Below are 57671 nucleotides of genomic sequence, written 5' to 3'. Positions count from 1 at the left end.
AGCTGTTGCTTCCGCCGTATTGGGAGCTTTAGGCGCCAATGCAATGAATATATAAATGTAGATTTATATAGAATAGTAGGGGAAAGGCGGTGAAGAAAAAGCACTTCATCGCCTTTTTGTTATTTTCTTCATTTATAATTCCCTGCCAACCAAAAAATCTTATTACCTTTGCGGGTCACTTTTGGAAACAATAAAAATATAATGATATGAATATCTCTTATAATTGGTTGAAAGAGTATGTCGATTTCGATTTGACACCGGATGAAGTCGCTGCTGCCTTGACGTCCATCGGACTGGAAACGGGAAGTGTGGAAGAGGTGCAAACCATTAAAGGCGGACTGGAAGGACTGGTCATCGGCGAAGTGCTGACATGCGAAGCTCATCCTAACTCAGACCATATGCACGTCACTACGGTGAACCTGGGACAAGGTGAACCCGTGCAGATTGTATGCGGCGCTCCGAATGTAGCTGCCGGACAGAAGGTGGTAGTGGCCACGTTGGGTACAAAACTGTATGACGGTGACGAATGCTTTACCATCAAGAAATCAAAACTTCGTGGCGTGGAATCTGTCGGCATGATTTGTGCTGAGGATGAAATCGGTATCGGTACGGACCATGCAGGCATCATCGTACTGCCGGAAACAGCTGTTCCGGGTACGCTTGCCAAGGATTATTATAACATCAAGAGCGATTACGTGCTGGAAGTGGACATTACTCCCAACCGCGCCGATGCTTGCTCGCATTATGGGGTGGCACGTGACTTGTATGCCTACTTGATACAGAACGGTAAGCCGGCTACTTTGAAGAAACCTACGGTAGACGCTTTTGCGGTAGAAAATCACGACTTGGATATTAAAGTAACTGTAGAGAACAGCGAAGCATGTCCCCGATATGCCGGCGTTACGGTGAAAGGGGTTACAGTAAAAGAAAGCCCCGAATGGTTGCAGAACAAGTTGCGTATTATCGGCCTGCGTCCTATCAATAATGTGGTGGATATTACCAACTATATCGTCCATGCTTTCGGCCAGCCGCTGCACTGCTTCGATGCGGATAAGATTAAAGGCAGCGAGGTGATTGTAAAGACAATGCCGGAAGGTACACCGTTTGTAACTCTTGACGGTGTGGAACGCAAATTGAACGAACGCGACTTGATGATTTGCAACAAGGAAGAGGCGATGTGCATTGCCGGTGTGTTCGGCGGTCTGGATTCCGGTTCTACGGAAACCACCAAGGATGTGTTCCTTGAAAGCGCCTACTTCCATCCCACATGGGTGCGCAAGACAGCCCGTCGCCATGCGTTGAACACAGATGCTTCTTTCCGTTTTGAAAGAGGTATTGACCCGAATGCCACTATTTACTGCCTGAAGCTGGCTGCTTTGATGGTAAAGGAACTTGCCGGAGGTACCATTTCTTCTGACATAAAAGATGTGTGCGCCGCTCCTGCCAAGGATTTCCGTGTGGAACTTGCTTATGAGAAAGTAAACTCATTGATTGGTAAAGTTATTCCGGTGGATACTGTCAAGAGCATCGTGACAAGTCTGGAAATGAAAATTGTAGACGAGACAGCCGAAGGACTTACACTGGATGTTCCTCCTTACCGTGTGGACGTGCAGCGCGATTGCGATGTAATAGAGGATATCCTGCGTATCTACGGATATAATAATGTAGAGATTCCGACTGCCTTGAAGTCTTGTCTGACTACCAAGGGGGAATATGATAAATCCAACAAATTGCAGAACCTGGTTGCCGAGCAGCTGGTGGGCTGTGGCTTCAATGAGATTCTGAATAACTCATTGACCCGTGCCGCTTACTATGACAACTTGGAGTCTTATCCGTCAAAGAATCTGGTAATGTTGCTGAATCCGTTGAGTGCAGACTTGAATGCCATGCGTCAGACACTGCTTTTCGGTGGATTGGAAAGCATCTCGCACAACGCCAACCGTAAGAATGCAGACCTGAAATTCTTTGAATTCGGTAATTGTTATCACTTCAACGAGGAGAAGAAGAATCCGGAAAAGGTGCTTGCCGCTTATTCCGAAGACTATCATCTTGGTTTGTGGGTGACTGGCAAGAGGGTGACCAACTCATGGGCTCATCCGGATGAGAACAGCTCGGTATATGAGCTGAAGGCATACGTTGAGAATGTCTTTGCCAGATTGGGGCTGCACATGCATGATTTGGTTGTCGGGAATCTGACTGATGACATCTATGCTGCCGGTTTATCCGTACAGACAAGGGGGGGGAAGCGGTTGGCTACTTTCGGTATTGTAACAAAGAAGTTACTGAAGGCATTCGATATTGACAACGAGGTTTACTACGCTGATTTCAACTGGAAAGAATTGTTGAAGGCCATCCGCAATGTGAAGGTGAGCTATACGGAAATCTCCAAGTTCCCTGCCGTGAAACGCGACTTGGCGTTACTGCTCGACAAGAAAGTGCAGTTTGCGGAAATTGAGAAGATTGCCTACGAGACGGAGAAAAAGCTGCTGAAGGAGGTTTCTCTCTTCGATGTTTATGAGGGTAAGAATCTGGAAGCCGGTAAGAAGAGTTATGCTGTGAGCTTCCTGCTGCAAGATGAGAATGCAACATTGAACGACAAGCAGATTGACAAGATTATGTCCAAACTGGTGAAGAACCTGGAGGACAGGTTGAATGCCAAGCTGCGTTGATTCATTATTCAGAATTTATAATTCATAATTTAAAATACAGTTCCAATGGGAAGAGCATTTGAATATAGAAAAGCTGCCAAATTGAAAAGATGGGGTCACATGGCAAAGACCTTTACAAGACTGGGTAAACAAATTGCTATTGCGGTGAAGGCCGGTGGTCCGGAGCCGGAAAACAACCCGACACTGCGTTCGGTAATCGCTACTTGTAAGCGTGAAAACATGCCGAAGGATAATATTGAACGTGCTATCAAGAATGCGATGGGTAAGGACCAGAGCGACTATAAGGGTATGACCTATGAAGGATACGGTCCTCACGGTGTGGCTGTTTTTGTGGATACGCTGACCGATAACACTACCCGTACGGTAGCCGATGTGCGTTCCGTATTCAACAAGTTCGGCGGTAACTTGGGAACAATGGGTTCACTGGCTTTCTTGTTTGACCATAAGTGTGTATTCACTTTCAAGAAGAAAGACGGCATCGATATGGAAGAACTTATCCTTGACTTGATTGACTATGATGTAGAGGAAGACTTCGAGGAAGATGAAGAAGAAGGCACTATCACTATCTATGGTGACCCGAAGAGCTATGCGGCTATTCAGAAGCATTTGGAAGAATGCGGCTTCGAAGATGTCGGTGGTGAGTTCACTTACATTCCCAATGATATGAAGGATGTAACTTCCGAGCAACGCGAAACTATCGATAAAATGGTGGAACGTCTTGAAGAGTTTGATGATGTGCAGACGGTTTATACCAATATGAAACCGGAAGAAAACGAAGAGTAATGACATATACATACAAGACTCAAGGTACATGTAGCAGTAACATCGAGCTGGATGTGGAAGATGGTATTGTGAAAGAGGTTACTTTTTGGGGTGGATGTAATGGAAACCTGCAAGGACTTTCACGTTTGGTGAAAGATATGCCGGTAGATGCGGTGATTGCCCGTTTGGAAGGAATTCGCTGCGGGAAACGTTCCACTTCCTGCCCCGACCAATTGTGCAAGGCATTGCACGAGATGGGGTATTGAGCCTCCTGCTTGAAAGAATGGACGAGAGCCTCTGACATTGAAAAATGCCAGGGGCTTTTTTTGAACCTAACATGGGTGTATTTGTTATTATTTGAGTATTTTTACGTTCTTAATTAGGCAGACATGATGAGGAATATTTTTAAAGACTTGAAACGGAGAGACCATAAACGCTATCTGGGTGGTCTGGACGTTTTTAAATATATAGGTCCCGGACTGCTGGTGACTGTAGGTTTTATTGACCCGGGAAACTGGGCGTCTAATTTTGCGGCAGGGTCTGAATTTGGTTATTCATTGCTGTGGGTCGTGACTTTATCTACCATTATGCTGATTGTATTGCAACATAATGTGGCGCATTTGGGAATTGTAACCGGCTTGTGCTTGTCTGAAGCCGCTACCAAATATACTCCTTCTTGGGTGTCGCGTCCCATATTGGGTACGGCGGTGCTGGCTTCGATCTCGACTTCGCTGGCAGAGATATTGGGAGGTGCCATCGCTTTGCAGATGTTGTTTGGCATTCCAATTGTATGGGGCTCTATTTTGACTACCGTATTTGTAGTCGTCATGCTTTTCACTAATTCCTACAAGAAGATAGAACGTTCTATCATTGCTTTTGTTTCGGTCATCGGGCTTTCCTTTATCTATGAGCTGTTTCTGGTGAAGATAGATTGGCCGTTGGCTATACAAGGGTGGGTGACACCCTCGTTCCCGAATGGAAGCATGTTGATTATCATGAGTGTGCTCGGTGCGGTGGTGATGCCGCATAATCTGTTTTTGCATTCGGAGGTGATACAGAGCCACGAATATAACAAGAAAGATGATGCGTCCATCCGCAAAGTGCTGAAATATGAATTGTTCGACACTTTGTTTTCCATGATTGTGGGGTGGGCCATTAATAGTGCCATGATACTGCTGGCTGCGGCAACTTTCTTTAAAAGCGGTATTCAGGTGGAAGAGTTGCAGCAGGCAAAATCTTTGCTGGAACCGTTGTTGGGGAGCGGTGCTGCCCTGGTTTTTGCATTGGCATTACTGATGGCAGGTGTATCTTCCACGATAACCAGCGGTATGGCGGCAGGTTCTATCTTTGCCGGTATTTTTGGAGAATCCTATCATATTAAAGACAGTCACTCGCAGGTGGGTGTGATTTTGTCACTGGGTATTGCACTGCTGCTGATTTTCTTTATCGGAAACCCGTTCAAGGGGTTGCTGATTTCGCAGATGATATTGAGCATCCAGTTACCGTTCACGGTCTTTCTGCAAGTAGGGCTGACTTCTTCACGTAAAGTGATGGGGCAGTATGTAAACAGTAAATGGAGCACGTTTGTACTTTACGCCATTGCTGCGGTGGTTACTGTGTTGAATATCATGCTGCTGGTATCCTAGTTGACATCTTGAATAATTCATTTTTAAGAAATCAAATAAGTATGAAGATTATTACATATAATGTAAATGGGTTACGGGCTGCCGTGACAAAAGGTTTTTCCGAGTGGCTGGCACAAGAGCGGCCCGATGTACTTTGTTTGCAGGAAACGAAACTGCAACCGGAACAGTATCCGGCAGAAGCGCTGGATACTTTGGGGTATAAACATTATCTGTATTCTGCACAGAAGAAGGGGTATAGTGGAGTCGCTATTCTGAGCAAGCAGGAACCGGACTATGTGGAATATGGTATGGGTATCGAAGAATACGATAGCGAAGGGCGTTTTATTCGTGCCGACTTCGCTGATGTGTCCGTCGTGAGTGTTTATCATCCTTCCGGTACCAGCGGTGATGAACGTCAGGCTTTTAAGATGGTCTGGTTGGAGAAATTCCAGGAATATGTATTGGAGCTGAAGCGTACGCGTCCTAAACTCATTCTTTGTGGTGATTATAATATCTGCCATGAGGCAATAGACATTCATGACCCTATCAGGAATGCCACCAGCAGTGGCTTTTTGCCTGAAGAGCGAGAGTGGATGACGCGCTTTCTCAATGCAGGATTCATTGATTCCTTCCGTTGGCTTCATCCCGACAAGCAGGAATATACGTGGTGGAGCTATCGTTTTAATTCACGTGCCAAGAACAAAGGGTGGCGTATTGATTATTGCATGGTGAGCGAACCGGTGCGTCCGATGTTGAAGGAGGCGAGAATATTGGGTGACGTTGTTCATTCAGACCATTGCCCGATGTTACTGGAAATTACAGAATGATTATGGAAACAAAAGACAGAATAGAAAAAGCTGTGGAGCTTTTCAAGAGCGGCTATAACTGTTCGCAGTCGGTGGTGGGAGCTTTTGCAGATATGTACGGTTTTACCGAAGAGCAGGCTTTCCGGATGTCTGCCTCTTTTGGTGGTGGCATAGGTCGTATGAGGCAGACATGCGGTGCTGCGTGCGGCATGTTCCTATTGGCCGGATTGGAAAAAGGAGCTGTGGAAGGCAAGGATCGTGAAGGTAAGGCGGCAAACTATGCATTGGTGCAGGAGCTGGCTGCTGAGTTCAAGAAGCGGAACGGCTCTTTGATATGTGCTGAACTGTTAGGATTGAGAAAACCGGAAGGTTCGTCCGTTCCGGAAGCCCGTACCGAGCAGTATTATGCTAAACGCCCGTGTGCTAGGATGGTTGAGGTGGCTGCCCAAATTTGGACTGAATACTTGGAAAAAACGTCCTCAAAGTAAGAAAATGGAACTTTTTCAATCTTTTGAACTAAAAAAGTGCCTAATAATGTGTTGTATAACATAATTATGGCTATCTTTGCAGCCATATAAAAACACCGACATCTCTATGCTTGGAGATGAAGGTGACGTTTAACTAAAAGCAAATAGAAATGTTGAAAGAAAAAGCTGGTATTGTTGCAGGACAGATTTGGACTGTACTGAATGGCACAGATGGTTTGACTCACAAGCAAATCAAGAAAGCAACCAAGCTGATTGACAAAGATTTATTCTTGGGATTGGGCTGGTTGTTAAGAGAAGACAAGGTCTCTACTTCTGAAGTGGAAGGCGAATTGTTCGTAAAGTTGAACTAAGCGGGGAATTAACTGGAATCTTATAAAAAGATGCGTTGGTACATGAATATGTTATCAACGCGTTTTTTTTATTTGCTCTGTTTTCACTATCTTTGTGCACCCGATTAATAGATAGTTATTGACAATGAAGAATATACGGAATTTTTGCATTATTGCTCATATTGACCACGGTAAATCAACCTTGGCAGACCGTCTGCTGGAATTTACCAATACTATACAAGTAACTAACGGACAGATGCTGGATGACATGGACCTTGAGAAGGAAAGGGGTATCACCATCAAGAGTCATGCCATACAAATGGAGTATACATATAAAGGCGAAAAGTATATTCTGAACTTGATAGACACTCCGGGACATGTGGACTTCTCGTACGAGGTATCACGTTCTATCGCCGCTTGTGAAGGGGCACTGCTTATTGTAGATGCTTCGCAGGGAGTGCAGGCACAGACTATTTCGAATCTATATATGGCCATTGAGCATGATTTGGAGATTATTCCGGTCATCAACAAATGTGACATGGCAAGCGCTATGCCTGAGGAAGTGGAGGACGAAATCGTTGAACTGCTGGGTTGCAAGCGTGATGAGATTATCCGTGCTTCCGGCAAAACGGGCATGGGAGTGGAAGAAATCCTGGCTGCAGTCATTGAGCGTATCCCTCATCCGGAGGGTGACGAGGAAGCTCCGTTGCAGGCGTTGATTTTCGATTCTGTCTTTAATTCTTTCCGTGGTATCATTGCATATTTCAAGATAGTGAATGGCGTAATCCGTAAAGGGGATAAAGTGAAATTCTTCAATACGGGTAAGGAATATGATGCAGATGAGATTGGAGTACTCAAGATGGAAATGATGCCACGTCCGGAGTTGCGTACGGGAGATGTGGGCTACATCATCTCGGGTATCAAAACCTCTAAGGAAGTGAAAGTAGGTGATACGATTACGCATATTGCCCGTCCTTGCGAAGAGGCCATTGCTGGTTTTGAGGAAGTGAAGCCGATGGTTTTTGCCGGTGTGTACCCTATCGAGGCTGAAGATTTCGAGGATTTGCGCTCTTCTTTGGAGAAGTTGCAGCTGAATGATGCTTCGCTGACTTTCCAGCCTGAGTCTTCATTAGCTTTGGGCTTTGGTTTCCGGTGTGGTTTTCTCGGATTGCTCCACATGGAGATTGTGCAGGAACGCCTTGACCGTGAATTTGACATGAATGTTATCACCACCGTGCCCAACGTTTCCTACAATGTCTATGACAAGCAGGGAAATATGACTGAGGTGCATAATCCCGGCAGCATGCCGGATCCTACTATGATAGACCGTATTGAGGAGCCCTATATCCGCGCCTCGGTGATTACCACTACTGATTATATCGGTCCTATCATGACTCTTTGTTTGGGCAAGCGTGGCGAGCTGGTGAAGCAGGAATATATTTCCGGTAACCGTGTGGAAATATATTATGATATGCCTCTTGGCGAAATAGTCATCGATTTCTATGATAAATTGAAGAGTATCTCCAAGGGATATGCCTCTTTTGACTATCATCCCCACGGCTTCCGCCCTTCCAAACTGGTGAAGCTGGATATTTTGCTGAACGGTGAGCCGGTGGATGCTCTTTCTACCTTGACACACTTTGACAATGCCTACGAATTGGGACGACGGATGTGCGAGAAGTTAAAGGATTTGATTCCGAGACAGCAGTTCGATATCGCCATTCAGGCTGCTATCGGTGCCAAGATTATTTCCCGGGAAACGATTAAAGCTGTTCGTAAGGATGTAACAGCCAAATGTTATGGCGGTGATGTGAGCCGTAAACGAAAATTGCTTGAAAAACAGAAAAGAGGTAAGAAACGAATGAAACAGATTGGTAATGTAGAGGTACCTCAGAAAGCGTTCTTGGCAGTGCTGAAGCTGGATTGATGTCGGAAGGATGAAATCTTAAATCAAATATAAACTTCTTTATGATTATTTTACGTACTGTGAAAGACTTCTCGTCACTGAATATAGTGGCGAGCATCTTGCTGTTTTTGATGGCTATTTTGGCGGCCGTTATTGCTAATTCACCGATGGCTCCATTATATCAGGGCTTTCTTTTACAGGAACTGCATTTGCGTATCGGAGACTTTAATTTGTTCTCCCATGGCGGTCATCCGTTGAGAATGGTTGAGTTTATAAATGACTGCTTGATGACTGTTTTCTTTCTGGCCGTGGGATTAGAGATAAAGCGGGAACTGCTGGTTGGTGAACTTTCTTCCTTTCGTAAGGCCTCTTTACCCTTTGTAGCGGCGTGTGGGGGTATGTTGCTGCCGGTCATTGTCTATTCACTTCTGGTCGTTCAGGGCACTCCGGGAACGCGCGGTATGGCTATACCGATGGCTACGGATATTGCTTTTTCATTGGGGGTACTCAGTCTGCTGGGTAAGCGAGTGCCTTTGAGTCTGAAAATCTTTTTGACGGCATTTGCAGTAGTCGATGATATTGGAGGCATTCTGGTTATTGCTATTTTTTATAGTTCCGAGGTGGCTTATGGATACCTTATTGTAGCTGCAGTCCTTTATTTCTTCCTTTACTGTATGGGGAGATTCGGTATGACACAGAAAATATTGTTCCTGTTTATCGGGGTGATTATTTGGTATTTGTTCCTTCAGTCGGGCATTCACAGCACTATTTCCGGAGTGATACTGGCCTTTGTAATACCGGCCCGTCCCCGTTTGGATGCCGGGAAATATATTAAACGCATCCGCGATATAATCGGTGATTTTCCAGTTTCAAAATCAGATAATATTATATTGACTAATGAGCAGATTGCCATTCTAAAACAAGTGGAACGCGCTTCTGATTATGTGATTAGTCCCTTACAATCTTTGGAAGACAATTTGCATGGTACGGTGAACTTTGTGATACTACCGCTCTTTGCCTTTGCCAATGCCGGTGTGGTGCTCAACGGGGGCAGTGGTGTTGTTGGAGCTGTTAGTATAGCCGTGGCTGCAGGATTGCTTCTTGGCAAGTTTGTCGGTATTTTTCTGTTTACTTGGCTGGCGGTCAAGAGCGGTTTGTCCTCGATGCCTCCGGGAATGAATTGGAGAAGTGTGGCCGGAGTGTCCTTGTTGGGTGGTATTGGTTTTACAGTATCCTTATTTATTGCCAATCTTTCTTTTGCAGGAGGATATCCGGATTTGCTCAACCAAGCGAAGTTCGGTGTATTGCTGGGAACGACTGTTGCCGGTATATCGGGATATATGGTATTGAATGCGATATTGCCGAAAGTTAAGGACAAATAAAGTTCTCTTTCGGGTACTGAACGAGGAATCGGTTCTCTAGGGATATTCAGTAAATCCCTTGAAGAATAGCTGGCATATGTAAATGATTCAAGAAACCGTATTCTCTGTTACAGAAACAGAAGAAATAGTCTATTATTCTTGAAAAACATTCGTATCTTTGTCTTCTAAAAAATAATTAACTGATGGAAGAATTGCAAGATAGGTACATCCGCTTCGACTGGGCCATTAAACGTTTATTGCGGCAGAAGGCCAATTTTGGTGTTCTTGAAGGTTTCCTTACTGTATTTCTGGGTGAAAAAATCACGATTATCGAAATACTGGAAAGTGAAGGAAATCAGCAGACTGCCGATGACAAGTTCAACCGTGTTGACATCAAGGCACGCAACAGTAAGGACGAGATTATCATCATCGAAATACAGAATACCCGTGAACTCTATTATTTGGAACGTATCCTTTATGGAGTGGCAAAGGCTATCACCGAACATATCTCGTTGGGTGATACTTACTATAAGGTGAAGAAAATCTACTCCATCAGTATCCTCTACTTTGACATAGGACAAGGAAGCGATTTCTTGTATCATGGGCAGAATAACTTTGTAGGTGTACATACCGGTGACCAGTTGCAGGTAAATGTTAAGGAGCGTAATGCCATTGTTCCCCGTATGCCCGCCGAAATTTTCCCGGAATACATTCTTATCCGCGTAAACGAGTTTGATCAAGTGGCTACTACTCCGTTGAATGAATGGATGAAGTACCTGAAAGACGGAACTATTCGTCCTGATACTACTGCTCCCGGACTTGGAGAGGCTCGCGAGAAGCTGAAATATTACTCTATGAACGTTCAAGAACGAAGGGCGTATGATGAACATTTGAATGCAGTCATGATTCAAAACGATGTGCTCGATTCTGCCAAACTGGAAGGAAGAATAGAAGGTCTTGCAGAAGGTCGTGCAGAGGGTCTTGCAGAGGGTCTTGCAGAAGGTCTTGCAGAAGGTCGTGCAGAGGGTCGTGCAGAAGGTCGTGCAGAAGGTCGTGCAGAAGGTATAAAGATAATGGCTCGCAATCTGAAAGCGGCAGGTCTTTCTGTAGAGGCTATCAGCAAGGCATCCGGTCTAACTCTAGAAGAAATAGACCGTTTATAGCCTTTTTGAAAGTTCCACCTCCATAATCCACCGGATTGTGGTCACTGCATAAATCTAGGTTTGGAGAATAATATTTGATGCTTTTCAGACTGGGAGAGTAGAAAAGATGCAGTCAATATACAGCATGCGCTTGGCATAGCGGTAAGTGCACTTGTGTATATTGTAGGCGGAATTGAAAAGCCACCGCTATGGTGATGGCAATCAGGATGAATATCACTGCTATCAGACGGATATAGAACAGACCTTTGATGGCAGATGTTCCCATAGCGTTGGCTGTTTGTTTTGTTAGGGGAAAAAGGTATGAAAGTATAGGGGTGCTTCCATTATAATCCACGCCTACTTATTCACTACATTCACAGGCTTACCGTCTTGATAGGCCTTTATATTTTCGAGCATAACTTGCATGAGGCGTTCGCGTGCGGCGGTGCTTGCCCAAGCTATGTGCGGGGTGATGTAGCAGTTACGGGCAGAGAGTAAAGGATTGTTGGCACAAGGAGGCTCTTGTGAGAGTACGTCCACTCCGGCGGCGTAGATGGTTCCGTTGTTCAAGGCATCGGCAAGGTCTTGTTCGTTGATGAGCAGACCGCGTCCGGTGTTGATTAGGATAGCCGTAGGCTTCATCAGGCGGAGGCGTTCTGCATTCACCATTTCGCGGGTGGCATCGGTGAGGGGACAGTGCAGGCTAACGATGTCGCATTCATGGAACAGTTCGTTCAGTTCCATCTTGCGGATTTCGGGAGGAAGCTGGAAATTGGTCTTGGAAGTGTAGGCGCACACCTTCATGCCGAAGCCAATGGCGATGCGGGCAGTGGAGAAACCGGTGTGTCCCAAGCCTACAATGCCGAGTTTTTTTTCACGCAGTTCGATGAGTGGAGTGTCCCAGAAGCAGAAGTCTTTGCTTGCCGTCCAGCGTCCTTGATGCACTTCTTCGGAGTGGTGCTGCACTTGCTGGGCGATGTTCAGAATGTGGGCAAAGACCATTTGGGCAACCGAGTCGGTGCTATAGGCAGGGATGTTGGTGACGATGATGCCATGTTCTTTGGCAGCGGCGGTGTCTACAATGTTATATCCGGTGGCAAGCACACCGATGTACTTCAATTCGGGCAGTGCAGCCATGTGTTCGGAAGTGAGCACGGTTTTATTGGTCAGCAGGATTTCTGCACTGGCAGCGCGTTCCAATACTTCTCCGGGAGCGGTACGGTCGTAGATGCTACATTCACCCAAAGCTTGCAATTCGTCCCAGCAAAGGTCGCCGGGGTTGGCGGCATACCCGTCTAATACGACTATTTTTTTGTTTTCCATTCTTCTTGAATATTAATTGTTCGCGCAAATTTAGGGAAAAGAATTAGTATAGTATACATAAATCCATTACATTTGTGTGAATGTAATATTGAAAATGTATGAGAAGCACAATCTTTTCTTTTTTCGGAATACTTTCTTTTTGCCTTTTGCTCTTACTGACTGCCATGAAGTGTGAAGAAGATGAAGAGGTGCTTCCTCCTGTTTTGGCGGATGTGGTTGGCGTGCGATTGGTGTTGCTGGATAATAGCGGGCATGCTCCTGAACCGATAACCGCTGCCCCAAGGAGGCCTACATGATGAAGGTGGTACCGGAGGTGAAGGCCATTTCGGAAGAAGCTGCCGACGATATCTGGCATTGTCAGTTGAACCGTCCGATTACAGCTATCCGTATAGTGACCTTGACGGATTTCAATGAAGAATATCCTGCCGGAAGCGATATATATCCTTTATTCTACCGTTCTTATTCTCCCGCTCCGATTGATTCTCCCGTTGACTATCTACATGATTTCTAGTTTGTTCTGCTGACTTATCCCAAGGCCGGTACTTACCGTTTTCGCGTTGAGCTTGAGGTAGGAAAAGATGGGAATGAGGAGAACGGAGTGCTGGATGGCTGGCAAGTGTTTACTGCCGGAACTCCTTCTCTTGATTTCTACTGATTCACTCTATTTATATTGTAAAAATAGGATTATGGGTATTGTCAAACGTATCTCTCTCTTTCTGCTGGGTTGCATGGCTACTGCAAACGTCTGTGCACAATATATCTTGAATCACGGTCGTATACAGCTGGAAGCATCTTTGTAGTGAATAAGTAGGCGTGGATTATGGTGGGAATGGCCTATATGACTTCTGCCCGCAGGATATCCTCGTGGTTGTGTCTGAACGATTATCATCAGCTGAATTACGCTTTGACATTGGGAGGCAGATATTTCTGGCATAAATCATGGGGAGTGCAAGCACAGTTGTTACTGAATCCGGGAAGTGGACAAGAGTATCTGTACGACGGTAAGGTGCTTGGTTTCAATCAGGTGGAAGTGTCGCTCGGAAGTATTGACGGTAATTTCAGTGCCGGAATCGTCTATCGTTGCAGCATTGGCAACTGGGATATACAGCCTTCCTTCGGCATCGGAATAACCGGTTTTTCTGAGACCGGTTATTCATCTTACCTCAAGCATGAAGGAACGAACGACGTCGATTTCTTTGTGCTGGAGATGGAGAAAGACAAACGTAATGCTTTCTCCATCACTCCCGGAATACAGTTGCTCTACCATTTGCCCAAGCGGGTCTGTCTTTATGCCGGGGTTTCTTATATAGTGACTGCCGGTTCTTCATACGGGGAGTATACCCTGCATAATCTCTATACACTCGAATTGAGGGAGCGGCAACGCGTAGAGGATAAATACGTCGATGCGTTTCATTTCAGTTTGGGGCTGGGTTTCCGTCTGTTCTAAAACCTCTCTTTTCCCCAAAGTTGCTGCATCCGTTCCTTGTGCTTTTGCTCGGCAGGATTGAGTTGCGGTTCCCAGATACGGCGGTCTTTCAGTTCGTCGGGCAGGAATTGCTGTTTGACGAAGTTGCCGGGGTAGTCGTGGGCGTACTTGTACTTCTCGCCGTAGCCCAACTGCTTCATCAGCTTGGTGGGCGCGTTGCGCAGATGCAGTGGGACGGGGAGGTTACCCGTTTCGCGTACTACTTCCAGTGCGTTGTTGATGGCCATGTAGGCCGAATTGCTCTTGGGGCTGGTGGCGAGGTATATGGTAGCTTCTGCCAGCGGGATGCGTCCTTCAGGCCATCCCACTTTCATCAGGGTGTCGAAGCAGGCGTTGGCAAGCAGCAGCGCGTTGGGGTTGGCCAGTCCGATGTCTTCAGAGGCGGAGATGACGAGGCGGCGAGCTATGAAGGCAGGGTCTTCACCGCCTTCGACCATGCGTGCCAGCCAGTAGATGGCGCCGTCCGGGTCGCTGCCACGGATGGATTTGATGAAAGCGGAGATGATGTCGTAGTGCATCTCCCCGTCCTTGTCGTAGGCAAGAGGATTCTGTTGCAGGCGTTCGGTCACCATATCGTCGGTAATGACGACGGGGTCTGCGGCTTCGGAGTCTACCACCAGCTCGAGGATGTTGAGCAGCTTGCGTGCATCCCCTCCGCTGAAGCGGAGCATGGCGGTAGTTTCTTTCAGTTCTATTTTCCGTTCCTTTAGCACGATGTCCGTGATGATGGCGCGTTGCAACAGTTCCAGCAGGTCGTCCTTTTCCAGTGACTTCAGGGTATAGAGCTGGCAGCGCGACAGCAACGGACGGATGACTTCGAACGACGGGTTCTCCGTAGTGGCGCCTATCAGCGTCACGGTGCCTTGCTCCACGGCTCCCAGCAGCGAGTCTTGCTGCGACTTGCTGAAGCGGTGTATCTCGTCAATGAAAAGGATGGGGCTGGCTTGTGAGAAGAAACGGTTACTCTTGGCACGCACTATCACGTCGCGCACGTCCTTCACGCCACTGGTCACGGCACTGAGCGTATAGAAAGGGGTTTCCAGCTTGTTGGCGATAATCTGTGCCAAAGTGGTCTTTCCCACTCCCGGAGGTCCCCACAGGATAAACGAAGAGATACGTCCCGCGTCAATCATCTTGCGCAACACCGCATCTTGACCGACCAGATGTTTCTGGCCAATATATTCATCCAATGTTCTTGGCCGAAGCCGTTCCGCTAATGGTTGCATGTTGAGTTATAGATTTTAGAATATCATTAATATCATAAACCGTATGCCCCCCTTCTTCACTCCCGGTATGTCAGTATAGGTCAGTCGGCGTACATATTCTATATGGAGCAGCTTGAAGATATTGTAGATACCTACACTGGCTTCCACATAGGGAGTCTTGCTCATGACATGGCTGGTGGGTACACCGTCGCGCATGGGGAAGAGGAACAAGTCGGGGTTGTTGCTCTTGTACGGATTGTTCTTGTCCGTCAGCGTGCCCCACAAACCACGGATGCGGAACATCTCGCGCCACTTCAGCTTCTTGATGAGCGGGAGGCGGTTGAAGAGCTTTCCGTTCATGTCGTAGCTTAGGTTGAGGGAGGCATAGCGGTCGTTCAGGAACTCCATGTTGTTGATGAGGTTGAAGGACTCGTTGTTCTGCGTGATGTATGAAAGGTTCGCCATCGGCAGGTTCAGCAGGGGAAAGGGAACGGTGTTCCATTGCGCACCGGCACGTGCCGTTACGTCCAGCTTGCCCCACGAGCCGAGCCAGAAGCGCTTGCGGATGCTGGCTTCCGTCAGGTTGAAGTCGTACTCTCCGCCCAGCACGCCCTTGAAGCCGGCGGTGTGGGAGAGGGTGAAGGTCGGCGCATCCAGCGACACGGGTACGCGCCGCTGCTTGGTGTTGACGAAGGTTTCGCCAGGAGCATAACGCAGGGTCACACCCAGCTCGGTGGTGGTGATGTCGTGCACCAGCGTGTTCTTTTCATCCCATTGCCCCAGTATCTCTCCGTTGTTCTTCCAGTATTGCAGCTGTCCCGCTGGCTGGTCGTTGCGGTGGCGCGCCATGGCTTGGACGGAGAAGCCGGTATTGGTCTCCAGCTCGTAAGTCAGCGTGGCGTCGCGCATGTAGGACATCTGGTCTACAGTGGTCCATTTCCAGCCGACAAACAAGTTGTCCTTGTCCGTGGCGAGGTACTTGTCCATGGGAGACATTACGTCGTAGGTGTACTTGAAGGCGACGTAGTGCTTCGGGAACTCCCACAATACGTATTCGCGCTTGTTGAAGGAGTAGGCCACTTGCCCGGAGTAGAACCATTTCTTGTCTTTGGTTCCGTAGGCGCCGTAACCGCTCAGGCTCCAGTGCGGGTCGAGGTTACCGGTCGTCATGCCGCTCAGACGGAAACGCGTGCCGTTGACGTAGTTGCTGGTTATCATTGTATTGATGGGGCCGAAGTCGAACTTGCTGGGATGGTTCTTGCTGCCCGTCTCCACAAAGTTCTCAATCAAGGCTTTCGCCCCGAAGATGACGTACTTGAAGCCGGGAATCTGCTCGATACGGTTCATGAATACATCCATCGTGCTCTCCTTCTTGGTAAGGGGCACTTGACGTACTTTCGCCCAATATTCGTCGCTCTTGGCAAGCATGTTCGCTTCCTTGATGACGTTCCCTTTCAGACGGAAGAGGCGGGGTTCTATCTCTGCGAATTGATAGTCGCTGTACTTGGTGGTCCGCTGCACTTCCAGCCCTTGGATGCCTTTCACGAAGTGCAGTTCCACGGTCATGTCGTCGTCAGTCAGCACCCAGTTGCTGTCGGGCAGCTGTTCGAACTGCTGCACGATGTCGAGGTTCTCCACGAAGTTGACACCCGTCTTCTTGGGCAGGTTCATGGTGCATTTCTTCACGGCATAGGTGGAGTCCTTCACAACGTAGAGGTGCCCCGTGAAGCCAAAGTCCTGCGGGTTCTGCGGAACGAAAGTGAGATGCACGCATTCCTGCTTGTCTACCATGAGCGTGTCCATCAGATAGTATTTGTAGAAGCTGATGGCTCCGCGGCCGATGGGGCTGACGAAGCGGCGTTGCAGCAGTCGGATGTCGTCGTCGTAGATGTTGATGTCGGAGAATACGTCCGTGAGGATGGTCCCCAGCATGTCTCCGGTGTTGAAGAACTCCTCGATGCCGGTAGAATTCATACCTTCGATAATAGTCTTTTCGCTCTTGGGGTTTTTGCGGAAAATAGTCTTGCTGGCCGTCTCTTTGATAGAGATGGGCAGAATCATCTTGCTGGTCTTGGGCGATACTTCCACTTGGTCTTTGAAGAAAGAGAACTTTTTGTAGATGCCTTTCTCCATTTTGTCGGGGGTGACATCGTTGAGCGACATTTTCATTTTCTCGTATTTCTGATACTGGTAGTAGTCGTTCTCTTCCAGTTTCAGCGCCTTTTTGTTTTCGATGACCTTCTTCATGAACTCCACGGCGGGGTTGTTCTTGCGTGAATATTTTTCCTTCTTGGGTTTCACCACGACTTCGGAGAGTAAGATGTCGTCCGGTTGCAACTTGACGTTCAGCGTCCGGGTGCCAGGCTTCAGTTTCACTTTCTTGGTGATGTAGCCTATGGCGGAGAATGTCAGTTCATCCCAGCCTTTACGGTTTTCGACTTGGTATTCACCGTTTGCATTGGAGATGCCGCCTACACCTTTCCCTTCATATTGTACGGTGATGTACATCAACGGCTCGTTCGTGAGAGAGTCTGTGATAACCCCCTTAATCTGGGCAGATGTGCTGATGGAGACGAACAGTGACAGCAGGAAAAGGACGTAAATTGTATATCTTTGCTTCATAAGTTACAGATAATTCGGGCGCAAAGTTAACAAATTAAGGTTAACCGAGAAGCAAATATAGACTAAAGATACAAGAGATAAGGTTAAATGAACGTGAAAGCCTTGTGCTTGTTTGTTGTATACAGGTAAAAAAAGTAAAGGATTCTTGCAGAAAAACTACTGGGCATAAAGGATAAAGTTGTACAACGCATAGAGAAAGTTCTATCCCAAGCTTTGGGATAGAAAAACCAAAGCTTGGGATAAGCATCCGTAGGCTTGGGACATATGTTCTCAAGCTTGGGATGGAGTTCACGAAGGATTATGAATTGTTTCCGTTCAGTAGTGTCTGTACGATGCGTTCCGCTGTCCGTCCGTCCCAGCGGTCGGGGAGGGTGGCGTGCTTCCATTCGCCCTGCAGTAACTTGTCAAGTGAGGCGGAGAGGGCAAAGGAATTCTCGCCGACCAGCTCATTGGTACCGATACGCCAGGTTTCGGGATGCTCGGCATAGGTATTGAGGGTGATGCAAGGGACATCGAGAAAGGTGGCTTCTTCAGCGATGTTGCCTGAGTCGGTGATTATGCCTCGCGCTTGGTTGATGAGGAACCCGAAGTGCAGGTAGCGCTGTGGAGGCAGGATGTGTAGGTTGGGGGCATCCAGTTCCAGCGACTTCACCGCCTTTTGCACGTAGGGGTGCAGCGGGGCAACGATAGGCATGCCGTCGGCCTTTTCAATGACGGTCTGGAGCAGGGAGTGCAATACGGTCTTCTTTTCCAGCAGGTCGCGGCGGTTGAGGGTGAGCAGCAGGTAGTTTCCTTTCCGCAGGCCGAGGCTGGAGAACCATAAGGGCTGCACCAGACGGTGTCGGTTGAAGCGGATGGTATCAATCAGTATGTTGCCCACGTAGTGGATATAGTCGGGTATCATGCCTTCCTGGTTGAGGTTGCGGTTGGCAATCATTCCGGCGGTGAAGAGATAGTCGGAGATGGCATCCACGATGGTGCGGTTCACCTCGCGGGGCATGTTCATGTCGAAGGAGCGTGTGCCGGCTATGACGTGTGCCACCTTCAGCCCACGTTTCTTGGCAACGATGGAACAGCTCATGGTGGCGGTCATGTCGTCTACTACCAGTACTATTTGGGCGGGATGTTGGTCCAACTCTTTCTCGAAAGCAAGCATGATGGAAGCTGCCACCTGTGAGTGGTCGTGTCCGGTGACGCCGAGGCAGGCATCCGGTTTCCTCATGGAGAGGTCGGAGAAGAGCGAGGCATCCAGGCTGGTGTCATCCTGCGGACCGGTGTAGACGATGCGGTAGGAGATGTTCTTTCCGGCCTCTCTGGCAGTGTCGATGGCACGGCAGATGGGGGCTATTTTCATGAAGTTGGGGCGTGCGCCCGATACGATTGTTATTTTCATTGTCGTAGTTGGTGAAAAATGATACGACAAAAATACGTTTTCTTAGGGAAATTATTTGTTACTTTGCCTATTATTTTCAGGATGTCTGTTGAAAATGCCTGCTTTCTTTTTCAATTTTGGATACTTGGATTTAATTTCGGATATGCGAAGTAGTTGTTTAATTTATAATTTTTATTTTCAAAATGATAATGCCAACATTTGTTCAGATACTCGATTTTATCGGTACGTTTGCTTTTGCCATCAGTGGCATACGTCTGGCTTCGGCCAAACGGTTCGACTGGTTCGGTGCGTATGTAGTGGGTTTTGTGACGGCCATCGGAGGAGGTACGATACGCGACCTGCTACTGGACGTCACCCCGGGCTGGATGACGGATCCCATTTACTTGATTTGTACCGGACTGGCCTTGTTGTGGGTCATTCTCTTCGGCAAGCACCTCATCCATCTGAACAATACATTCTTCATATTCGACAGTATCGGCCTGGCGCTGTTCACGGTGGTCGGTGTGGGCAAGAGCATCGCTCTGGGCTATCCTTTCTGGGTAGCCATTATCATGGGCAGCATTACCGGGGCTGCGGGTGGTGTGATACGTGATGTATTCATTAATGAAATTCCACTGATATTCCGAAAGGAGATTTATGCGATGGCATGTGTGGTGGGAGGGACTTTCTACTGGATATGCTACCTTTTGGGGATGGAGGCTTTCGTGTGCCAGATTGTGGGTGGTGTGACGGTGTTCGTCACCCGCATACTGGCGGTGAAGTATAGGATTTGTCTGCCTATCCTTTCGGGCAATGAAGAGGAGCAGGAAATGTAGTCTGTTGTCTGCCGTCCGAGAACCTTAGGGATTTTCCGGTGAAACTCCGGGCATTGTGCAAAGGAACTTCAGATATTAAAAATAAGATTCCCCGGCATTTGCAACCGAAATGTCGGGGAATCTTTTATACTCCACGTTCCCCTGATGAGGGGGAACGAGGATAGGATTGTTAAAGGGATAAGACAGGGTTAGAACAATGCATCCTTCGTGTTGAAGAGTTTTCGTTCATTCAGTTTCACTACCTTGCCGAATTTTTCCAGCCGCTTCAGGTCAATGTTCTTTGGATTGCCCATGATGGAAATGCAGTATGGTTTGCCTTTGATGTTCTCTTCGTAGAACTTCACGATGTCTTCAAAGGTCAGTACATCTATTTTCGGCAGATTTTCCTTGGCCGGGTCGTCCGTGTAGCCTCTGTGGCCCAAGCCTACCAGTTCCATGGCTTTGTTGCGGAAGCTGGGGTGACTGGTCAGCATGGCTTGGCGGAGATAGCTTTTGATGTTGTCGATACGTTCCGGATTTTTCGGCATGTCGTTGACGAGCCCCATCAGTACGTCCAGTGCATCATTTGCCTTGTCGTTCTGGGTACCGATGTAGCCGCGCAGATAGCTTGCCTTTCCGGCTATGCCTTGCGTGCCGACGAATGCGTAGGCTGTATAGGCCATGGAGCGTTTTTCGCGGATTTCGTTCAGAACGATACCGGTGAAATCAAGGCCGAAGTACTGGTTGAATGCGCTACGCAGCACGTCGTCCTTCTTGTCAGTCTTCTGCATCGGGATGTAGAGGTGGATTTGGGCTTGTTCTGCATCGTTGTTAGGCAGGAAGTAGACGGTGTTTTCGGTCACCGGCATCATCTCCTTTGCCTGCGGGGAGTTGGAGGGGCGTTCGTTGGCCACCAACGGGAGGTTCTTGCTCAGGATGTCGTATACTTGCTCGAAGGGGAGTGTTCCGGTGAAGAATACCTTTGCCTCGTAGTTGGAGGCACGGTTGATGTCTCCCGTCAGTTCTGAAATCTGTAATTCGTAAATCTCCTTGTCGGTCAGTTCCTTGATGTAGTCTGATTTCTCTCCGTAGAGCATGTATTGGCGTAGCGCTTCGTTCAGGATGCTGACGTTGTCTTTGCGCTGCTGGCGCATACCCATTGCCGAACCTTTCAGACGTGCCAGTTGCTTTTCGTCCAGTTTTGGCATCAGAATCTGGCGTGAAAGTAGCTGGCAGACTTGCGGCAAGGTGGCCTCGTAACCCTCCATGATGATGTAGAGATTGTCGTCATCGGCTGTCACGTGGCAGGTTGCGTTCAGTTTGCTGAGTTCTTCTTTCAGCTCTTGCGGTTCGTAGGCTCCCATGATGCCTGCGTTGTTCATCAGCTGGGCGGCATAGCCGAGTTTCGGGAATTCGCGTTCACCGACTCCGTATTGTACAATCAGCTGGAATACGTTGTTCTCCTTGTTGGGTGTGTAGTACATCTTGGAACGCTCATTCAGCTGTTTGATTTGCACTTCACCATAGTTTGCGAATTTCTCCTCCATCTGTCCGATGGGCAGGTTCTTGAATTGTGTTGCATAGAGCGATTCTTTTCCTACCGGAGGTTCTACGGGTTTGTATCCCGGCTTCTCAATCTTGGCGTTCTTGTCAGGTTTTCCTTTTTCGATATATAGGGCCAAGTAATTGTCCGACAGATATTTCTTGGCTACCCGCTTGATGTCGTCAGTGGTGATGGCCATAATCTTGTCCTTGTAATTGAGTATGTCGCCTAAATCCTGCTCGTTGTAGAAAGCATTCATCAGTATCATAGCCTTGTCCTCGTTCGATTCCATCTCCAGGTCGAACTGGCGGCACTTCTCGGCTTTGATGGCATCAATTTTCCAGTCCTCGAATTCTCCGGTAGCGATTTGCTGGATGGCTTTCAAGGCTTTCTTTTCGGCGCTCTTGGTAGACTCGAAACGACGCTGATTTTCGTCGTAGAGCGGAATGGCTGCTACGATGGCGCGTCCTTGTTCACGGAAAGTGCGGGCGTAGGCTCCGGCGCTGGTCAGCTCACCGTCCAGTACCAGCTTGTCCATAGTTCCGGTCTGGCTGTTGTTGTTCAGCAGTGCCAGGGCGATGTTCAGAGCATCTTCGTCGGGATGTCCGGCAGGCACCCCGTTGAATACCATTGTCACTTGCGGATAGAATCCTATCTTGGCCGAGTACTGTTTGCGGCCCTTTATTTCGAGGTTCTGGTAGGCCTTGCGTTCGGGTGCGGGTTTAGCGGCCAGACGTCCGAAGGTGGCATTGATGCGTCCGCTGATTTGTTGGGCTTTGATATTTCCTACGAGCACCAGTACCATGTTTTCGGGTACATACCATTGTTCGTAGAAGTCAATCAGCCTGCTCAGGCGGGGATTTTTCAGATGTTCGGGCAGGCCGATGATGGAACGGGAGTAGGGATGTCCTTCAAAGGCTTTCTCCATCACGAACTGGTTCTGCGCACGTCCTTGGTCGTCTTGTGAACGGTTGTATTCTTCGTACACATTTTCCAGCTCTGACTGGAAGGAACGGAATACGGGATGCAGGAAACGTTGTGAGGAGATTTCCAGCCATTTGTTTATCTGATAGGCAGGGAAGGAGCTGTGATAGAAAGTCCAGTCATAGTAGGTTCCTGCATTCACTTCTTTGGCACCCATGCTTTCCATCAGGTTGGAGTATTCGTTGGGAAGCCCCAATTTTCCGGCTTTGACGGTCAGCTCGTTGATTTCCTTGCTGATGGTTTCCTTTTTTGCCGGATCGGATTCTTCGGCCATCTGGTCGTACTTGGCGATGATTTCCTTGTAGATCGGTTCTTCTTCCGTCCAGTTCAGCGCGCCTATCTTGTCCGTTCCTTTAAACATGACGTGTTCCAGGTAGTGTGCAAGTCCCGTGTACTCTTCAGGGTCATTGATGGAACCGGCACGTACGCCTACCAGTCCGAATACGTCCGATTTGGATTCGTCTTCCCATATATATATGGAAAGACCGTTCTTCAGTTTGAACGCCTTCAGTCCTTGTCCGAAGGAGGGCAGGGAAATGACGAGGGCAGCCAGCAGAAGAAGTGACTTGAATTGAAATGATTTCATAAAATAAAGTGTTTTTATGTAATAAAAGTGTTTTCCTATATGTAGGCAAAGCTATAAAAAAATCACGTAACATTTACGAAATCTTCGGAAAAATGATGGTTTTCAGTATATAATATCACCTGTAAACTATCAGAAAGGGGGTGAAAACTGTCAAATGATAGTTTTTATCCCCAAGAAAAACCGTATTCCGTCCTCTGGAGCTTCAAATCTTCCTTATACTTGCAAACGTATTAACTAAACTATTATTAACTATTTAAAAATTGAGCAAAGTATGAATACTTACAGTTTTAGAAAAGATTTGCTTGCATTGCAAGAAGAACTGCTTCGCTTTGCATACAAGTTGACAGCTGACCGGGAAGAAGCCAATGATTTGTTGCAAGAGACGTCTCTCAAGGCTTTGGATAACGAAGGCAAATTTGAAACCGGTACCAATTTCAGAGGTTGGATGTATACCATTATGCGTAACATCTTTATCAATAATTATCGTAAAATAGTTCGGGAACAGATTTTTGTAGATCAAACGGACAACCAGTATCACCTCAGCATGCCCCAGGATTCCGGTTTTGCCAGTACCGAAGGTGCCTGCGACCTGAAAGAAATGTACCGTATCGTCAACGCCCTTCCACGCGACTATAAAGTTCCTTTCTCCATGCACGTGTCCGGTTTCAAGTACCGCGAGATTGCCGAACGTCTCGGCCTTCCGCTTGGAACGGTGAAAAGCCGCATCTTCTTTACGCGCCAGAAGTTGCAGCATGAACTGAAAGATTTCATCTGATAATAATTGGGTAGTAGCAATATGATATATAACATATTATTGTCGCTGATTTTTTAAGGGTTTTCTACGACTATATGTCAGAATAATCCTTTATATTTGTATATGTTAAGTTAACCAAAGAAAAAAAATCTCTTATTATTGACTATGATGAAAAAGGAAATTAAATTCAGTCTTGTTTACCGGGACATGTGGCAGTCATCCGGTAAGTATCAACCTCGGGTAGACCAGTTGGTACGCATTGCTCCGTTGATTGTTGAAATGGGCTGTTTTGCACGTGTTGAAACAAACGGAGGAGCTTTTGAGCAGGTAAACCTTCTGTATGGTGAAAATCCCAATAAGGCTGTACGGGCTTTTACCGCGCCTTTCAGGGAGGCAGGCATACAGACGCATATGCTCGACCGCGGGCTGAATGCATTGCGTATGTATCCTGTTCCGGCAGATGTGCGCCGACTGATGTACAAGGTGAAGCATGCCCAAGGTGTGGACATTACTCGCATCTTCTGCGGACTGAACGAGACACGGAACATAATTCCTTCCATCAAGTATGCCCTGGAAGCGGGCATGATACCGCAGGCCACGCTCTGTATCACGTATTCTCCCGTCCATACGGTAGAATACTATGTCGGCATTGCCGACCAGCTGATTGAAGCCGGAGCACCCGAGATTTGCTTGAAGGACATGGCAGGCATCGGACGTCCGGGTATGCTGGGGCAGCTTGTCAGAACCATAAAGGAGAAGTACCCCGATGTGTTGATACAATATCACGGGCATAGCGGTCCCGGACTTTCCATGGCTTCCATTCTCGAAGTCTGCGAGAACGGTGCCGATATCATTGATGTGGCGATGGAGCCCATGTCGTGGGGTAAGGTTCATCCGGACATCATCTCCGTGCAGGCCATGCTGAAAGACTTGGGCTTCCAGGTGCCCGACATAAACATGAAGGCCTACATGAAAGCCCGTGCCATGACGCAGGAGTTCATCGACGATTTCTTGGGTTACTTCATGGACCCCACCAACAAACACATGTCCTCGCTATTGCTGAAGTGCGGTCTGCCGGGCGGCATGATGGGCTCCATGATGGCCGACTTGAAGGGAGTGCATTCCGGCATCAACATGATACTGCGTGGCAAGAACGAGCCGGAGCTCAGTCTGGACGACCTGCTCGTCATGCTGTTCGATGAAGTGGAATATGTATGGCCCAAGCTGGGGTATCCTCCTTTGGTGACTCCTTTCAGCCAGTATGTGAAGAATGTGGCTCTGATGAACCTCATGCAGCAGGTGAAGGGAGAGGAACGCTGGACGATGATAGACAACCATACGTGGGACATGATTCTGGGCAAGAGCGGACGTCTGCCCGGTACTCTGGCGCCCGAGATAGTGGAACTGGCCAAGTCCAAGGGCTTTGAGTTCGTGGATACAGACCCGCAGCTGAACTATCCGGATGCCTTGGATGCATACCGGAAGGAGATGGACGAAAGCGGTTGGGAATATGGTGACGATGACGAGGAACTCTTTGAACTCGCCATGCACGACCGTCAGTATCGAGATTATAAGTCCGGTGTAGCCAAAAAGCGTTTTGAAGATGATTTGCAGCGTGCTAAGGATGCAGCTATGGTCAAGAGCGGATATTCGGAGGAGGAAATCAAAAAGTTGAAGCGTGCCAAGGCAGACCCGATAATCGCACCTTCCAAAGGGCAAGTGCTTTGGGAGGTTTCCGTCGAAGGTCCTTCTTCTGCTCCTTTCATCGGACGCAAGTACCAGCATGATGAGGTATTCTGCTACATCTCTACGCCGTGGGGCGAATACGAGAAGATATGGACCGGATTTACTGGACGTGTGGTAGACGTCTGTGCCAAGCAAGGGGATGTGGTCAATAAGGGCGATGTGATAGCTTATATCCAGCGGAGTGATATTTTTGCATAAATGAGAACCTGACAAAGTGGAATTCTCTGTACATAGTATATCGGTGTGTCTGGCATATTTTCTTCGAGTTCCAGCTTACGATGGCTGCGTCTGTTGCTGTCGTCGGTCACCCGGAGGATACCGTAGCTTGTCGGCAGGATAGTCCAGCCTCAGGCAAGATTTTGCTCATGCCTTTTTCTTGTTTGCTGTTTTTTTGAGGAAAAAGGAACGTGATTGCCAAAAGCATGGATAATCTTTTGCCGATGCGCAAGAAAAAGAAAGGAAAAACAGAATATTCGTGTCTCAGGATGTAATGTTTGTGCTTCAAGGCATGCCGATGTAATAAGGAAGCAGGATTCCAATAGAGGTGAGGTTGAATAATCTTGTGAGTGAGATGTAATTAAAAGCCTTTTAATCATCATTTCCCATAGGAGGGAGACGGGTGGATACGGCGGGGCAAGGCGTTACTCAAAACGCTTCTGTCATATTGAAGTAAAACAGCATTTGGTTGTTTACTGTGTTTTTGCCCAAATCCAGGCGTACGTTCATGCGTGGCTGTACTTCGATGCGAAGTCCTACACCATAGTTGGGCAGTACGCCCTCTATCTTGCCGGGAGTGGGGCCCATGAAGCCGCAGCCAGTCCAAGCTACAAACCCGATATGATTGAGCATCCGCTTTAGCCGGGTGCTTCGGTCAGTATTGAGCATCTGCCGGTACTCTGCCATGACCACGTGCGAGGACTTGTCGCGATATTGCCCCATGTAGTAGCCGCGCAGGTCGAAAGGCGTTCCGGTGAGGGCATATTGCGTCAGTGGGACGTTGCCGAACACGTTCTTTGTCTGTGCCGTCCACGCAAGCACTCTGCGCTTGCCCAGTGACTTGTATTGGCGGTAGTCTATCTCCAGGCGGTAGAAGGTCTGGTCGCTGCCGATGAATTTGGCGTACATCATGCCTCGGAAATCCAGATACATGCCGTGGTAGGCGTTGGCGGGGACGTCGCGGCTGTCGTATGTCAGCAGGAAGCCGAGACCGGAGTTGAAGTTGTTGTAGCCGTTGGCCGTACCGCCTGCCTCTTTGTACGAAGGTTCGTCTGCCAGAAACTTGCCGGGCTCTGTCAAGTGGTCGTAATTGATGTCTATTTGAGGTCCGGCAAAGATGTTGCTGTTGCCCAGTCGGAAGAGGAACCAAGGATTTATTTGCACACCGCTGTACCGGTATTTGCTGGTACTGTCGCTTCGCACGTAATCTTTATTGGTATTATAGCCGATGCCGTAAAAGTTTTCTTCCGTATTCTTGTAGCTGAATTTTCCGAAGATGCGGAAACGGTCGCCCTTGAAGAAGAGTTGAGGTTTGGAGAAAAGGTTGATACCGCCGTTGAACATGAAGGCGATGGCCATGGGCACTACGGAGCGTAGCTGCGTGGTGTCGCTGGGATTCATGCGGAAGGTCATCAAGGCACTTCCTCCCAGCACGGCACCGAAGTCGGGAGTGTAGCTGGGCCCGCCCAGAATATTGTAATGCAGGTTCCGGCGTGCTACCTTTTGCTTGCGTAGCTCTTTGGGGCTTAGTGCAGGAACGCTGTCGTTCGTGGTGGCCGCAGTCAGTTCCAGGGTATAAAAGGTGGTGGCAAACAGCACCAGTGCGATAATGCTTGGTATATATTTTTTCATGTCGTACGAAATGTGGGTGCAAAGGAAACTATTTTATCTCGAATAGTTTTCACGGTAATAGATAATAAATCTAAAGATGTCGCTAAATTTATCAAAAAAGGCATTACTTTTGTCTGCTGCTCCACGAAGCAAGACATCAATAACTAAAAACACATAATCTGAATGAAGAAACGATTTTTATCTGTAATTGTTCTGGGTGCCGCACTGCTCTCTGTGCAGGCACAGGAAGGAAAAGGCGGCATCAGCCCCGAAATGCTTGGACAAATCAAGCAAAGTTATCAAGGCACGGCTGCCGACAAGGCTCTCCGCAATGCCATAGGCAGTAACGACATCCGCAGACTGGCACTCAACCAGGAGAACATGCAGGGTATGAATACCCACTTCTCCGTCAAGGTAGAGTCCAGAGGCATCACCGACCAGAAGTCGTCCGGCCGTTGCTGGCTGTTCACCGGGCTCAACGTGATGCGTGCCAAGACCCTTGCCAAATACGGTTTCCAGTCTTTCGAGTTTTCCGAAATCTATCCCTTCTTTTGGGACCAGCTGGAGAAGTCCAATCTTTTCCTGCAGGGCGTTATCGACACAGCCAAGAGTCCCTTGGCCGACAAGACTGTAGAATGGCTCTTCCAGCATCCGTTAAGCGACGGAGGCACCTTCACCGGTGTGGCTGATATTGTCTCTAAATACGGCCTTGTGCCTAAAGATGCCATGCCCGAAACAAACAGCAGTGAAAACACCTCCCGCATGGCTAATCTAATCTCTCTGAAATTGAAAGAGTATGGCCTGCAGCTGCGTGATATGGCTGCTGCCGGTGCCAAGCCAGCAACTTTGGAGAAGGAGAAAACCACGATGCTCGGAACCATCTACCGCATGCTGGTGCTGAATCTCGGTGTACCTCCCACGGAGTTCGACTATGTCCGTCACGATGCCAAGGGGAATCCCGTGGAGACAGAGCATCACACTCCTATGTCCTTCCTTGAGAAATATGGAGACAAGCAACTGCTGACCAACTACGTAATGTTGATGAACGACCCCAGCCGCGAATATTACAAGTGTTATGAAATAGACTACGACCGTCATCGTTACGATGGTAAGAACTGGACTTATGTCAACCTGCCCGTAGAGGACATCAAAGAGATGGCCATCGCTTCCTTGAAGGACAGCACCATGATGTACTTTTCTTGCGATGTGGGCAAGTTCCTGAATTCCGAGCGCGGCCTGCTTGATGTGAAAAACTATGACTACGAGTCACTGATGGGCACCACCTTCGGGATGGACAAGAAGCAACGTATCCAGACCTTCTCCAGCGGCTCTTCCCACGCCATGACCCTGATGGCCGTTGACCTGGACAAGGACGGGAAACCCTTGAAATGGATGGTAGAGAACAGTTGGGGAGCCGCCTCCGGTTATCAGGGACATCTCATCATGACCGATGAGTGGTTCAACGAATACATGTTCCGCTTGGTGGTGGAGACAAAGTATGTTCCTGCCAAAGTGATGGAATTGTTCAAACAAAAACCTATCCGCCTGCCGGCATGGGACCCGATGTTTGCAGAAGAAAAGTGATGATAAGGATTAGGGACTAATGGGCTGCGTTAAAACTCCGCAGGGGGCTAATATTTAATTCCCTAACCCCCTAATTCTTAATTCTCGTGTTCGTTAACGAAAGGAATTACGGAAATTTCTCCGTAATTCCTTTCTTTTTTACTCTTTATTCACGTTCTTTTTTGCTACTTTTGCGGCAAATTAATGAAACCATTATTTTAAATAAACGCATGGCAAATGTAATTAAATTACGTAAAGGCCTTGACATTAACCTGAAAGGCACTGCTGCACAGGAACTTGTGTCTGTTAAGGAACCGGGATTCTATTCGCTGGTTCCCGATGACTATACAGGCATCACTCCGAAAGTGGTGGTCAAAGAGCAGGAATATGTGATGGCCGGGGGACCCTTGTTTATCGACAAGAATCATCCTGAATTGAAATTTGTTTCGCCCGTCAGTGGCGTAGTGACAAGCGTGGAGCGTGGTGCGCGCCGCAAGGTGCTGAACATCGTCGTAGAGGCTGCCACTGAGCAAGACTATGAGGAATTCGGCAAGATGGACCCGTCCAAGATGAACGGCCGGCAAGTGAAGGAAGCTCTTTTGCAGGCAGGTATGTTCGCTTTCATCCGCCAACGTCCGTACGACGTTATCGCTGACCCGACGGTGACTCCGAAAGCTATTTTCATTTCGGCTTTCGACAGTAATCCGCTGGCTCCCGATTTCGAATTCGCTCTGAAAGGAGAAGAAGCAAACTTCCAGACGGGGCTCGACGCTTTGTCAAAGATGGCAAAGACGTATCTGGGTATTAGTGTAAAACAGAAGGCTGCTGCTCTTGTGCAGGCCAAGAACGTTACCGTGACTGCTTTCGACGGACCGCATCCGGCAGGTAACGTGGGCGTACAGATTAACCACATCTCTCCCGTAGTGAAGGGCGAAACGGTTTGGACCATCAGTGCCGAAGCTGTACTCTTCATCGGACGTTTGATGAATACCGGTCGTGTAGATTTGACCCGTACGGTAGCCGTAACAGGTTCTGAAGTTTTGAAACCCGCTTATTGCAAGCTGAAAGTCGGTGCTTTGCTGACGAACGTTTTCAAAGGAAACGTGACTACCGGCAAAGATCTTCGCTACATCAGCGGTAACGTGCTGACCGGTAAGAAGGTTGCTCCGAACGGTTTCCTCGGCTCTTTCCACAATCAACTGACAGTGATTCCCGAAGGAGACGAAATCCATGAAATGCTGGGTTGGATTATGCCGCGCTTCAATCAATTCAGTGTCAGCCGCTCTTACTTCAGCTGGTTGATGGGTAAGAAGGAATATGTGATAGATGCCCGTATCAAGGGTGGTGAACGTCACATGATTATGTCCAATGAATACGACCGAGTATTCCCGATGGACATCTTCCCCGAATATTTGGTGAAAGCAATTATTGCAGGTGATATTGACCGTATGGAGGCTCTGGGCATCTACGAAGTAGCTCCCGAGGACTTTGCTCTCTGCGAATTCGTATGTTCTTCCAAGGTGGAAGTGCAGCGTATCGTACGTGCCGGACTCGATATGCTCCGTGCCGAAATGGCGTAATGCAATTAAGAATTAAGAATTTAAAAATAAAAATGATAGTTGAACGTTGTGATATGAGTTGCCTGGCATAATGTAGTGCAGCTATTTCTCAATTTTCAATTCTCAATTATCAATTTGATAAATGAAAGCGTTAAGAAATTATCTCGACAAGATAAAGCCGAACTTTGAAGAGGGCGGCAAATTCCACGCATTTCAGTCGGTGTTCGATGGCTTCGAAACATTCTTGTTCGTGCCCAATGCCACTTCGAAATCGGGAACGCATATTCACGACTCCATTGACAGCAAACGCATCATGTCGATGGTGGTCATTGCGTTGGTACCGGCGCTGTTGTTCGGTATGTATAACGTAGGTTACCAGCATTTCCACGCTACTGGTGTTGCCGGAGGCTTCTGGGAAATGTTCATCTACGGTTTCCTGGCTGTATTGCCAAAAATCATTGTATCATATGTGGTAGGTCTCGGCATTGAGTTCGTAGTGGCTCAGTGGAAGAAGGAGGAGATTCAGGAAGGCTTCTTGGTTTCCGGTATCTTGATTCCGATGATTGTTCCGGTGGACTGCCCGTTGTGGATTCTGGCAGTTGCCACTGCATTCTCCGTAATCTTTGCCAAGGAAGTATTCGGTGGTACGGGCATGAACGTGTTCAACGTAGCCTTGATTACCCGTGCATTCCTATTCTTCGCCTATCCTACGAAGATGTCCGGTGATGCCGTTTGGGTATCGGACGACAGTATCCTCGGTTTGGGACAGTCGGTAGACGGTCTGACGGTAGCTACTCCGCTGGGTGCTGCCGCTACTTCGGGCACTGTTCCTGAGTTCTCTTGGGATATGGTGACCGGTCTTATTCCGGGTTCCATCGGCGAGACAAGCGTTATCGCCATTGCCTTGGGTGCCATCCTGCTGTTGTGGACGGGCATTGCAAGCTGGAAGACGATGTTCTCTGTATTCGTAGGCGGTGCCTTCATGGCATGGGTGTTCAATGCAATCGGGCCCGACACTCCGATGGCGCAGATGCCGTGGTACGAGCACCTCGTGCTGGGTGGTTTCTGTTTCGGTGCCGTGTTCATGGCTACCGACCCCGTTACATCGGCACGCACGGAGACCGGTAAGTATATCTTCGGATTCCTGATTGGTGCAATGGCAATCATTATCCGTGTGCTGAACCCCGGTTATCCCGAAGGTATGATGCTTGCCATCCTGCTGATGAATATCTTCGCTCCGCTGATTGACTATTGTGTGGTACAGGGTAACATCAGCCGTCGCGAGAAACGTGCAATCAAGTCTAACAATTAAATACCGGAAAAGAAATGAATACCAATAGTAATAGTTATACTATCATTTATGCTTCGGTAATGGTTGTTATCGTTGCATTCCTGCTGGCATTCGTAAGTTCTTCCTTGCGCGAGACGCAGAACAAGAATGTGGAACTTGACACGAAGAAGCAGATTCTTGCTGCGCTCAACGTCAAGGACGTGAAGGATGCCGAAGCCGAATATAATAAATATGTAAAGGGCGATATGCTGATGAACGTTGACGGTACTCTGACAGAGAATACCGGTGCGTTTGCCACCGCTTACGAGAAGGAAGCCAAAGAAAATAACCGTCTGCACGTGTTTGTAGCAGAGGTTGATGGTGAAAAAAAATATGTATTTCCCGTTTACGGTGCTGGCCTTTGGGGTGCTATCTGGGGATATGTTGCGCTGAACAGCGACAAGGATACCGTTTACGGTGTTTATTTTTCCCATGCCAGCGAAACTCCGGGTCTGGGTGCCGAAATCGCAAGCGCACACTTCCAGGGAGAATTCCCCGGTAAGAAGACGCTTGAGAATGGTGAGATAGCTCTCGGTGTTGTGAAGAACGGCAAGGTAGAAAAAGCTGACTATCAGGTAGACGGCATTTCCGGTGGTACCATCACTTCTGTTGGTGTGGATGCCATGTTGAAGGCTTGTCTGAGCAGCTACAAGAACTTTTTAACTAATAATAATGAGGAGGAATAAGAATATGGGACAATTGTTTTCAAAGAAGAATAAAGAAGTATTCTCTACTCCGCTGGGACTGAATAACCCCGTCACCGTGCAGGTATTGGGTATCTGTTCTGCTTTGGCTGTTACTGCCAAGCTGGAGCCCGCCATCGTGATGGGTCTTTCGGTGACGGTGATTACGGCATTTGCCAACGTAGTGATTTCACTGTTGCGCAAGACGATACCCAACCGTATCCGTATCATTGTTCAGTTGGTGGTGGTTGCCGCATTGGTGACTATCGTAAGTGAGATTCTGAAAGCTTTTGCTTACGACGTAAGTGTACAGCTTTCTGTATATGTAGGTCTGATTATCACCAACTGTATCCTGATGGGACGCTTGGAAGCATTTGCCATGCAGAACGGTCCTTGGGAGTCTTTCCTTGACGGTGTGGGCAACGGTTTGGGATATGCCAAGATTCTGGTAATCGTAGCTTTCTTCCGCGAACTCCTGGGTTCGGGAACACTGCTCGGTTTCAACATCTTGAACTATGAGCCTTTGCAGAAGTTGGGGTATGTGAACAACGGCTTGATGCTGATGCCGCCGATGGCACTGATTATCTGTGCCTGCATCATCTGGTATCAGCGTGCACGTCACAAAGAATTGCAGGAAAAGTAATAATTTGAAGTAGTCAGCATTCAGTACCAGTAGTTGGAATCAGATACTCTGAATCATTTTTCTACTTACTACTTTTTACTTACTACTTAACTACTTATAAAGATTATGGAACATTTATTAAGTTTATTCGTCCGCTCTATCTTTGTGGACAACATGATATTCGCATTCTTTCTCGGTATGTGTTCTTACCTTGCCGTATCGAAGAATGTGAAGACTGCCGTGGGACTGGGCATCGCCGTAACTTTCGTGTTGGTAGTTACACTTCCGGTCAACTATTTATTGCAGACAAAGGTGCTGGCTGCCAATGCAATCATTGAAGGCGTTGACCTCAGTTTCTTGAGTTTTATTCTTTTCATTGCCGTAATTGCAGCTATCGTTCAGTTGGTGGAAATGATTGTAGAGCGTTTCAGCCCTTCGCTGTATGCTTCACTGGGTATCTTCTTGCCGCTGATTGCTGTAAACTGTGCCATCATGGGTGCTTCTCTTTTCATGCAGCAGCGCATCACGCTGGGCGAGAGCGATCCGAAATTCATCGGTGGTATTGCTGATGCTGTTTCTTATGCGTTTGGTTCAGGTATCGGTTGGTTGCTGGCTATCGTAGGCTTGGCTGCCATCCGTGAGAAAATGGCCTATTCTGACGTTCCGGCTCCACTGAAAGGACTGGGTATAACGTTTATCACAGTAGGTCTGATGGCAATGGCATTTATGTGTTTCTCTGGTTTGAACATCTAAAAGAAAGGAATAGAACAATGGATATGAATATGATATTAGCAAGCATTGGAGTATTCCTCGTGGTTGTCCTCCTGCTTGTTGTTATCCTGCTGGTTGCCAAGAATTTCCTGGTGCCTTCAGGTAATGTGAAACTGACTATCAATGGCGAGAAGGAACTGGACGTAGCTTCCGGTTCTACATTGCTGAATACGCTGTCTGTAAATGGTGTGTTCCTTTCCTCCGCTTGTGGTGGTAAAGGTTCCTGCGGACAGTGCAAATGCCAGGTGGTGGAAGGTGGAGGCGAAATCCTGCCTTCTGAGACTCCGCACTTCAGCCGTAAGCAAATACAAGACCACTGGCGTCTGGGTTGCCAGGTGAAGGTGAAGGGTGATATGGCCATCAAGGTTCCCGAAAGCGTGCTGGGCGTGAAAGAATGGGAGTGCGAGGTTATCTCCAACAAGAATGTGGCTACGTTCATCAAAGAGTTTATCGTTGCATTGCCCAAAGGCGAGCACATGGATTTTGTTCCGGGTTCATACGCGCAGATTAAGATTCCTAAATATTCGATGGATTATGATAAGGATATCGACAAGGAACTTATCGGTAAGGAATACTTGCCTGCATGGGAGAAATTCGGTCTGTTGGGCTTGAAGTGCCGCAATGACGAAGAAACCATCCGTGCCTATTCTATGGCCAATTATCCTGCCGAGGGCGACCGCATCATGTTGACGGTACGTATCGCTACGCCTCCGTTCAAGCCGAAAGATCAGGGTCCGGGCTTCATGGATGTAATGCCGGGTATTGCTTCTTCTTATATCTTTACTTTGAAACCGGGTGATAAGGTAATCATGAGTGGTCCTTACGGAGACTTCCATCCGATATTCGATTCCAAGAGGGAGATGATGTGGGTCGGCGGTGGTGCCGGTATGGCTCCGTTGCGTGCACAGATTATGCACATGACGAAAACACTGCGCACTACAGACCGCGTGATGAACTACTTCTACGGTGCGCGTGCGTTGAACGAAGTGTTCTATCTGGAAGACTTCCTGCAGATAGAAAAGGATTTCCCAAACTTCAAGTTCCATCTTGCATTAGACCGTCCCGACCCTGCCGCCGATGCAGCGGGCGTGAAGTATACTCCGGGCTTCGTACACAACGTAATTTACGAGACTTACTTGAAAGACCACGAAGCTCCCGAAGACATCGAATACTACATGTGTGGTCCCGGTCCTATGTCGAAAGCTGTTGAGAAGATGCTTGACGACCTCGGTGTTCCGGCTCAGAACCTGATGTTCGATAACTTTGGCGGATAATCTTCCTTGTCCGTTTTGAGATAATAAAAAGACTCCGGCATGGCCTTCATGGTTTTGCCGGAGTTTTTTTATTCGGGTCATTTCCTCTCTAATGAAAGAAAGTGGAGTGGATTTTTCGTCGCTTTTTCTTTATTCCTTGATATTGATGAAGGAGAATGCAGTCCTTCAGAGTTTCCATGTTGGATGTTTTTTTATTGAGTGTTGTTGTTGTCCTCTTCTGTTTCTTCTTGAAGGGTGTCTTTGGGCAGCAATCTTGGAGAAATGCGTTTCTTAGGAGTGAGGCTCATGCCTTTCAGCATTTCGGCTTGGCGCACTACGCTGCCATTACCGTCCGAAAGCTGGTTGAAGGCTTTGTCGTAATCCCTTTGCAGGCTGGTCAGCCGGTCGCCGATACCGAGGAAGGTGTCGGTAAAGCCTGCAATTTTTTCATATAAGATGGTGCCGCGCTTGATGATAGCCTGCACATTCTTTACCTGGTTCTCTTTCTTCCAAAGGTCGAGCGAGAGGCGCAGGGCGCTAATCAGGTTGGTGGGGCTCATTAGTACCACCTTTTTGTTGTAGGCATATTCCCAGAGGTGGGCATCGCTTTGGATGGCGAGGAGGTAGGCACCTTCGGTGGGGATGAACATCATAACGAAATCCGGTGATTGAGCGTCATAATGCGAGTAGTCTTTATGGCTGAGCTCGTCGATGTGGGAGCGGACAGATTGCAGGTGTGCTTTCAGGAAGTGTGCCTGCTCCTCCTTGCTTTCGGCAGAGGTATAGGCGGCATATGCTGTCAGCGACACTTTGGAGTCGATAATCATTTCCCGTTCATCGGGGTACTTTACAATGATGTCGGGCTGCATCTTTTGTCCGCTTTCTTCATTGATGATGGCTTCGCCTCGTTCGTCTTTTAGAAACTCCTGACGGAAGTAGTGTTCTCCTTCAATCAGTCCGGAGGCTTGCAACAGACGTTCCAAAATCATTTCACCCCAGTTGCCTTGCATCTTCGAATCTCCTTTCAAGGCACGGGTCAGGTTGTTGGCATCTTCGCTGAGGCGATTGTTCAGTTCCACCAGTTCCTTGATGCGTTCTCCCAGCGAGAAACGTTCTTTGGCTTCGGCACTGTATACTTGTTCCACCTTCTGGCGGAAGTCCTTCAGATTATCACCCAGCGGACGGAGCAGATTGCCCAGGTGTTCGGCATTCAGCTTGGTAAAGTCTTCGGCTTTGCTCTGGAAGATACGGTTGGAGAGATTCTCGAACTCGATGTTCATGCGTTTGTGCAATGCTTCGGCTTCTTCCTTCTGCAGCTTCAATAATTCTATTTCCTTCTTTGTCCCGCTGATTTCCGCCCTCAGTGCGGCAGACTTGCGGTCTGCCGCCAGATAGCCGACTACGGTTCCGATGATTGTCCCTATAATCAGTAATAATATCTCCATAGATGTTTTGAAGTGTCCGCCTTATTGTGTCAATATTTCGTTTCCGTCTTCGGTAATCAGGATTTGGCTTTCCCATTGGGCAGAAGGTAGTCCGTCGTCTGTACAGACAGTCCATCCGTCGGCTTCGTCGATAAAGACTTCGTAGCTTCCCATGTTAATCATCGGTTCGATGGTGAACGTCATGCCGGGTACTATCAGCATGCCCGTTCCACGTTTGCCGAAGTGTTCCACATCCGGTTCTTCGTGGAACTTGACGCCACAGCCGTGTCCGCAAAGGTCGCGTACCACGCTATATCCGTTCTTTTCCGCATGTTCCTGGATGGCGGCACCTACATCACCGAGGCGTGCCCAAGGCTGTGCGGTTTGTATGCCTATGTCACGGCATTCTTTGGTGACCTGTACCAGCTTCTGCATGTCGGGGCTGACTTCGCCAATCATGAACATGCGTGATGCGTCGGCAAAGTAACCTTTGTAGATGGTGGATACATCGACATTTACAATGTCACCGCTTTTCAGGAATTCCCTGGTGCTGGGAATGCCGTGGCACACTACATCGTTGATGCTGGTACACACACTTTTGGGGAAGCCTTCGTACATGAAGGGGGCGGGGATGGCGTCGTGGTCTGTGGTGAAGCAATACACCATATGGTCAATTTCGGCTGTGGACATGCCTTCGCGAATGTTCTCGGAGAGATAATCCAGCAGGGCAGTGTTGATTTTGGCACTTGCACGGATACCGGCCAACTGCTCCTCGGTACGGAGTGCGCTTCGCATCGGCAGTTTATATCCTTCTTTCTTATAATGTTGAATTTTGGCTTCTACTTCGTCGGAATAGTTTTTAGGAGTAAACCGGACTCCTTTCATGAACTTTTTCATTGTCTTTTCTTTTTTATGAATGTGCAAAAATACACAATAATGCAGGTGCTTGTACTATCGAGAGCCGAAAAACATTTGTTTTCTTTATCCCGATACCGGCTTAGAGGGTATTCATCACTTCTATTTCGCTTCTTGAACTGTCTATTCTCCGTACCTGTATCTGGGTCTTTATGCGTTCTTTCAGTCCTTCCACGTGGCTGATGATGCCTACCTTCTTGCCACCCATCTGGTGTAGTTTTTCCAATGTATCCATGACGGTGTTCAGGTAGTCGCTGCTCAGTGTGCCGAAGCCTTCGTCTATGAACAGAGTGTCTACCGAGAGGCTCTGGCGGCTGAGGGAAGAAAGTCCGAGGGCAAGCGACAGAGATACCAGGAAGCTTTCACCGCCCGACAAGGTGCATGCCGGACGTGCCGAGCCTCCTTGATGGAAGTCGCGCAGCAGGATGGTGAGCGAGCCGGCCTGGCATTCCAGTTCGTAGCGGTCGGTCAAGTGTTGCAGATAGAAATTGGCACCTGCCAGCAGCTCTTTCAGGACGAAGCTCTGGGCTATGTTGCGGAAGTTTTTTCCCCGTTCGTCACCGAAATGGCGGCAGAGGCGGTCCCACTTCAGATACTCTTCGCGTAGCCGGTCAGCATGTTCCTTCTCTTCCTTTATCCGGTCGATGTTGCGCATGTTTTCTTCCAGACGTAACTTCTGCTGGCCGATGGACTGGTTGCCGACGGTTATCTTTTCTTCGAGATTCGCGATGAGTGCATCCAGGGTTTCGAGGTTTTCATTTTCTTCTATTTCGGGCTTCCGGCTGATGTGCTCTTCCACTTGTCCGGTGGTCAGATGAAAGGCGGTTGATGCAGCTACTTCTTCCTCTTTAAGGGTCTGCAATGAGGCACGCAATGCTTCTATCCGTGGGCCGGACCAAGCGGATAGGACTGTGATACGCTCCTCGTCGAGGGTGGGGTTGACGGCATAGAACCCGGTTAAATCCTTTTGCAGCCTTGCCATTTGGTCTGCGGTGGAGGATATGCTTTGTTTCAGTCCGCTTGCTTGTGCATTCAGATTATTCCAGGCTATCCCCAGATTTTTGATTTCCGTTTCCTGTGTTGCTGCAGGTGCGTTTCGCCAGTCGGGGAATGCGGTATCAATGCTTTTCCTGTTTATGTTTATCCCTTCCAGCTCTTTATGGATAAGGGCAATGGCGGACTTCAGTTCTCTTTGTTTTTCCTGTGCCAGCCGGTAGTTGCGCGTAGCTTGCGTCAGGCGGTCAATAAAGGAGAGGGGGGAGTTTTCCCATTCCGTGTTCCATCCCTCCCAGAGGATGTGGGGAGTGATGCGGTCCATGGTGGCACGTATGTTCTCCTTTTCGTTGGCGGTGAGCGACTCGTAATTGACGATGCTGTTTTTCAGCTCATTCAGCCTTCTGTCGGCAGAGTTGAAGGCTTGGCGTGCAGCGTCCACGCTTTTCTGGCATTCGTCCTTTTGTCGTTGCAGAGTTGTGATTTGTGTGCTGAGCCTTTGAACTTCTGCGAGCTTTTCGTTCAGCTTTTCCGATTCCAGCTTGTTCTTTTCCAATAGCTTCTTCAGAGTTTCGCCGATGGTGTCGGAGAGGCCGATGCCGTTGCATCGGGCGCATTGGGCTTGTGCGTCAGCGTGGGCAAGGTTGTAGCTCCGGAGTGCTCTTGCTGTAGACTGACGGGCATTCTCTGCCAGTGTTCCGTAGGTTTTGGATTCTGTCCGGTTGTTGTTCAATGCCTGCTCGGCTTCCTTGTATTCTTTCTCTCTTGTTTCCAGGGATGTGCGTATGGGAGCAAGGACAGACTGGAAATCTTCATCTTTGCAGAGCGATTTTATTTCTTGTCCGCACACGGGGCAAGTATCCCCGACGGCAAGCCGGGAGCGTGCTTCCTTTGCCCACTCTTCTATGGCTTCCTTTTGCTTGTCGTACAGGGTGCGGATGTCATCATAACTTGTTTTCCTGCTGTCGAATGCCGTTTGCAGGAGGACGTATTGCTTTTGGCACGCCTCCACTTTGGCGTTCAACGTCTTTTCGTTTTCCTTCGCCTCGTTCAGTGTCCTTTCCGTTTCGGCCAGCAGAGACAAGGCATTCAAGGCTTGTAGCAGGTTCTCCCGTCCGGCGTCGAGTTTGTTTTTCTTGTCTTGCAGGGCAGGGCGGTCCATGGTTTCAAGCTGCTTGTTCCGTAGGTTTATTTCGTTTTGCAGTGCATGGTTCTCTTGTTCTTTCCGGGTGAGGGCGGCTTCCTTGTCGGTGCGCTCTTTAACCTTCACGGGTTGTTGCGCAGCAAGTCTTTCAAGCTGCGCGTTGTAGGTGCCGATGCGCGTTTGGGCATCGAGTGCGGATTTTAGGCCGGTAATGATGGACTGGCTTTGCTCGAACATGGGCAGTAAGGGCGAGTGCTCTTGCAAGTACTTCTCGGCACGATGCAGTTTGTCTTCTTGCTCCTTCAGGAAACTGTACAGCCACTTGCTCCCTCTGTCCAGCCGGGCGAAGGATGCTTTCAGTATCCCGGCTTGTGCATGGTTCTGTTGTTGTTGCTGTTGCTGCTGTTTCAAGGTAGAGAGCCAGTTGCGGGCGTCGGCGGTGGCATTCCATTCCTTAATCAGCAGTTCTTTCTGTTTGAATTCGTTCGATTGCAGTTGCGCTTGCTTCCCTTCCCACATTTTCTTTTGCTGTTCACGGGCGAGGAGGAGTTCTGCGTATTTCTTCAGCCAGTCCCGTCTAGCGAGGGCGATGGTCTTCTGCTCATTGGCTTCCTTGACTCCGGCATTTTGCGTGGCTATGGCTTCATTGATTGCGGCGACTTCTTCTTCTGCCAGGATGTGGATGCCTTCCAACTTCCGGTTCTGGTTTTCGTATTCCGTCCGTCTTTGCTTGGTGGAGGCATATATTTCGGCACCTATTTCGGAGTAGATACTTGTGCCGGTCAGCTTTTCCAGAATATCCGATTTTTCGCCTTCCTTGCTTTGCAGGAACTTGGTGAAGTCGCCTTGCGCCAGCATGGTGGTGCGGCAGAATTGTTCGAAGGTCAACCCCACTGCAGCTTGTATTTCCGCTTTTATCTCATTTTTTTTGTTGAGTTGTATGCCGGTCTTTCTGTTTTCCAATGTCCAGCGCACATCCTGCACGGTTCCTGAAATCTTGCGGTGCGCCCGTGCCACGTACCATCGGGCGGTGTAGGGCGTTTCGTTCGAGCCGGTAAACTCCAGCTCCGTCCATGCTTCACTGGTGTTACGGCGCATCAGTTGCCGGCTGTCGTTGATGGCAATGTCTTCCTTTTTGGCAGAGAAAGTCTGGTTCAGGTCCTTGTATTTTTCGTTCTCGGCATGGTCCATGCGGGGCGTGTCATTGTAGAGTGCCAGGCAGATGGCGTCGAGAATGGTTGTCTTGCCTGCCCCCGTCTCTCCGCAGATAAGGAAGAGGGATTCTTCACTTAGCGGTCCGTTCTCGAAGTCGATGACGGCATCTTCTATGGAGGCAAGGTTCTTTATGGTGAGTTTCTGGAGTTTCATGTTCCGGACGGATGATTATGGGTTGTTCTTGCTTTTTACTTTTTGCACGGCAGTTTCCATCAACAGGCAAAGCTCCGCATCCATCTCTTCTCCTTCGGTTTCGCGGTAGTAGAGTCTGGCAATTTCCAGAGGAGACATTTCCTGCATTTCCTGGATGGAGATATGCTTGCTCTCGTCAGTGTCAGCCTGCCGCTCTCGGGTGGTCTTGATGTAGCAGTATTTGCATGTCTTGCCTTTGGTGGCGTTCGAGGCTTTTTCGTTGCAGTCGGGTGGCAGGTAGCCGTTTGTCAGCACATTCAGACGGAGGTATGCAGGTCTCTCTTCCGGGTATTCTTCCAGTAATTTCAAGGCGTCTTCGAAAGGCGTCGGGTCATGGGGAAGCGTGACGAGGGGAATTGTATTTTCAATTTCCCTTGTACTGATTTGTGGTTCTACACCTTTCTCCAACTTGACGATGGAGACGGAGTGAGGATAGGTTTCGTCGAAGCTGACGGGGAGGGGGGTACCGCAATAGCGTGCGTGGTGATGACTGCCTTTGATGTCCTGAGGGCAATGGATGTGTCCGAGTGCCAGGTAGTCGTACCCTTCTCCCATAGCGCTGAGGGGAACATACTCTATTCCGCCAATACTCTCATCGTGTCCGCTGCGGTCGCTGCCTTCGATGGAGAGATGAGCCATGAGGACGACGGGCAGCTGTGCCGTATTCCGTTTTTTCACTTCGTCCAGCAACGCCTGGAAGAAGCGTGCCTGCCGTTGGTCGCGCGGTGTTTCAGAGTCCAGCAAGGGGAAGTTTTGCGGATAGACGTGGGGCACGGCAATGACGTAGCCTATTGTCCCTTTTTCATTTTTTACCTCGATGATGTGCTTGTCCAGATTCACTTCCTCGGCCGTACGTTCGATGTTCCCCACGACGTTCAGGCCGAAGTGTTGCCATAGGCTGCTGTCTATCTCCAATTTCGAGCTGCTGTCGTGGTTTCCGGCAGTGACTACGATGGTCATTCCGGGGCAGGCTTGGTGAATGTCCAACATGGCGTCGGTGTACATCTTCTGCGTGGCGGCGGCAGGAGCGGAGTAGTGGTAGATGTCTCCGCTCACCACCATGGCGTCGGGCTGCTCTTCGGCCACTATGCAGGCGAGTTGCCGTAGGAAAGCCTGCTGCTCGGCGGTGCGGTCGTAGTTGTAGAGGGTGTGTCCCAGGTGCCAGTCGCTGGTATGTAGTATCTTCATTGTTTTTATGGTTTCAATGGGTGTGGGTTACTGTTTTCTTAGAATATAAATCTTGTGCGTCCCCCTTCCTTTATAGTCGATGCCCGATTCGGGATTGGCTATCCATTCGCGCAACTCGCGGGAAGCGGCGGACTTCAATAAGCCGGTCAATCGGCAATAGTCGGCTTGGGTCATGAAGCTGTTCTTCTCCAGGTACTTTTTGGCCCGTTCCAGCCGTTCCTGTGGAGAGAACATCTGTGAGGAGCGTTGGAATTTGTCGGCGGAACGTTTCAGATGGCACTGGCGGGCTGTACGGTACAGTAGTTCTTTGTCCGCCTTGAAGTGAATGTCCTTCAGGCAGATGCTGACGGCGTTTCGCTTGGTGTCTCCTTCTTCGCCCGTCTCCCGTTCGCGGTCTTGGCGCAGGCCGAGGGCGGGGGTGAATACTCCTAAGTTGTCAATCTTCACGGAGTAGCCTTGTCCCATCTGGTAGGCTATTTCGTCGGTGACGGCTTGCATCAGTCCGATGATGTCGCCTCGTGTGAAGGATGAGGCGTATGCTATCTTTTCGGTGATGGTTTCCAGGTCCACCTGCCCGTATAGTTTCATTCGTGGGTAGAGGATGCGTTTGCCGTCTTCTCCCGGCAGGTTCAGTTCCTGCATGTTGTATTCTGCCATGATGGTGATGTTGTTATGAGGTTCGTTCGTCTTCGGGGTTTGCAAAGTTTATCCCAAGGTTGCGGATGCGTGTCCCAAGGTTGGGGATTTCTATCCCAAGGCTTGGGATAGACAAACCAAGGGCGAAGGTAATTCTTTATCTCTATACTTGCAAACTTTACTATTGGTAGTTAGGAAGTTTTTTATTGCTAGTCGGGAAGTTTTTTGTTAGGAGTTGAGGTGAGAAGAGTCCTATTTTGTATCTTTGGAACAAATTGATGAGAGTGGAGAAATCCATTCAAAAAATGATATATATGATATGAGAACACTTTCTAATTCTGAACTGACAATTAAAGTCTCCCCACATGGGGCCGAGTTATGCAGTATCTTGCATGATGGAAAAGAATATCTTTGGCAGGCAGACCCTGCTTTCTGGAAACGGCATTCTCCGGTGCTTTTTCCCATTGTAGGCAGTGTTTGGGAGAATGAATACCGCCACGAAGGCGTTTCCTACGCGTTGACGCAACACGGTTTTGCCCGCGATATGGAGTTTGAATTGGTGCTTGAACAGGAAGATGAGGTGCGCTATCGGTTGGTTGACAACGAGGAGACACACAAGAAATATCCTTTCCCGTTTTGCCTTGAGATAGGCTATCGGATAGAGGGAAAGAAGATTGAAGTGCTTTGGAAAGTCATCAATACCGGAACGTGTGAAATGCACTTCCAGATAGGAGCCCATCCGGCTTTCTATTACCCGGACTATGATGCGGAGACAACAGACCGTGGATATTTCGGCTTTGACAAGACGGAAGGTTTGCACTATATCCTTATCTCCGAAAAAGGCTGTGCCGCCCCGGATAAGGAATATTTGCTTGGGTTGACAGACGGCCTGCTGCCTTTGGACATACACTCCTTTGATGAAGATGCCCTGATTCTGGAAAACAGTCAAGTGAAAGAAGTTACATTATATGATAAGGAGAAGAAACCTTATCTGAGTCTGTATTTCGACACTCCGGTGGTGGGGTTGTGGTCGCCTCCGGCCAAGAATGCCCCGTTTGTCTGCATCGAGCCGTGGTACGGGCGTTGTGACCGTGCCCGTTATAAGGGCGAATATAAGGATAAGGACTGGATGCAGCACTTGGCGCCGGGAGAAGTCTTTAATGGTGGGTATACAATTGATATAAGATAAAAAATGAAGAAGGATACTGAAAATAATTCGGTATCCTTCTTCATTTGGAGAATGCAATGTCATTATCTTTGCGCCCGGTAAAAAATATAGGTTGTTTTTTAAGGTATGAAGAAGAGTCTTATTGCATTGGCATTCGGTACATTGGGGCTGGGGATTGCCGAATTTACAATGATGGGTATTTTGCCCTATGTGGCTACTGATTTGGAAGTCAGCATTCCCGTGGCCGGTCATTTCATCTCTGCGTATGCGTTGGGTGTCTGTTTTGGTGCGCCCATGCTGCTTCTGGCCCGCAAGCGTCCGTTGAAGCAGATTCTGCTGGTTTTGATGACATTGATGATTGTGGGTAATATTTGTGCGTCTATGGCGCCCAATTATTGGGTCTTGCTGTTGGGACGCTTTGTTTCCGGGCTTCCTCATGGCGCTTATTTTGGAGTGGCTTCCATTGTTGCGGGAAAATTGGCTGATAAGGGGAAAAGCTCGGAGGCGGTTTCAATTATGATAGCGGGAATGACTGTGGCCAATCTGTTTGGTGTGCCGTTGGGGACCTCGTTGAGCCATACACTGTCTTGGCGTGCCACGTTTCTGCTGGTAGGTGCCTGGGGATTGATAACACTGTATTACATTTGGCGTTGGGTGCCGCAGGTCGAAGGTCTGAAAGACACGGGATTTAAAGGGCAGTTCCGTTTTTTGAAGAAGCCGGCGCCGTGGCTCATATTGGGAGCTACGGCTTTGGGCAACGGTGGCGTATTCTGCTGGTATAGCTACATCACCCCGTTGCTGACCGAGGTTTCCGGTTTTAGTGCGGAAAGCATTACAGCGCTGATGGTACTGGCAGGATTCGGAATGGTTGTCGGCAATCTGGTCAGTGGGCGCATGTCCGACCGGTACACTCCGGGAAAGGTAGGTACGGTGGTGCAAGGGATGATATGTGTGGTTTTATTATTGATATTTTTACTTTCGCCCCATCCGTGGTGTTCGGCAATACTGATGACACTCTGTACGGCAGGTTTGTTTGCCGTCTCCAGCCCGGAGCAGGTGTTGATGATTCGTGTGGCCCCTGGAGGAGAGATGTTGGGAGGCGCTTGTGTGCAGATGGCTTTCAATTTGGGGAATGCTGTCGGAGCCTATATCGGAGGTCTTGCCTTGAGTGGAGGATACCGTTATCCCGCATTGGCAGGCGTACCGTTTGCACTAGTGGGATTTATTTTATTCCTTGTCTTCTACAAGAAATTTCAGGAGAAGTATTAAGAGTTTCAGTTTTTTTATGTATGTTTGTCCGCAAGTATTAACTAAACTCGATAACTTATGAAGACTTTGAATTATGTGAAGATACTGCTGTTATGTGTATTTACGATTGGATTGGCGTCTTGCGGGGATGATGTGTATTATACCATGCAGAATAGTGACGACAAATTGTGTGAAAGAACATGGGTTGAAGATTACGAAAGTGATGGTGTTGCGACTGGTGCGTATCAACTAAGATTTTATAAGAAAGATAACAAGGGGCAGGAAGTATCCACAACTTACACTACGGACGGTAAAGTGACTTATGATCGGGAGTTTAATTGGCGTTGGACAGATGATAGCAAAGAGACTTTGAAGTTGACTTTTGCAGATGGTAAAGTGAAATACTTTGAGAATGTATGGGTGCGTGACCATTATCTTTCCGGTAAGATAGAAGGAAAAGTTGTGATGTTGACAGATGCAAATTATATAAATAAATAAAGGTTATGAAGTTTTTGGTGCAGTTGTTCTTACTGTCTGTCCTATGTATAGGCTTGTCTTCTTGTGAAGACGATCAAGATGTAGTGGATTCTACTATTATCGGTCGTTCATGGACAGGCGATGTAGGCATGTTGGATGACTTTGGTATGTCGGTGATTAGTACATTTTCTTTCGGGGCAGATGGTTTCGGAGAAGAAGTTCAACGTTATCGCAATGGGGAATATTATGATTCATTCCGTTTTCAATGGTGGTGGGAAGATAGTTATAGTAGAAATCTTGTATTAGATTATGGCAGATATGGTGGCATTTCTTATATGGATGATGTCAGAGTCAGTGGTAATCAGCTATGGGGTACATTCTTCTTTTCGGATGATTCTCCGGGTTTTAATTTCACATTATACATGGAATAAAAAATAGGATTATTTGTATGTTCCCTATACTCATTGTATAGGGAACATTTTTTATAAGAAATCTTCTATTTATTCTTCAAAACCAATTTCTTGAACTCTCCCGGATAAGGTGTTTCAAACCGCATCAGCTCTCCCGTGACGGGATGATAGAAACAGAGTTTGAAAGCATGCAGGGCCAAGCGTCCGATAGGATTTACGTCTTCCAGTCCATAGCGTCCGTCACCGATGATGGGATGCCCCAAATCCTGCATGTGTACACGTATCTGATTCTTGCGTCCGGTCTCCAGATTCAACTCAACGAGGGAATATCCATTGGCGCGCTTGATGGTACGGTAGTGTGTAATGGACTCTTGCCCTCCATCATCTGTCGGGCTGGAGTATACATACAGCTTACGGTCCGTCAACCAAGAAACCACGGTTCCTGCATCTTTTTCCATCTCGCCGACCACTACGGCTACGTATCGCCGGTCTGTTACAATGTCATGCCAGTTATCGCGTAGTGTACGTTGGGTCTTCTCGTCTTTGGCAAACATCATCAAGCCGGAGGTGTCACGGTCTAGGCGATGCACAATATATACGCGGTGCTGCCTGCCCGAGCGTTGTACGTATTCATTCAAGATGGTATAGGCTGTACGTTCTTTTTGTCTGTCGGTATTGACGGACAGCAGTCCCTGCATTTTTTCTATCACGATAATGTAGGCATCCTCGTATACAATCTTCATCAGTTTATGGTTGAACTCCTTTCGTCCCTTTTCGCGGCTGATTTGTACTTTCATACCCGGTTTCAGGGGGAAATTGTATTGTGTAGTGATAACGCTGTCTACATATATGATGCGTTTGCTTAGCAATGATTTCAGCTTGGTGCGGCTGGCATCCGGCATTTTTGCTGCCAGAAACTCCATGAGTTCCATCGGTTCCTTCACCATGTAGTCCGTATATTGCGTGCGGGCTCTTGCTGTGATTTTTTCTTTTGCCACGTTTTTAGTAATTAAACGGTTGATGATTATTGATTGGTTCTCAGTTCGAGAAGTACTACATTCTCCACGTGGTGGGTATGCGGAAACATGTCTACCGGTTGAACGGCCTTTACTTTATATTTCGCATCGAGCAGTTGCAAATCGCGCGCCTGCGTAGCCGGATTACAACTGACATATACGATGCGTTTGGGTTCGGCAAACAGAATGACATCCACTACATCCTGGTGCATTCCGGCACGGGGAGGGTCGGTGATGATGACATCGGGACGACCGTATTGGTTGATGAAGTCTTGTGTCAGCATGTCTTTCATGTCTCCGGCAAAGAACAATGTGTTTTTAATTCCGTTAATCTCGGCATTGACCTTGGCGTCTTCAATGGCTTCGGGCACATACTCTATGCCGATTACCTGGCGTGCTTGCTTGGATACGAAATTGGCAATGGTGCCCGTACCGGTATAAAGGTCATAAACAAGCTCGTTACCGGTCAGTCCGGCAAAGTTGCGCGCTACCTTGTAGAGGTTGTAGGCTTGCTCGGAGTTGGTCTGATAGAAAGATTTGGGGCCTACCTTGAAGCGCAGTCCCTCCATTTCCTCGAAGATGTGGTCTTTCCCCTTGAAGGTGTGTACCTCAAGGTCGGTAATGGTATCGTTACACTTATTATTAATAATGTATAGCAGGGAAGTGATTTCAGGGAATGTATCTGCTATGTATTGCAGCATTTGCTTGAACAGAGCCATTTCCTCCTCTTTCTCTATCTTGCAGATGAGGATTACCATCAGTTCGCCGGTGGTAGAGGTACGCACAATCATATTGCGTAGCATTCCTTCATGCGTACGCAGGTTGATGAAAGAATAGTTGTGCCGGTAGGCATAGTCGCGTACTGCATTGCGGATGCGGTTGGATATATCATCCTGCAACCAGCACTTCTCTATGGCAAGCACTTTGTCGAAAGCATTGGGAATATGGAAGCCTACGGCATTCATCTGTTCGTACACTACATTCTGCTGAACCTCTTCCGTCGTCAGCCAACGTTTGTTGGAAAAAGTGTACTCCAGCTTATTCCGGTAGAACCGAGTTTTTTCTGAACCTAGTATCGGAGAAATTTCCGGCAGTTCTATTTTGCCGATGCGGGTGAGGTTGTCCGTTACTTGTTTTTGCTTATACTTGATTTGCTCGGAATAGGGGAGAACCTGCCATTTACAACCGCCGCATACACCATAATGTTGGCAGAATGGAATTGCTCGTACTGCCGAATATTCATGGAATTTCACTGCTTCGGCTTCAGCATAATGATGCTTTTTTCTCTTAATTTGCAGGTCAACTACATCGCCGGGGACGACATATGGTACGAAAACCACCAAATCATTGACTTTTGCGATGGCTTTTCCTTCGGCAGCCACATCCGTAATTGTCACCTTCTCCAATAGGGGAAGTTCTTTTCTTTTTCTTGCCACTTTTACACCAGTCTAATAAATTCTTCGGCAAAAATAGACATTTTTTTCGGGATTTCTCTCTATGAAATGAAATATTAAAGATTGCAATGTCGAAATTGCATTTTAGCATAAAGTTTTTTCTGAAAAAGTTTTCTAGTCTGCGAAATATACTTAGATTTGCGAACAGAAAAGAGAAAATCACTATCAAAAACTTTAAATTTATATTATGGACAAAAAAAGAGTTTATACCTTTGGTAATGGCCAGGCAGAAGGAAAGGCCGATATGAGAAACCTTTTGGGTGGAAAAGGTGCCAACCTTGCAGAAATGAACCTTATAGGGGTTCCGGTTCCTCCGGGCTTTACAATAACGACAGAAGTTTGTACGGAATATTATGAAATGGGGCAGGAGAAAGTCGTTGCTCTGTTGAAGAATGAAGTTGAACAAGCCATTGCCCATGTGGAGACGCTGATGCGTTCCAAATTCGGTGATGTGGAGAATCCGTTGCTGGTTTCCGTACGTTCGGGTGCACGCGCTTCTATGCCGGGCATGATGGACACTATCCTGAATCTTGGCTTGAATGACGAAGTGGTGGAAGGCTTGACACGCAAGACAGGCAACGCACGTTTTGCATGGGACTCTTACCGTCGTTTCGTGCAGATGTATGGCGATGTGGTGCTGGGTATGAAGCCGGTGAACAAGGAAGACGTAGACCCGTTCGAAGCTATTATAGAAGAGGTGAAACATGCCAAAGGCGTGAAGCTGGACAACGAGCTTGAGGTGGAAGACCTTAAGGAACTCGTGAAGAAGTTCAAGGCTGCCGTAAAAGAACAGACCGGAAAAGACTTCCCGACTTGTGCCTACGAGCAGTTGTGGGGTGCCGTTTGTGCCGTATTCAATTCCTGGATGAACGAACGTGCCATTTTGTATCGTAAGATGGAGGGAATTCCTGACGAATGGGGTACTGCCGTAAGCGTTCAGGCGATGGTGTTCGGTAATATGGGCGAGAGCTCTGCTACGGGTGTTTGCTTCAGCCGCGATGCTGCTACCGGTGAAGATCTTTTCAATGGCGAGTATTTGATTAATGCACAAGGTGAAGACGTGGTTGCCGGTATCCGTACTCCGCAACAGATTACAAAAATCGGTTCTCAACGTTGGGCTGAATTGGCTGGTGTAAGCGAAGAAGAACGTGTCAGCAAATATCCTTCCATGGAGGAGGCTATGCCGGAAATTTATAAGGAACTGGATGCTTTGCAGACGAAGCTCGAAAATCACTACCGTGATATGCAGGATATGGAGTTCACTGTACAAGAGGGTAAACTCTGGTTCCTCCAGACCCGTAACGGTAAGCGTACCGGAGCCGCTATGGTGAAGATTGCCATGGACTTGCTCCATCAAGGTATGATTGACGAAAAGACTGCATTGATGCGTTGTGAGCCCAATAAGTTGGACGAACTGCTCCACCCGGTATTTGACAAGACAGCTCTGAAGCAAGCCAAGGTATTGACCCGTGGTCTTCCCGCTTCTCCGGGTGCCGCTACGGGACAAATCGTATTCTTTGCCGATGATGCTGCCGAATGGCATGCTGCCGGCAAGCGTGTGGTGATGGTACGTATCGAGACTTCTCCGGAAGATTTGGCAGGTATGGCAGTTGCCGAAGGTATCCTGACTGCCCGCGGCGGTATGACTTCGCATGCAGCAGTGGTTGCTCGTGGTATGGGTAAGTGCTGTGTGTCCGGTGCCGGTGCCTTGAACATAGACTACAAGGCGCGTACAGTGGAAGTGGATGGTGTACTGTTGAAAGAAGGTGACTATATCTCCTTGAACGGAAGCACTGGTGAAGTATATAAAGACAAGGTGGAGACAAAAGCGGCTGAGCTGTCCGGTGACTTTGCGGAACTGATGGATTTGGCAGACAAATATACGAAGCTGCAGGTTCGTACCAATGCGGATACTCCTCACGATGCAGAAGTGGCACGCAATTTTGGTGCGGTGGGTATCGGCCTTTGCCGTACGGAGCACATGTTCTTCGAAGGCGAGAAGATTAAAGCCATGCGCGAGATGATTCTGGCAGAAAACGCCGAAGGACGTCGCAAGGCTTTGGCTAAGATTCTACCTTACCAGCAAGCTGACTTCAAGGGTATCTTCAAGGCAATGGCTGGTTGTCCGGTGACTGTACGTCTGCTCGACCCTCCTTTGCATGAGTTTGTTCCTCATGACCTGAAGGGACAGCAGGAAATGGCAGATACGATGGGTGTAAGCCTCCAGTATATCCAGCAACGTGTTGAGGCGCTTTGTGAGCATAATCCGATGTTGGGTCATCGTGGTTGCCGTTTGGGAAATACATATCCTGAAATTACACAGATGCAGACGCGTGCCATCTTGGGTGCTGCTTTGGAATTGAAGAAGGAGGGTGCCGAAACCCATCCTGAAATCATGGTTCCTCTGACCGGCATCTTGTATGAGTTCAAGCAGCAGGAAGAAGTGATTCGTGCTGAGGCTGCCCAGTTGTTTGAAGAAGTGGGTGACAGCATCGACTTCAAAGTAGGTACAATGATTGAGATTCCGCGTGCCGCCTTGACTGCCGACCGCATAGCTTCCTCTGCCGAGTTCTTCTCATTCGGTACGAACGACTTGACTCAGATGACATTTGGTTATTCACGCGACGATATCGCTTCCTTCCTCCCGATTTATCTGGAGAAGAAGATTCTGAAAGTAGACCCGTTCCAGGTACTCGACCAGAATGGTGTAGGACAGTTGGTGCGTATGGCTACTGAAAAGGGACGTGCTATCCGTCCGGATTTGAAGTGCGGTATCTGCGGCGAACATGGTGGTGAGCCTTCTTCTGTGAAGTTCTGCCACAAGGTCGGTTTGAATTATGTCAGCTGTTCTCCGTTCCGTGTGCCCATTGCACGTCTGGCTGCGGCGCAGGCTGCCATCGAAGGCTGATATTTGATAATGTAATGTATTGATAAATAATGTTTTGTATGGGTTTATAGCGCTGAGGATGTGCTGTAAACCCATATTTGTTTTATCTGCATTCTAAGCACTTTATACAGGGTTTTGCTTTGGAAGGTTTAGAAATATTTTGTAATTTTGCAATGTCCGGTTTAGAAAGAAGTTTAGAAGTTTGATAAACTGTAAATCAAAATATATGGCTACATTTAGAACTTGTGTGCAGAAGCAGCGTAAAGATGGATTCTATCCGGTGTATATACATGTCACACATCTGAAAAAGAGTATGTGGTTCGTGAATATGAACTACGATATTTAAGGTGCGGGGGTGGGGCTTTCCATCACCAAATCTATTGTGGGACACTATGGGGGAGGTATATCACGTTGCCTGCCAGTATTGAATACAAAGAGTACGATAAATTTTGATTTGCCAGTCTAAGGCTCAATCGGCCATTTTCTTCAATTTTTTGAAGTGGTGGATTACTTCCAGATAGTCGCGGTCGGTGCAGGCATTGAATTTATTCCATAAGTCACCCATTACAACAGCACCACCGAATCCGTAATTCTTAATCTCCAGTATGTTGTCGGGAGTAATGCCTCCCAAGGCCATGACTTTACTGTCTATGATCTTACTTTTCCCTGCTTGCCGCAATTCCTCGGCAGTGAAGCCGGACGTGACTCCGGACTTTGTGATACAATTATATATCGGGCTTAAGAACAGATAGTCATAGAAATGCTTCTTGTTTTGCACTTCGTCCAGTGAATGGCAGGTACAACTGATGTGGCCTGAATAGTCGTGAGGTTCTTTGGGGTTGCGGGTGTTTAGATGAATTCCCATCAGGCTGAACTCTTCCTGCAGATAGAAGTGCTCATGAGTAATGATGCGCTTATGATATTTTTTAGGTATCAGTGTTAAAAGCCGTTCTGAATACATGGCGGGAGTTTCCGGCTTCCTCAGATGTAGAATATCCAGCCCCTCTTCGAATAGTGCCGTGATAATCTTGTCTTCTTCCACAAAAAATGTGGGTGCTGTTACTACGATGAGTTTCATTTTTATTGTTAAACTTTTAAGTTTAGCAAAGTTAATGAATACTTATGGTAGAAGCCAAAGAATTTCTTTAAAATATGTTAGATGACTGCTTTAAACAAGAAAACGCCTTCTTGAGTTTTTATAATTCAAGAAGGCGCCCTTCACATGGCTTTATGAGACCTTGTCGGTTTATTTGAATCTTTTGCCTAACGCATCCCAATCAATGATGCCCCATAACTCGTTTATGTGGTCGGCACGGCGGTTCTGGTAGTCAAGATAGTATGAATGTTCCCATACATCGAATCCGAGTAGCGGAACAAGACCGGCACGTACTGGGTTACTACCATTGGCTTCTTTGGTGATGTGGAGTTTGCCGTTTTTGTCGGCAGACAACCAAGCCCATCCGGAGCCGAACAATCCGACAGCTGCTGCGTTGAATTCCTTCTTGAAATTCTCAAAGCTGCCGAAGTCGCGTTTGATGGCTTCTGCCAGTTTACCGGTAGGCTCGCTGTGGGCAGGCTTCGGGGCAAACTGCAAGAAGTATAGTGTGTGGTTCAACACCTGTCCTGCATTGTTGAAGATGGCACCGTCCGGTGCTGTGGCGACAATGGTCAATAGATCCTTGCCTTCGAATTCTGTTCCCGGAACGAGATTGTTGAGGTTGTTCACGTAGGTTTGCAGATGCTTGCCATAGTGGTAATCTATGGTTTGCTGACTGATTACGGGTTCCAGTGCATTGTTGGCATAGGGAAGTTTTGGCATTTCGTAAGTCATAACTGTTGTCATTAAAATCGTTAATATTGTATTCATAAGTTTCAATTATTAAATTTTGGAACTTTGCTATATAAACACTATAACCTGTGGAAATGTTCGTACGTCTCCGAAGCTTTTTTTATCTTTGCCTCCGTAAAAACAAAGGAAGAAAAAATATTATCATTTTAAGATTATACGGATATGCCCGATTATATAGAGGAACTGAACGAGGGACAGCGGAACGCGGTGCTGTACAACGATGGTCCGTCATTGGTGATAGCCGGTGCCGGTTCAGGAAAGACGCGTGTGCTGACCTATAAGATTGCTTATCTGCTGGAGAATGGCTACCAGCCTTGGAACATTCTGGCATTGACCTTTACCAACAAGGCGGCGCGCGAAATGAAGGAGCGTATAGCCCGTCAGGTGGGGCCGGAGAGGGCACGCCATTTGTGGATGGGAACCTTTCACTCCTTGTTCCTGCGCATTCTGCATGTCGAGGCCGGGCATATCGGCTTCACTTCGCAGTTTACCATTTATGATACGGCGGATAGCAAAAGCCTGATACGTTCCATTATCAAGGAAATGGGGCTGGATGAGAAAGTGTACAAGCCGGGGATGGTGCAGGCTCGTATTTCGAACGCCAAGAATCATCTGGTTTCTCCTGCAGGCTATGCCAATAACAAGGAGGCTTACGAGGGAGACCGCGCAGCAAAGGTTCCGGCGCTTCGCGACATCTACCAGAGATATTGGGAGCGTTGCCGGCAGGCAGATGCAATGGACTTCGACGATTTGCTGTTCTACACATTCCTGCTGTTCCGGGACTACCCCGAGGTGTTGGCGCGTTATCAGGACCAGTTCCGCTACATTTTGGTAGATGAGTATCAAGATACCAATTTTGCACAGCACAGTATCGTGCTGCAACTTGCCAAGAACCATCAACATGTCTGTGTGGTGGGGGATGATGCACAGAGTATCTACTCCTTCCGTGGTGCCGATATTGACAATATTCTCTATTTTACGAAAGTATATCCCGATACGAAGGTCTTCAAGCTGGAGCAGAACTACCGTTCTACCCAGACCATTGTTCGCGCGGCCAACAGCCTGATAGAAAAGAACCAGTGGCAGATACGTAAGGAAGTGTTTTCAGAAAAGGAGAAAGGAGAAGCCATCGGTGTGTACCAGGCATATAGCGATGTGGAGGAAGGGGATATTGTGGTGAATAAGATAGCTGAGCTGCGGCATGAAAAGCACTATGCCTACTCTGATTTTGCGATACTCTACCGTACCAATGCGCAGAGCCGTATCTTTGAGGAAGCCATGCGCAAACGCAGTATGCCTTACCGTATTTATGGAGGCTTGTCGTTCTATCAGCGTAAGGAAATCAAAGATGTCATCGCTTACTTCCGTCTGATAGTGAATCCCAATGATGAAGAGGCTTTCAAGCGTATTATCAACTATCCTGCACGGGGTATAGGAGATACGACAGTGGGAAAAATCATTGCTGCCGCCACCGGTCACAATGTCAGTTTGTGGACTGTGCTTTGTGAACCGTTGACATATGGCTTGAACTTCAATAAAGGTACGATGGGAAAGTTGCAGGCATTTCGTGAACTTATATCTGCCTTTATCACAGATGCTGCGGAGAAGAATGCCTGCGAGATTGGTGCCGACATTATTCGCCAATCGGGCATCATCAATGATGTGTGTCAGGACAACTCTCCCGAGAATCTGAGCCGTAAGGAGAATATAGAGGAGTTGGTGAACGGTATGAATGATTTTTGTGCCCAACGGCAGGAGGAGGGAAACCCGAGTGTGTTGTTGGGCGATTTCCTTTCGGAAGTTTCTCTTCTTACCGACCAGGATTCGGATAAGGATGGCGACGATGAGAAGATAACGCTGATGACTGTACATTCGGCCAAGGGATTGGAGTTCAGGAATGTGTTTGTAGTGGGGATGGAGGAGAACCTTTTCCCCAGTGGCATGGCGGGTGACTCTCCCCGGGCGTTGGAGGAAGAACGGAGGCTGTTCTATGTAGCCATCACACGTGCCGAAGAACACTGTTTCCTATCGTATGCAAAGACACGTTTCCGGTATGGCAAGATGGAGTTCGGCACTCCCAGCCGTTTCCTGAAGGATATAGATATGCGTTTCCTGCGCCTACCTCAGGATGTGGGAATGTTCCGCAGGGTAGAGGATGAAGCCGCCGTTTTCCGCAGGGAGAACGCCAGAGGCTTTGCGCCTGATAGGGAAGATGTCCCGTGTGGCGGAAGAGAGCGTGTATCTGTACGGCCGAAGCAGCAGATTATTGCACCGACCGTTCCACGTAACCTGAAACGGGTGGCGTCTTCTGCAAATATGGCAAATACATCGCCTTCTGCCAGTGGGTCGGCCAACCGTGTACAGCGAGGACAACTTATTGAGCACGAACGTTTCGGTCTGGGCGAAGTCCTGAAGCTGGAAGGCGAGGGAGACAATGCCAAGGCTACCATCCGCTTCAAGAATGCGGGGGACAAGCAACTTTTACTGCGCTTCGCGCGTTTCAAGGTTATTGGGTAGTGGAGTAATGCGAACCGATGGTTTCGTTTCAACTACTGATTCGCGTAAATTCCATTATAAAAAGAAGCGTCCTAAAAGGAGCGGTATCTGTTTTGCTAAGTCCTCAGGCAGGGCTTTTCAGACCCTTCGTTTGTTCGAATGGCTTTGTGAATGATAGAAAATATAAATAGAAGAATGACTGATAAAGATTTTACCCTTTTCCCTTCTCCCTGCTATATTATGGAAGAAGGATTGCTGAGGAAGAACCTCGCACTGATAAAAAGTGTGGCTGACCGTGCAGGTGTGGAGATAATCCTCGCTTTCAAATCATTTGCCATGTGGCGTTCCTTTCCTATTTTCAGGGAGTATATAAATCACTCTACGGCAAGTTCCGTCTACGAAGCCCGTCTGGCATTGGAGGAGTTCGGAAGCAAGGCGCATACGTACTCGCCGGCTTATACCGAGGCCGAATTTCCGGAGATAATGCGGTGCAGCAGTCATGTCACTTTCAATTCGCTTTCGCAGTTCCATCGCTTTTATCCGGCGGTGACGGCGGAAGGAAGCGGCATTTCCTGCGGTATCCGCATCAATCCCGAATATTCGGAGGTGGAGACGGAACTGTATAATCCTTGTGCGCCTGGTACCCGTTTTGGTGTGATGACCGACCAGCTTCCCGAAAAACTTCCGGCCGGTATTGAAGGTTTTCACTGTCATTGTCACTGCGAGTCTTCTTCCTACGAGCTGGAACGTACATTGGAGCATTTGGAAGGAAAATTCTCCCGCTGGTTCTCACAGATTAAGTGGTTGAATTTGGGAGGGGGCCATTTGATGACGCGCAAGGATTATGATGTAGAGCATCTTGTCCGCCTATTGAAGGGTTTTAAGGAACGCTATCCGCATCTTCAAATCATTCTTGAACCAGGTTCTGCTTTCACCTGGCAGACCGGTGTGCTGAGCTCGGAAATAGTGGATATCGTGGAAAACCGCGGCATTCGTACCGCCATCCTCAATGTTAGCTTTACGTGCCATATGCCTGATTGCTTGGAGATGCCCTACCAGCCTGCGGTGCGTGGAGCGGAAATGGGCGATGCGGGCCCTTACGTCTATCGCCTTGGAGGAAACTCCTGCTTGAGCGGCGACTATATGGGACTGTGGAGTTTTGACCATGAACTGCAGATAGGGGAGAGAATCGTCTTTGAAGACATGATACATTACACCACTGTAAAGACGAATATGTTCAATGGAATTCACCATCCGGCCATTGCAATGTGGACAAAAGAAGGGAAATCAGAAGTTTTCAAGCAATTTTCTTACGAAGATTATCGTGGGCGAATGAGTTGATAATCAAAAGTATAATTGTATACGTAACAAAATGTGCATTTTTTGAATGAAAAAAAGTCTGCGGAATGTTTGCAGGTTTAAGGAAAATATCTACCTTTGCATCCGCAATCGCGGAAATAGCTCAGTTGGTAGAGCATAACCTTGCCAAGGTTAGGGTCGCGAGTTCGAGTCTCGTTTTCCGCTCTTTAGATGTATTGCAGATTACCTATGCCCAGGTGGCGGAATTGGTAGACGCGCACGTTTCAGGTGCGTGTGTCGAGAGGCATGCAGGTTCGAGTCCTGTTCTGGGCACCAAGGTAAGGCGGTCGGTTCTTTGAATTGTTGAAAGTAAGTTGGAGAGGTGGCGGAATTGGTAGACGCGCTACTTTGAGGGGGTAGTGACAATTATGTCGTGGGAGTTCGAGTCTCCTTCTCTTCACGCTTTTATACATTGCGGAAATAGCTCAGTTGGTAGAGCATAACCTTGCCAAGGTTAGGGTCGCGAGT

At 48.1% G+C, this 57671-nt stretch carries 47 protein-coding genes, 3 tRNA genes and 2 pseudogenes (1 of these 52 running past the window's edge); 35 read left to right on the top strand and 17 right to left on the bottom strand.

Annotated features, from left to right (window positions below):
- From E5355_RS19470 to E5355_RS11690, 11 genes are all read left to right on the top strand, one after another.
- Positions 1 to 55, top strand: part of the annotated coding region (locus tag E5355_RS19470) for a smalltalk protein (protein WP_168354331.1) (this coding region is incomplete at its 5' end). 22 nt of the annotated region lie to the left of the window's left edge; 55 of its 77 annotated nt are in view.
- A 151-nt stretch (positions 56 to 206) separates the two neighbouring features.
- Entirely contained in the window at positions 207 to 2669 is a 2463-nt protein-coding gene (gene pheT, locus E5355_RS11735; RefSeq protein WP_136010537.1) for a phenylalanine--tRNA ligase subunit beta, read from the top strand.
- Positions 2670 to 2714: 45 nt separating this feature from the next.
- Positions 2715 to 3452 carry a YebC/PmpR family DNA-binding transcriptional regulator gene (locus E5355_RS11730; protein WP_136010536.1) on the top strand — a complete coding sequence of 246 codons (738 nt, stop codon included), beginning with the start codon at positions 2715 to 2717 and terminating at the stop codon, positions 3450 to 3452.
- On the top strand, positions 3452 to 3697 hold the full coding sequence (locus tag E5355_RS11725) for a TIGR03905 family TSCPD domain-containing protein (protein WP_136010535.1): 246 nt from the start codon (positions 3452 to 3454) through the stop codon (positions 3695 to 3697). Before E5355_RS11730 ends, E5355_RS11725 begins: the two co-directional genes overlap by 1 nt.
- Positions 3698 to 3823: 126 nt before the next feature.
- Positions 3824 to 5077, top strand: a complete 1254-nt coding sequence (locus E5355_RS11720; protein ID WP_168354330.1) for an Nramp family divalent metal transporter — start codon at positions 3824 to 3826, stop codon at positions 5075 to 5077.
- A 41-nt stretch (positions 5078 to 5118) separates the two neighbouring features.
- A complete protein-coding gene (locus tag E5355_RS11715; RefSeq protein WP_136010533.1) occupies positions 5119 to 5883 on the top strand; it encodes an exodeoxyribonuclease III in 765 nt (254 codons plus the stop codon).
- Positions 5880 to 6350 carry a C-GCAxxG-C-C family protein gene (locus tag E5355_RS11710; RefSeq protein WP_022401337.1) on the top strand — a complete coding sequence of 157 codons (471 nt, stop codon included), beginning with the start codon at positions 5880 to 5882 and terminating at the stop codon, positions 6348 to 6350. Before E5355_RS11715 ends, E5355_RS11710 begins: the two co-directional genes overlap by 4 nt.
- A gap of 149 nt (positions 6351 to 6499) precedes the next feature.
- A complete protein-coding gene (locus E5355_RS11705; protein WP_136010532.1) occupies positions 6500 to 6700 on the top strand; it encodes a winged helix-turn-helix domain-containing protein in 201 nt (66 codons plus the stop codon).
- Between the two features lie 124 nt (positions 6701 to 6824).
- On the top strand, positions 6825 to 8606 hold the full coding sequence (gene lepA, locus E5355_RS11700; RefSeq protein WP_136010531.1) for a translation elongation factor 4: 1782 nt from the start codon (positions 6825 to 6827) through the stop codon (positions 8604 to 8606).
- A gap of 41 nt (positions 8607 to 8647) precedes the next feature.
- On the top strand, positions 8648 to 9967 hold the full coding sequence (nhaA, locus tag E5355_RS11695) for a Na+/H+ antiporter NhaA (RefSeq protein ID WP_136010530.1): 1320 nt from the start codon (positions 8648 to 8650) through the stop codon (positions 9965 to 9967).
- Between the two features lie 182 nt (positions 9968 to 10149).
- Entirely contained in the window at positions 10150 to 11109 is a 960-nt protein-coding gene (locus tag E5355_RS11690; protein ID WP_136010529.1) for a PD-(D/E)XK nuclease family transposase, read from the top strand.
- Here E5355_RS11690 and E5355_RS20370 read toward each other — a convergent pair.
- The 3 genes and pseudogenes from E5355_RS20370 to E5355_RS11680 form a co-directional block, all read right to left on the bottom strand.
- A pseudogene (locus E5355_RS20370) lies at positions 11104 to 11256 on the bottom strand (endonuclease); the annotation flags it as partial. The gene E5355_RS11690 and the pseudogene E5355_RS20370 overlap by 6 nt on opposite strands.
- The gene (locus tag E5355_RS19465) at positions 11222 to 11374 is read right to left on the bottom strand and encodes a hypothetical protein (protein ID WP_168354329.1); all 153 of its coding nucleotides are present in this window, start codon (positions 11372 to 11374) and stop codon (positions 11222 to 11224) included. The pseudogene E5355_RS20370 and the gene E5355_RS19465, both read right to left, overlap by 35 nt.
- A 71-nt stretch (positions 11375 to 11445) precedes the next feature.
- On the bottom strand, positions 11446 to 12411 hold the full coding sequence (locus E5355_RS11680) for a D-2-hydroxyacid dehydrogenase (protein ID WP_136010528.1): 966 nt from the start codon (positions 12409 to 12411) through the stop codon (positions 11446 to 11448).
- A 98-nt stretch (positions 12412 to 12509) separates the two neighbouring features.
- On the opposite strand from E5355_RS11680, the gene E5355_RS11675 reads away from it, so the two are divergent.
- The 3 genes from E5355_RS11675 (at position 12510) to E5355_RS11665 (ending at position 13858) form a co-directional block, all read left to right on the top strand.
- Complete coding sequence (locus E5355_RS11675; protein WP_136010527.1) at positions 12510 to 12707, top strand: hypothetical protein; 198 nt, start codon at positions 12510 to 12512, stop codon at positions 12705 to 12707.
- A complete protein-coding gene (locus tag E5355_RS11670) occupies positions 12704 to 12922 on the top strand; it encodes a DUF5034 domain-containing protein (protein ID WP_136010526.1) in 219 nt (72 codons plus the stop codon). The genes E5355_RS11675 and E5355_RS11670 overlap by 4 nt, the downstream gene beginning before the upstream one ends.
- A gap of 309 nt (positions 12923 to 13231) precedes the next feature.
- Positions 13232 to 13858 carry a hypothetical protein gene (locus E5355_RS11665; protein ID WP_136010525.1) on the top strand — a complete coding sequence of 209 codons (627 nt, stop codon included), beginning with the start codon at positions 13232 to 13234 and terminating at the stop codon, positions 13856 to 13858.
- Here the strand turns inward: E5355_RS11665 and E5355_RS11660 are convergent.
- From E5355_RS11660 to wecB, 3 genes are all read right to left on the bottom strand, one after another.
- Positions 13855 to 15123, bottom strand: coding sequence for a replication-associated recombination protein A (locus tag E5355_RS11660; RefSeq protein ID WP_136010524.1), 1269 nt, complete (start codon positions 15121 to 15123; stop codon positions 13855 to 13857). The two genes, E5355_RS11665 and E5355_RS11660, sit on opposite strands and share 4 nt — an antisense overlap.
- 15 nt (positions 15124 to 15138) lie before the next feature.
- Complete coding sequence (locus tag E5355_RS11655; protein WP_136010523.1) at positions 15139 to 17724, bottom strand: DUF5686 and carboxypeptidase-like regulatory domain-containing protein; 2586 nt, start codon at positions 17722 to 17724, stop codon at positions 15139 to 15141.
- 298 nt (positions 17725 to 18022) lie between these two features.
- Positions 18023 to 19117: a non-hydrolyzing UDP-N-acetylglucosamine 2-epimerase gene (wecB, locus tag E5355_RS11650; protein ID WP_136010522.1), complete on the bottom strand. Its 1095-nt coding sequence runs from the start codon at positions 19115 to 19117 to the stop codon at positions 18023 to 18025.
- A gap of 188 nt (positions 19118 to 19305) precedes the next feature.
- On the opposite strand from wecB, the gene E5355_RS11645 reads away from it, so the two are divergent.
- On the top strand, positions 19306 to 19932 hold the full coding sequence (locus E5355_RS11645; RefSeq protein ID WP_136010521.1) for a trimeric intracellular cation channel family protein: 627 nt from the start codon (positions 19306 to 19308) through the stop codon (positions 19930 to 19932).
- 188 nt (positions 19933 to 20120) lie between these two features.
- Here E5355_RS11645 and E5355_RS11640 read toward each other — a convergent pair whose 3' ends face one another.
- Positions 20121 to 23024: a M16 family metallopeptidase gene (locus E5355_RS11640; RefSeq protein ID WP_136010520.1), complete on the bottom strand. Its 2904-nt coding sequence runs from the start codon at positions 23022 to 23024 to the stop codon at positions 20121 to 20123.
- Between the two features lie 271 nt (positions 23025 to 23295).
- Between E5355_RS11640 and E5355_RS11635 the strand changes: the two genes are divergently transcribed.
- Both E5355_RS11635 and E5355_RS11630 read left to right on the top strand, forming a co-directional pair.
- Positions 23296 to 23799: an RNA polymerase sigma factor gene (locus E5355_RS11635; protein ID WP_136010519.1), complete on the top strand. Its 504-nt coding sequence runs from the start codon at positions 23296 to 23298 to the stop codon at positions 23797 to 23799.
- A 147-nt stretch (positions 23800 to 23946) separates the two neighbouring features.
- Positions 23947 to 25722, top strand: a complete 1776-nt coding sequence (locus tag E5355_RS11630) for a biotin/lipoyl-binding protein (RefSeq protein ID WP_136010538.1) — start codon at positions 23947 to 23949, stop codon at positions 25720 to 25722.
- 447 nt (positions 25723 to 26169) lie between these two features.
- Here the strand turns inward: E5355_RS11630 and E5355_RS11625 are convergent, their stop codons facing one another.
- Entirely contained in the window at positions 26170 to 27372 is a 1203-nt protein-coding gene (locus tag E5355_RS11625) for a BamA/TamA family outer membrane protein (RefSeq protein ID WP_136010518.1), read from the bottom strand.
- Between the two features lie 162 nt (positions 27373 to 27534).
- On the opposite strand from E5355_RS11625, the gene E5355_RS11620 reads away from it, so the two are divergent.
- The 7 genes from E5355_RS11620 (at position 27535) to nqrF (ending at position 35153) form a co-directional block, all read left to right on the top strand.
- Positions 27535 to 28935, top strand: a complete 1401-nt coding sequence (locus E5355_RS11620) for a C1 family peptidase (RefSeq protein WP_136010517.1) — start codon at positions 27535 to 27537, stop codon at positions 28933 to 28935.
- A 209-nt stretch (positions 28936 to 29144) separates the two neighbouring features.
- Complete coding sequence (locus E5355_RS11615) at positions 29145 to 30494, top strand: Na(+)-translocating NADH-quinone reductase subunit A (RefSeq protein WP_136010516.1); 1350 nt, start codon at positions 29145 to 29147, stop codon at positions 30492 to 30494.
- A 121-nt stretch (positions 30495 to 30615) separates the two neighbouring features.
- On the top strand, positions 30616 to 31785 hold the full coding sequence (locus E5355_RS11610; RefSeq protein ID WP_136010515.1) for an NADH:ubiquinone reductase (Na(+)-transporting) subunit B: 1170 nt from the start codon (positions 30616 to 30618) through the stop codon (positions 31783 to 31785).
- 14 nt (positions 31786 to 31799) lie between these two features.
- Positions 31800 to 32489, top strand: coding sequence for a Na(+)-translocating NADH-quinone reductase subunit C (locus E5355_RS11605; RefSeq protein ID WP_136010514.1), 690 nt, complete (start codon positions 31800 to 31802; stop codon positions 32487 to 32489).
- 4 nt (positions 32490 to 32493) lie between these two features.
- Positions 32494 to 33129: an NADH:ubiquinone reductase (Na(+)-transporting) subunit D gene (locus E5355_RS11600; protein ID WP_136010513.1), complete on the top strand. Its 636-nt coding sequence runs from the start codon at positions 32494 to 32496 to the stop codon at positions 33127 to 33129.
- A gap of 105 nt (positions 33130 to 33234) precedes the next feature.
- Positions 33235 to 33861, top strand: coding sequence for an NADH:ubiquinone reductase (Na(+)-transporting) subunit E (nqrE, locus tag E5355_RS11595; RefSeq protein WP_136010512.1), 627 nt, complete (start codon positions 33235 to 33237; stop codon positions 33859 to 33861).
- A 17-nt stretch (positions 33862 to 33878) separates the two neighbouring features.
- Positions 33879 to 35153 (top strand): NADH:ubiquinone reductase (Na(+)-transporting) subunit F, encoded by a 1275-nt coding sequence (gene nqrF, locus E5355_RS11590; protein ID WP_136010511.1) that lies wholly within the window; start codon positions 33879 to 33881, stop codon positions 35151 to 35153.
- 191 nt (positions 35154 to 35344) lie between these two features.
- Here nqrF and E5355_RS11585 read toward each other — a convergent pair whose 3' ends face one another.
- The 5 genes from E5355_RS11585 to E5355_RS11565 form a co-directional block, all read right to left on the bottom strand.
- Positions 35345 to 36577, bottom strand: a complete 1233-nt coding sequence (locus tag E5355_RS11585; protein WP_136010510.1) for a DNA recombination protein RmuC — start codon at positions 36575 to 36577, stop codon at positions 35345 to 35347.
- A 21-nt stretch (positions 36578 to 36598) separates the two neighbouring features.
- Positions 36599 to 37453: a type I methionyl aminopeptidase gene (gene map, locus E5355_RS11580; protein WP_136010509.1), complete on the bottom strand. Its 855-nt coding sequence runs from the start codon at positions 37451 to 37453 to the stop codon at positions 36599 to 36601.
- Between the two features lie 100 nt (positions 37454 to 37553).
- Entirely contained in the window at positions 37554 to 40976 is a 3423-nt protein-coding gene (locus E5355_RS11575) for an AAA family ATPase (RefSeq protein ID WP_136010508.1), read from the bottom strand.
- Between the two features lie 15 nt (positions 40977 to 40991).
- The gene (locus tag E5355_RS11570) at positions 40992 to 42203 is read right to left on the bottom strand and encodes an exonuclease SbcCD subunit D (protein WP_136010507.1); all 1212 of its coding nucleotides are present in this window, start codon (positions 42201 to 42203) and stop codon (positions 40992 to 40994) included.
- Positions 42204 to 42230: 27 nt separating this feature from the next.
- The gene (locus tag E5355_RS11565; RefSeq protein WP_136010506.1) at positions 42231 to 42860 is read right to left on the bottom strand and encodes an HU family DNA-binding protein; all 630 of its coding nucleotides are present in this window, start codon (positions 42858 to 42860) and stop codon (positions 42231 to 42233) included.
- 298 nt (positions 42861 to 43158) lie between these two features.
- On the opposite strand from E5355_RS11565, the gene E5355_RS11555 reads away from it, so the two are divergent.
- From E5355_RS11555 to E5355_RS11540, 4 genes are all read left to right on the top strand, one after another.
- Positions 43159 to 44028, top strand: coding sequence for an aldose 1-epimerase family protein (locus tag E5355_RS11555; protein WP_136010505.1), 870 nt, complete (start codon positions 43159 to 43161; stop codon positions 44026 to 44028).
- Between the two features lie 105 nt (positions 44029 to 44133).
- Positions 44134 to 45276: an MFS transporter AraJ gene (gene araJ / locus E5355_RS11550; protein ID WP_136010504.1), complete on the top strand. Its 1143-nt coding sequence runs from the start codon at positions 44134 to 44136 to the stop codon at positions 45274 to 45276.
- A 57-nt stretch (positions 45277 to 45333) separates the two neighbouring features.
- The gene (locus E5355_RS11545; RefSeq protein WP_136010503.1) at positions 45334 to 45753 is read left to right on the top strand and encodes a hypothetical protein; all 420 of its coding nucleotides are present in this window, start codon (positions 45334 to 45336) and stop codon (positions 45751 to 45753) included.
- 5 nt (positions 45754 to 45758) lie between these two features.
- Positions 45759 to 46163 (top strand): hypothetical protein, encoded by a 405-nt coding sequence (locus tag E5355_RS11540; protein ID WP_117878188.1) that lies wholly within the window; start codon positions 45759 to 45761, stop codon positions 46161 to 46163.
- Positions 46164 to 46228: 65 nt separating this feature from the next.
- Here the strand turns inward: E5355_RS11540 and E5355_RS11535 are convergent, their stop codons facing one another.
- A complete protein-coding gene (locus tag E5355_RS11535) occupies positions 46229 to 47140 on the bottom strand; it encodes an RluA family pseudouridine synthase (RefSeq protein WP_016272673.1) in 912 nt (303 codons plus the stop codon).
- A 26-nt stretch (positions 47141 to 47166) separates the two neighbouring features.
- Complete coding sequence (gene rlmD, locus E5355_RS11530) at positions 47167 to 48594, bottom strand: 23S rRNA (uracil(1939)-C(5))-methyltransferase RlmD (protein ID WP_136010502.1); 1428 nt, start codon at positions 48592 to 48594, stop codon at positions 47167 to 47169.
- 205 nt (positions 48595 to 48799) lie between these two features.
- Between rlmD and ppdK the strand changes: the two genes are divergently transcribed.
- Both ppdK and E5355_RS20365 read left to right on the top strand, forming a co-directional pair.
- Positions 48800 to 51520 carry a pyruvate, phosphate dikinase gene (gene ppdK, locus E5355_RS11520; protein WP_016272670.1) on the top strand — a complete coding sequence of 907 codons (2721 nt, stop codon included), beginning with the start codon at positions 48800 to 48802 and terminating at the stop codon, positions 51518 to 51520.
- A 298-nt stretch (positions 51521 to 51818) separates the two neighbouring features.
- Positions 51819 to 51952, top strand: a pseudogene (locus E5355_RS20365) (sensor histidine kinase); the annotation flags it as partial.
- 16 nt (positions 51953 to 51968) lie between these two features.
- On the opposite strand, the gene E5355_RS11510 reads toward E5355_RS20365, so the two are convergent.
- On the bottom strand, positions 51969 to 52577 hold the full coding sequence (locus E5355_RS11510; protein ID WP_016272668.1) for a thiamine phosphate synthase: 609 nt from the start codon (positions 52575 to 52577) through the stop codon (positions 51969 to 51971).
- Between the two features lie 168 nt (positions 52578 to 52745).
- A complete protein-coding gene (locus E5355_RS11505) occupies positions 52746 to 53366 on the bottom strand; it encodes a superoxide dismutase (RefSeq protein ID WP_051146993.1) in 621 nt (206 codons plus the stop codon).
- A gap of 144 nt (positions 53367 to 53510) precedes the next feature.
- Between E5355_RS11505 and E5355_RS11500 the strand changes: the two genes are divergently transcribed.
- From E5355_RS11500 to E5355_RS11475, 5 genes are all read left to right on the top strand, one after another.
- Positions 53511 to 55865: an ATP-dependent helicase gene (locus E5355_RS11500; protein ID WP_136010501.1), complete on the top strand. Its 2355-nt coding sequence runs from the start codon at positions 53511 to 53513 to the stop codon at positions 55863 to 55865.
- 174 nt (positions 55866 to 56039) lie between these two features.
- Positions 56040 to 57185, top strand: coding sequence for a carboxynorspermidine decarboxylase (gene nspC, locus E5355_RS11495; RefSeq protein WP_136010500.1), 1146 nt, complete (start codon positions 56040 to 56042; stop codon positions 57183 to 57185).
- Positions 57186 to 57295: 110 nt separating this feature from the next.
- A tRNA-Gly gene (locus E5355_RS11485) sits at positions 57296 to 57368 on the top strand.
- Positions 57369 to 57394: 26 nt separating this feature from the next.
- Positions 57395 to 57479: transfer RNA gene (locus E5355_RS11480), tRNA-Leu, on the top strand.
- Positions 57480 to 57519: 40 nt separating this feature from the next.
- Positions 57520 to 57603, top strand: a tRNA-Leu gene (locus E5355_RS11475).
- Positions 57604 to 57671: the final 68 nt, after the last annotated feature.

Origin of the sequence: Bacteroides muris (ex Afrizal et al. 2022) (assembly GCF_004793475.1) — a bacterium.
Classification (GTDB): domain Bacteria; phylum Bacteroidota; class Bacteroidia; order Bacteroidales; family Bacteroidaceae; genus Bacteroides; species Bacteroides muris.
The sequence above is the reverse complement of the archived record's forward strand: the minus strand, read 5'-3'. Positions and strand labels throughout refer to the sequence as shown.

Excerpts from the sequence above, each read along its gene's own strand:
- wecB (WP_136010522.1), bottom strand. The coding sequence starts at position 19,117 with ATGAAAATAACAATCGTATCGGGCGCACGCCCCAACTTCATGAAAATA.
- E5355_RS11545 (WP_136010503.1), top strand. The coding sequence starts at position 45,334 with ATGAAGACTTTGAATTATGTGAAGATACTGCTGTTATGTGTATTTACG.
- E5355_RS11510 (WP_016272668.1), bottom strand. The coding sequence starts at position 52,577 with ATGAAACTCATCGTAGTAACAGCACCCACATTTTTTGTGGAAGAAGAC.
- pheT (WP_136010537.1), top strand. The coding sequence starts at position 207 with ATGAATATCTCTTATAATTGGTTGAAAGAGTATGTCGATTTCGATTTG.
- E5355_RS11720 (WP_168354330.1), top strand. The coding sequence starts at position 3,824 with ATGAGGAATATTTTTAAAGACTTGAAACGGAGAGACCATAAACGCTAT.
- E5355_RS11660 (WP_136010524.1), bottom strand. The coding sequence starts at position 15,123 with ATGCAACCATTAGCGGAACGGCTTCGGCCAAGAACATTGGATGAATAT.
- nhaA (WP_136010530.1), top strand. The coding sequence starts at position 8,648 with ATGATTATTTTACGTACTGTGAAAGACTTCTCGTCACTGAATATAGTG.
- E5355_RS11555 (WP_136010505.1), top strand. The coding sequence starts at position 43,159 with ATGAGAACACTTTCTAATTCTGAACTGACAATTAAAGTCTCCCCACAT.
- E5355_RS19465 (WP_168354329.1), bottom strand. The coding sequence starts at position 11,374 with ATGGGAACATCTGCCATCAAAGGTCTGTTCTATATCCGTCTGATAGCA.
- E5355_RS11670 (WP_136010526.1), top strand. The coding sequence starts at position 12,704 with ATGATGAAGGTGGTACCGGAGGTGAAGGCCATTTCGGAAGAAGCTGCC.
- nspC (WP_136010500.1), top strand. The coding sequence starts at position 56,040 with ATGACTGATAAAGATTTTACCCTTTTCCCTTCTCCCTGCTATATTATG.
- E5355_RS11710 (WP_022401337.1), top strand. The coding sequence starts at position 5,880 with ATGATTATGGAAACAAAAGACAGAATAGAAAAAGCTGTGGAGCTTTTC.
- E5355_RS11640 (WP_136010520.1), bottom strand. The coding sequence starts at position 23,024 with ATGAAATCATTTCAATTCAAGTCACTTCTTCTGCTGGCTGCCCTCGTC.
- E5355_RS11615 (WP_136010516.1), top strand. The coding sequence starts at position 29,145 with ATGGCAAATGTAATTAAATTACGTAAAGGCCTTGACATTAACCTGAAA.
- E5355_RS11575 (WP_136010508.1), bottom strand. The coding sequence starts at position 40,976 with ATGAAACTCCAGAAACTCACCATAAAGAACCTTGCCTCCATAGAAGAT.
- E5355_RS11665 (WP_136010525.1), top strand. The coding sequence starts at position 13,232 with ATGGTGGGAATGGCCTATATGACTTCTGCCCGCAGGATATCCTCGTGG.
- E5355_RS11585 (WP_136010510.1), bottom strand. The coding sequence starts at position 36,577 with ATGGAGATATTATTACTGATTATAGGGACAATCATCGGAACCGTAGTC.
- nqrE (WP_136010512.1), top strand. The coding sequence starts at position 33,235 with ATGGAACATTTATTAAGTTTATTCGTCCGCTCTATCTTTGTGGACAAC.
- E5355_RS11690 (WP_136010529.1), top strand. The coding sequence starts at position 10,150 with ATGGAAGAATTGCAAGATAGGTACATCCGCTTCGACTGGGCCATTAAA.
- E5355_RS11600 (WP_136010513.1), top strand. The coding sequence starts at position 32,494 with ATGGGACAATTGTTTTCAAAGAAGAATAAAGAAGTATTCTCTACTCCG.
- E5355_RS11605 (WP_136010514.1), top strand. The coding sequence starts at position 31,800 with ATGAATACCAATAGTAATAGTTATACTATCATTTATGCTTCGGTAATG.
- E5355_RS11630 (WP_136010538.1), top strand. The coding sequence starts at position 23,947 with ATGAAAAAGGAAATTAAATTCAGTCTTGTTTACCGGGACATGTGGCAG.
- E5355_RS11655 (WP_136010523.1), bottom strand. The coding sequence starts at position 17,724 with ATGAAGCAAAGATATACAATTTACGTCCTTTTCCTGCTGTCACTGTTC.
- E5355_RS11725 (WP_136010535.1), top strand. The coding sequence starts at position 3,452 with ATGACATATACATACAAGACTCAAGGTACATGTAGCAGTAACATCGAG.
- E5355_RS11565 (WP_136010506.1), bottom strand. The coding sequence starts at position 42,860 with ATGGCAGAATACAACATGCAGGAACTGAACCTGCCGGGAGAAGACGGC.
- E5355_RS11680 (WP_136010528.1), bottom strand. The coding sequence starts at position 12,411 with ATGGAAAACAAAAAAATAGTCGTATTAGACGGGTATGCCGCCAACCCC.
- E5355_RS11675 (WP_136010527.1), top strand. The coding sequence starts at position 12,510 with ATGAGAAGCACAATCTTTTCTTTTTTCGGAATACTTTCTTTTTGCCTT.
- lepA (WP_136010531.1), top strand. The coding sequence starts at position 6,825 with ATGAAGAATATACGGAATTTTTGCATTATTGCTCATATTGACCACGGT.
- E5355_RS11570 (WP_136010507.1), bottom strand. The coding sequence starts at position 42,203 with ATGAAGATACTACATACCAGCGACTGGCACCTGGGACACACCCTCTAC.
- map (WP_136010509.1), bottom strand. The coding sequence starts at position 37,453 with ATGAAAAAGTTCATGAAAGGAGTCCGGTTTACTCCTAAAAACTATTCC.
- E5355_RS11645 (WP_136010521.1), top strand. The coding sequence starts at position 19,306 with ATGCCAACATTTGTTCAGATACTCGATTTTATCGGTACGTTTGCTTTT.
- E5355_RS11620 (WP_136010517.1), top strand. The coding sequence starts at position 27,535 with ATGAAGAAACGATTTTTATCTGTAATTGTTCTGGGTGCCGCACTGCTC.
- E5355_RS11705 (WP_136010532.1), top strand. The coding sequence starts at position 6,500 with ATGTTGAAAGAAAAAGCTGGTATTGTTGCAGGACAGATTTGGACTGTA.
- nqrF (WP_136010511.1), top strand. The coding sequence starts at position 33,879 with ATGGATATGAATATGATATTAGCAAGCATTGGAGTATTCCTCGTGGTT.
- araJ (WP_136010504.1), top strand. The coding sequence starts at position 44,134 with ATGAAGAAGAGTCTTATTGCATTGGCATTCGGTACATTGGGGCTGGGG.
- E5355_RS11500 (WP_136010501.1), top strand. The coding sequence starts at position 53,511 with ATGCCCGATTATATAGAGGAACTGAACGAGGGACAGCGGAACGCGGTG.
- E5355_RS11505 (WP_051146993.1), bottom strand. The coding sequence starts at position 53,366 with ATGAATACAATATTAACGATTTTAATGACAACAGTTATGACTTACGAA.
- E5355_RS11715 (WP_136010533.1), top strand. The coding sequence starts at position 5,119 with ATGAAGATTATTACATATAATGTAAATGGGTTACGGGCTGCCGTGACA.
- E5355_RS11540 (WP_117878188.1), top strand. The coding sequence starts at position 45,759 with ATGAAGTTTTTGGTGCAGTTGTTCTTACTGTCTGTCCTATGTATAGGC.
- E5355_RS11730 (WP_136010536.1), top strand. The coding sequence starts at position 2,715 with ATGGGAAGAGCATTTGAATATAGAAAAGCTGCCAAATTGAAAAGATGG.
- E5355_RS11635 (WP_136010519.1), top strand. The coding sequence starts at position 23,296 with ATGAATACTTACAGTTTTAGAAAAGATTTGCTTGCATTGCAAGAAGAA.
- ppdK (WP_016272670.1), top strand. The coding sequence starts at position 48,800 with ATGGACAAAAAAAGAGTTTATACCTTTGGTAATGGCCAGGCAGAAGGA.
- E5355_RS11625 (WP_136010518.1), bottom strand. The coding sequence starts at position 27,372 with ATGAAAAAATATATACCAAGCATTATCGCACTGGTGCTGTTTGCCACC.
- E5355_RS11610 (WP_136010515.1), top strand. The coding sequence starts at position 30,616 with ATGAAAGCGTTAAGAAATTATCTCGACAAGATAAAGCCGAACTTTGAA.